The organism is Streptomyces albipurpureus, from assembly GCF_023701525.1.
In the GTDB taxonomy this organism is placed as follows: Bacteria; Actinomycetota; Actinomycetes; order Streptomycetales; family Streptomycetaceae; genus Streptomyces; species Streptomyces albipurpureus.
Window position 1 is genome coordinate 46,181 of sequence record NZ_JAMQAW010000007.1, and the last position, 57,117, is coordinate 103,297.

At 68.1% G+C, this 57,117-nt stretch carries 48 protein-coding genes and 8 pseudogenes (1 of these 56 running past the window's edge); 25 read left to right on the plus strand and 31 right to left on the minus strand.

The genetic code is table 11. The annotated features are described in order from the left end of the window. The coding region (locus NBG84_RS07265) for a tetratricopeptide repeat protein (protein ID WP_250918473.1) at positions 1-541 on the plus strand (541 nt) is incomplete at its 5' end. Between the two features lie 288 nt (positions 542-829). Here NBG84_RS07265 and NBG84_RS07270 read toward each other — a convergent pair. Further along, on the minus strand, positions 830-1,090 hold the full coding sequence (locus NBG84_RS07270; protein ID WP_250918474.1) for a hypothetical protein: 261 nt from the start codon (positions 1,088-1,090) through the stop codon (positions 830-832). Positions 1,091-1,133: 43 nt separating this feature from the next. On the opposite strand from NBG84_RS07270, the gene NBG84_RS07275 reads away from it, so the two are divergent. From NBG84_RS07275 to NBG84_RS07295, 5 genes are all read left to right on the plus strand, one after another. Next, the gene (locus NBG84_RS07275) at positions 1,134-1,514 is read left to right on the plus strand and encodes a hypothetical protein (RefSeq protein ID WP_250918475.1); all 381 of its coding nucleotides are present in this window, start codon (positions 1,134-1,136) and stop codon (positions 1,512-1,514) included. A 1,376-nt stretch (positions 1,515-2,890) separates the two neighbouring features. Continuing rightward, positions 2,891-3,487: a hypothetical protein gene (locus tag NBG84_RS07280; protein ID WP_250918476.1), complete on the plus strand. Its 597-nt coding sequence runs from the start codon at positions 2,891-2,893 to the stop codon at positions 3,485-3,487. A gap of 772 nt (positions 3,488-4,259) precedes the next feature. Next, a complete protein-coding gene (locus NBG84_RS07285) occupies positions 4,260-5,093 on the plus strand; it encodes an SDR family oxidoreductase (RefSeq protein WP_250918786.1) in 834 nt (277 codons plus the stop codon). A gap of 138 nt (positions 5,094-5,231) precedes the next feature. Then, the gene (locus NBG84_RS07290; protein WP_250918477.1) at positions 5,232-6,341 is read left to right on the plus strand and encodes a hypothetical protein; all 1,110 of its coding nucleotides are present in this window, start codon (positions 5,232-5,234) and stop codon (positions 6,339-6,341) included. A 24-nt stretch (positions 6,342-6,365) separates the two neighbouring features. Beyond that, positions 6,366-7,229 (plus strand): DUF3592 domain-containing protein, encoded by an 864-nt coding sequence (locus tag NBG84_RS07295; RefSeq protein ID WP_250918478.1) that lies wholly within the window; start codon positions 6,366-6,368, stop codon positions 7,227-7,229. Between the two features lie 108 nt (positions 7,230-7,337). Here the strand turns inward: NBG84_RS07295 and NBG84_RS07300 are convergent, their stop codons facing one another. The 8 genes from NBG84_RS07300 to mobF form a co-directional block, all read right to left on the minus strand. After that, positions 7,338-7,799, minus strand: a complete 462-nt coding sequence (locus NBG84_RS07300) for a hypothetical protein (RefSeq protein ID WP_250918479.1) — start codon at positions 7,797-7,799, stop codon at positions 7,338-7,340. A 191-nt stretch (positions 7,800-7,990) separates the two neighbouring features. Further along, entirely contained in the window at positions 7,991-8,905 is a 915-nt protein-coding gene (locus tag NBG84_RS07305) for a replication-relaxation family protein (protein ID WP_250918480.1), read from the minus strand. Positions 8,906-9,252: 347 nt separating this feature from the next. Next, complete coding sequence (locus NBG84_RS07310) at positions 9,253-9,729, minus strand: NUDIX hydrolase (protein WP_250918481.1); 477 nt, start codon at positions 9,727-9,729, stop codon at positions 9,253-9,255. A gap of 209 nt (positions 9,730-9,938) precedes the next feature. Further along, complete coding sequence (locus NBG84_RS07315; RefSeq protein ID WP_250918787.1) at positions 9,939-11,195, minus strand: IS110 family RNA-guided transposase; 1,257 nt, start codon at positions 11,193-11,195, stop codon at positions 9,939-9,941. A gap of 669 nt (positions 11,196-11,864) precedes the next feature. Next, positions 11,865-15,584: an nSTAND1 domain-containing NTPase gene (locus NBG84_RS07320; protein WP_250918482.1), complete on the minus strand. Its 3,720-nt coding sequence runs from the start codon at positions 15,582-15,584 to the stop codon at positions 11,865-11,867. A gap of 3 nt (positions 15,585-15,587) precedes the next feature. After that, positions 15,588-16,004, minus strand: a complete 417-nt coding sequence (locus NBG84_RS07325; protein ID WP_250918483.1) for a hypothetical protein — start codon at positions 16,002-16,004, stop codon at positions 15,588-15,590. A 509-nt stretch (positions 16,005-16,513) separates the two neighbouring features. Next, positions 16,514-16,837, minus strand: a complete 324-nt coding sequence (locus NBG84_RS07330; protein ID WP_250918484.1) for a hypothetical protein — start codon at positions 16,835-16,837, stop codon at positions 16,514-16,516. After that, complete coding sequence (gene mobF, locus NBG84_RS07335) at positions 16,834-18,600, minus strand: MobF family relaxase (protein ID WP_250918788.1); 1,767 nt, start codon at positions 18,598-18,600, stop codon at positions 16,834-16,836. The genes NBG84_RS07330 and mobF overlap by 4 nt, the downstream gene beginning before the upstream one ends. A gap of 800 nt (positions 18,601-19,400) precedes the next feature. Here mobF and NBG84_RS07340 point away from each other — a divergent pair. Together NBG84_RS07340 and NBG84_RS07345 are read left to right on the plus strand one after the other, a co-directional pair. Beyond that, positions 19,401-20,639: an MFS transporter gene (locus NBG84_RS07340; RefSeq protein ID WP_250918485.1), complete on the plus strand. Its 1,239-nt coding sequence runs from the start codon at positions 19,401-19,403 to the stop codon at positions 20,637-20,639. A gap of 174 nt (positions 20,640-20,813) precedes the next feature. Then, the gene (locus NBG84_RS07345) at positions 20,814-21,239 is read left to right on the plus strand and encodes a hypothetical protein (RefSeq protein ID WP_250918486.1); all 426 of its coding nucleotides are present in this window, start codon (positions 20,814-20,816) and stop codon (positions 21,237-21,239) included. 854 nt (positions 21,240-22,093) lie between these two features. On the opposite strand, the gene NBG84_RS07350 is transcribed toward NBG84_RS07345, so the two are convergent. Beyond that, positions 22,094-23,005 (minus strand): RHS repeat protein, encoded by a 912-nt coding sequence (locus NBG84_RS07350; RefSeq protein WP_250918487.1) that lies wholly within the window; start codon positions 23,003-23,005, stop codon positions 22,094-22,096. After that, complete coding sequence (locus tag NBG84_RS07355) at positions 22,974-23,150, minus strand: hypothetical protein (protein WP_250918488.1); 177 nt, start codon at positions 23,148-23,150, stop codon at positions 22,974-22,976. The genes NBG84_RS07350 and NBG84_RS07355 overlap by 32 nt, the downstream gene beginning before the upstream one ends. Before the next feature lie 108 nt (positions 23,151-23,258). Between NBG84_RS07355 and NBG84_RS07360 the strand changes: the two genes are divergently transcribed. Both NBG84_RS07360 and NBG84_RS07365 read left to right on the plus strand, forming a co-directional pair. Continuing rightward, positions 23,259-23,414 carry a hypothetical protein gene (locus NBG84_RS07360; protein WP_250918489.1) on the plus strand — a complete coding sequence of 52 codons (156 nt, stop codon included), beginning with the start codon at positions 23,259-23,261 and terminating at the stop codon, positions 23,412-23,414. Between the two features lie 488 nt (positions 23,415-23,902). Continuing rightward, positions 23,903-24,890, plus strand: a pseudogene (locus tag NBG84_RS07365) (IS110 family transposase). 333 nt (positions 24,891-25,223) lie between these two features. Here NBG84_RS07365 and NBG84_RS07370 read toward each other — a convergent pair. Further along, positions 25,224-25,545: pseudogene (locus tag NBG84_RS07370) on the minus strand (hypothetical protein). Between the two features lie 394 nt (positions 25,546-25,939). Next, positions 25,940-26,455: pseudogene (locus NBG84_RS41475) on the minus strand (RICIN domain-containing protein); the annotation flags it as partial. Between the two features lie 504 nt (positions 26,456-26,959). On the opposite strand from NBG84_RS41475, the gene NBG84_RS07375 reads away from it, so the two are divergent. Continuing rightward, the gene (locus tag NBG84_RS07375; RefSeq protein WP_250918490.1) at positions 26,960-27,535 is read left to right on the plus strand and encodes a hypothetical protein; all 576 of its coding nucleotides are present in this window, start codon (positions 26,960-26,962) and stop codon (positions 27,533-27,535) included. Positions 27,536-28,003: 468 nt separating this feature from the next. Here the strand turns inward: NBG84_RS07375 and NBG84_RS07380 are convergent, their stop codons facing one another. After that, complete coding sequence (locus tag NBG84_RS07380; protein WP_250918491.1) at positions 28,004-28,171, minus strand: hypothetical protein; 168 nt, start codon at positions 28,169-28,171, stop codon at positions 28,004-28,006. Between the two features lie 606 nt (positions 28,172-28,777). Between NBG84_RS07380 and NBG84_RS07385 the strand changes: the two genes are divergently transcribed. Next, the gene (locus NBG84_RS07385; RefSeq protein ID WP_250918492.1) at positions 28,778-29,290 is read left to right on the plus strand and encodes a hypothetical protein; all 513 of its coding nucleotides are present in this window, start codon (positions 28,778-28,780) and stop codon (positions 29,288-29,290) included. A 283-nt stretch (positions 29,291-29,573) separates the two neighbouring features. Here NBG84_RS07385 and tpg read toward each other — a convergent pair whose 3' ends face one another. Both tpg and tap read right to left on the minus strand, forming a co-directional pair. Beyond that, positions 29,574-30,131, minus strand: a complete 558-nt coding sequence (gene tpg, locus NBG84_RS07390) for a telomere-protecting terminal protein Tpg (RefSeq protein WP_250918493.1) — start codon at positions 30,129-30,131, stop codon at positions 29,574-29,576. Between the two features lie 3 nt (positions 30,132-30,134). Further along, complete coding sequence (gene tap, locus NBG84_RS07395; RefSeq protein ID WP_250918494.1) at positions 30,135-32,264, minus strand: telomere-associated protein Tap; 2,130 nt, start codon at positions 32,262-32,264, stop codon at positions 30,135-30,137. A 141-nt stretch (positions 32,265-32,405) separates the two neighbouring features. Here tap and NBG84_RS07400 point away from each other — a divergent pair, with 141 nt between their 5' ends. Next, complete coding sequence (locus NBG84_RS07400; protein WP_250918495.1) at positions 32,406-32,852, plus strand: hypothetical protein; 447 nt, start codon at positions 32,406-32,408, stop codon at positions 32,850-32,852. A gap of 472 nt (positions 32,853-33,324) precedes the next feature. Here NBG84_RS07400 and NBG84_RS07405 read toward each other — a convergent pair whose 3' ends face one another. Further along, on the minus strand, positions 33,325-33,687 hold the full coding sequence (locus tag NBG84_RS07405; protein ID WP_250918496.1) for a hypothetical protein: 363 nt from the start codon (positions 33,685-33,687) through the stop codon (positions 33,325-33,327). A gap of 172 nt (positions 33,688-33,859) precedes the next feature. On the opposite strand from NBG84_RS07405, the pseudogene NBG84_RS41025 reads away from it, so the two are divergent. Continuing rightward, a pseudogene (locus NBG84_RS41025) lies at positions 33,860-33,970 on the plus strand (type II toxin-antitoxin system RelE family toxin); the annotation flags it as partial. Between the two features lie 222 nt (positions 33,971-34,192). Here the strand turns inward: NBG84_RS41025 and NBG84_RS07415 are convergent. After that, a complete protein-coding gene (locus NBG84_RS07415) occupies positions 34,193-34,351 on the minus strand; it encodes an NUDIX hydrolase (RefSeq protein WP_250918497.1) in 159 nt (52 codons plus the stop codon). 189 nt (positions 34,352-34,540) lie between these two features. After that, the gene (locus tag NBG84_RS07420; RefSeq protein WP_250918498.1) at positions 34,541-35,251 is read right to left on the minus strand and encodes an NAD(P)-dependent oxidoreductase; all 711 of its coding nucleotides are present in this window, start codon (positions 35,249-35,251) and stop codon (positions 34,541-34,543) included. Positions 35,252-35,350: 99 nt separating this feature from the next. On the opposite strand from NBG84_RS07420, the gene NBG84_RS07425 reads away from it, so the two are divergent. Then, the gene (locus NBG84_RS07425) at positions 35,351-36,025 is read left to right on the plus strand and encodes a TetR/AcrR family transcriptional regulator (RefSeq protein ID WP_250918499.1); all 675 of its coding nucleotides are present in this window, start codon (positions 35,351-35,353) and stop codon (positions 36,023-36,025) included. A 14-nt stretch (positions 36,026-36,039) separates the two neighbouring features. Beyond that, positions 36,040-36,240 (plus strand): annotated as a pseudogene (locus NBG84_RS07430) (integrase); the annotation flags it as partial. A gap of 44 nt (positions 36,241-36,284) precedes the next feature. On the opposite strand, the pseudogene NBG84_RS07435 reads toward NBG84_RS07430, so the two are convergent. After that, positions 36,285-36,590, minus strand: a pseudogene (locus tag NBG84_RS07435) (protein kinase domain-containing protein); the annotation flags it as partial. 241 nt (positions 36,591-36,831) lie between these two features. Here NBG84_RS07435 and NBG84_RS07440 point away from each other — a divergent pair. Then, complete coding sequence (locus tag NBG84_RS07440; protein WP_250918500.1) at positions 36,832-37,824, plus strand: hypothetical protein; 993 nt, start codon at positions 36,832-36,834, stop codon at positions 37,822-37,824. A 793-nt stretch (positions 37,825-38,617) separates the two neighbouring features. On the opposite strand, the gene NBG84_RS07445 is transcribed toward NBG84_RS07440, so the two are convergent. Next, complete coding sequence (locus tag NBG84_RS07445; RefSeq protein ID WP_250918501.1) at positions 38,618-39,385, minus strand: DUF5710 domain-containing protein; 768 nt, start codon at positions 39,383-39,385, stop codon at positions 38,618-38,620. A gap of 319 nt (positions 39,386-39,704) precedes the next feature. Here NBG84_RS07445 and NBG84_RS41480 point away from each other — a divergent pair. Further along, positions 39,705-40,505 (plus strand): annotated as a pseudogene (locus tag NBG84_RS41480) (IS110 family transposase); the annotation flags it as partial. 12 nt (positions 40,506-40,517) lie between these two features. On the opposite strand, the gene NBG84_RS07455 reads toward NBG84_RS41480, so the two are convergent. Further along, a complete protein-coding gene (locus NBG84_RS07455) occupies positions 40,518-40,877 on the minus strand; it encodes a hypothetical protein (protein WP_250918502.1) in 360 nt (119 codons plus the stop codon). A gap of 37 nt (positions 40,878-40,914) precedes the next feature. Between NBG84_RS07455 and NBG84_RS07460 the strand changes: the two are divergent. After that, positions 40,915-41,478 (plus strand): annotated as a pseudogene (locus NBG84_RS07460) (Tn3 family transposase). A gap of 275 nt (positions 41,479-41,753) precedes the next feature. Here the strand turns inward: NBG84_RS07460 and NBG84_RS07465 are convergent. Then, positions 41,754-42,122 carry a MerR family transcriptional regulator gene (locus NBG84_RS07465; protein WP_250918503.1) on the minus strand — a complete coding sequence of 123 codons (369 nt, stop codon included), beginning with the start codon at positions 42,120-42,122 and terminating at the stop codon, positions 41,754-41,756. An 80-nt stretch (positions 42,123-42,202) separates the two neighbouring features. Here NBG84_RS07465 and NBG84_RS41030 point away from each other — a divergent pair, with 80 nt between their 5' ends. Then, positions 42,203-42,721, plus strand: a complete 519-nt coding sequence (locus NBG84_RS41030; protein WP_308312029.1) for a hypothetical protein — start codon at positions 42,203-42,205, stop codon at positions 42,719-42,721. 335 nt (positions 42,722-43,056) lie between these two features. On the opposite strand, the gene NBG84_RS07475 is transcribed toward NBG84_RS41030, so the two are convergent. The 8 genes from NBG84_RS07475 to NBG84_RS07510 form a co-directional block, all read right to left on the minus strand. After that, positions 43,057-44,433, minus strand: a complete 1,377-nt coding sequence (locus NBG84_RS07475) for an amidohydrolase family protein (RefSeq protein ID WP_250918504.1) — start codon at positions 44,431-44,433, stop codon at positions 43,057-43,059. A 2-nt stretch (positions 44,434-44,435) separates the two neighbouring features. Next, entirely contained in the window at positions 44,436-45,833 is a 1,398-nt protein-coding gene (locus tag NBG84_RS07480; RefSeq protein ID WP_250918505.1) for a purine-cytosine permease family protein, read from the minus strand. A 184-nt stretch (positions 45,834-46,017) separates the two neighbouring features. Further along, positions 46,018-46,776, minus strand: a complete 759-nt coding sequence (locus NBG84_RS07485; RefSeq protein WP_250918506.1) for an enoyl-CoA hydratase-related protein — start codon at positions 46,774-46,776, stop codon at positions 46,018-46,020. Between the two features lie 45 nt (positions 46,777-46,821). Then, positions 46,822-47,304 (minus strand): hypothetical protein, encoded by a 483-nt coding sequence (locus NBG84_RS07490; RefSeq protein WP_250918507.1) that lies wholly within the window; start codon positions 47,302-47,304, stop codon positions 46,822-46,824. Further along, complete coding sequence (locus NBG84_RS07495; RefSeq protein WP_250918508.1) at positions 47,301-48,584, minus strand: NAD(P)/FAD-dependent oxidoreductase; 1,284 nt, start codon at positions 48,582-48,584, stop codon at positions 47,301-47,303. Before NBG84_RS07495 ends, NBG84_RS07490 begins: the two co-directional genes overlap by 4 nt. Positions 48,585-48,590: 6 nt before the next feature. Then, positions 48,591-48,785, minus strand: a complete 195-nt coding sequence (locus tag NBG84_RS07500) for a ferredoxin (protein ID WP_250918509.1) — start codon at positions 48,783-48,785, stop codon at positions 48,591-48,593. Positions 48,786-48,929: 144 nt separating this feature from the next. Beyond that, positions 48,930-50,135 carry an aromatic ring-hydroxylating oxygenase subunit alpha gene (locus tag NBG84_RS07505; protein WP_250918510.1) on the minus strand — a complete coding sequence of 402 codons (1,206 nt, stop codon included), beginning with the start codon at positions 50,133-50,135 and terminating at the stop codon, positions 48,930-48,932. Positions 50,136-50,193: 58 nt separating this feature from the next. Next, positions 50,194-51,645, minus strand: coding sequence for a nucleobase:cation symporter-2 family protein (locus tag NBG84_RS07510; RefSeq protein ID WP_250918511.1), 1,452 nt, complete (start codon positions 51,643-51,645; stop codon positions 50,194-50,196). A gap of 289 nt (positions 51,646-51,934) precedes the next feature. Between NBG84_RS07510 and NBG84_RS07515 the strand changes: the two genes are divergently transcribed. The 5 genes from NBG84_RS07515 to NBG84_RS07535 form a co-directional block, all read left to right on the plus strand. After that, on the plus strand, positions 51,935-52,693 hold the full coding sequence (locus NBG84_RS07515; protein WP_250918512.1) for a maleate cis-trans isomerase family protein: 759 nt from the start codon (positions 51,935-51,937) through the stop codon (positions 52,691-52,693). A gap of 8 nt (positions 52,694-52,701) precedes the next feature. After that, positions 52,702-53,655, plus strand: coding sequence for a polysaccharide deacetylase family protein (locus NBG84_RS07520; protein WP_250918513.1), 954 nt, complete (start codon positions 52,702-52,704; stop codon positions 53,653-53,655). Next, complete coding sequence (locus NBG84_RS07525; RefSeq protein ID WP_250918514.1) at positions 53,652-54,347, plus strand: GntR family transcriptional regulator; 696 nt, start codon at positions 53,652-53,654, stop codon at positions 54,345-54,347. Before NBG84_RS07520 ends, NBG84_RS07525 begins: the two co-directional genes overlap by 4 nt. Before the next feature lie 303 nt (positions 54,348-54,650). Beyond that, positions 54,651-55,901 (plus strand): YlbE family protein, encoded by a 1,251-nt coding sequence (locus tag NBG84_RS07530; protein WP_250918515.1) that lies wholly within the window; start codon positions 54,651-54,653, stop codon positions 55,899-55,901. Further along, positions 55,898-57,117, plus strand: the 5' portion of a protein-coding gene (locus NBG84_RS07535; RefSeq protein WP_250918516.1) for an amidase family protein. The gene runs 298 nt beyond the window's last position; only the first 1,220 of its 1,518 coding nucleotides appear in the window; it begins with the start codon at positions 55,898-55,900; its stop codon lies beyond the right edge, outside the window. Before NBG84_RS07530 ends, NBG84_RS07535 begins: the two co-directional genes overlap by 4 nt.

The following is a 57,117-nucleotide window of genomic DNA, read 5'->3' on the forward strand; positions in this document are numbered from 1 at the left end:
GGCCGGGCGCATCGGGGACGCCATACGGATCGAAGAGCAGGTCCTCACCGACCGCGAACGCGTCCTGGGACCCGACCACCCCGACACCCTCACCACCCGGGGCAACCTCGCCGCCGCCCACTGGCGGGCCGGGCGCGCCGAGGACGCCATACGGCTTTACGTGCAGGTCCTCGCCGACCAGGAGCGCGTCCTGGGACCCGACCACCCCGACACCCTCACCACCCTCACCACCCTCAGTAACCTCGCCCACTCTTGTCGGGATGCGGGGCACACCCCCGGGGCCGCCCGGATCCTCGAACAGGCCCTGCCCGGCATGGAGCGCGTCCTGGGACCCGACCACCCCGACACCCTCATAGCACGCGGCAACCTCGCCACCTCCTACACACTGGCGGGACGCACCGAGGACGCCGTCCGGATCGAAGAGCAGGCCCTGGCCCACCAAGAGCGCGTCCTGGGACCCGACCGCCCCGACACCGCGCTGAACAGGCATGTTCTGGGCGAATGGCAGGAACAGCCGGGCACGGGGAACACTGGCCGCTGACCGAAGACCGCACTGGGCGCGGCTGCCAGGCCACCGGGCGAGCTCGGCGGACAGGTCCCGCGCACCGGGAACGCCGGACCGGGCTTTTCCCGCCCCGTGGGGGGCCGTCGGCGGGTGCGGGCGCTGTGCGCGCGGTTCGTCGTCAGCCCGGAGCGGCTCCTGGTCCTGCTCGCCGATCACGCCCAACCGGGCGACGACGGCGCGGTGGCTGTCGGGCCGTTCGCGCGCCACTGAACGCCTTCCCGGTCCGGACGCCCGCCCCGGGCCGGGGACATACCCTGTGGCCGGCTACTGGGCCAAGCCGTGCTGCACGAGCAGCCAGTCGTTGAAGCCGTCCAGGGTCTGGCTCAGAACGTCGAGTTCGCCCAGGCCGAGTGAAGTTGAACGGGACCGGATGAGTGCCTGGTCGATCCATCCTGCGGGCGAGACGGAGTCGACGAAGCCCGGCAGTTTCTCGGCCAGGGTCTCGGCGACCGCGCTCTGGTCGAGCCCGCTCGGCTGGGCAAGTCCGGCCAGGCGCTCTTCGCCGAGCGCTCGCGATGTAGTCACGGGCGTCGTGATCGGCTACCGATACTGCCAGCCGGACTGGCGGATGCGCACAGACAGCCGGGCCCGCGTAGAGAGCTGCTGTGAGAAGTACGGCTTCTCGAAGGGCTACCGCTATCGCGACGAGGACTACCGCGACGCCCAGTCGGAAGAGGAATTGCGCCGATACAACGAGCCCAGACCGCGCCACAGGCACAACCCGCTGTCGGTGGCCCGGGGAACCATCATCGGATACCGGGAGGGCCGCAAGGGCAACAGCCCCGAGAAGGTGCCCCGCGACTTGATCCGGACCTGCTGCGCATCCTTCGGCTTCTGGGACGGGCTCCGGGCCGGCCAAGACCACTTCTTCGAAACCGCCAGCGAGGACGAGAAGGCCCGCTACCTCCTTGCTGCACGCATCGAGCGGAATGAGAAGGGATGGGGGTGATCCTGGCAGTCCGGCCAGCAACCGACACGTCGCCAGAAGATCACGCCCCCAGAACAGCGCGATGGACCGCGCCGGTCGTCATCGCTCACCTTGCGGATACCGGCCCGGGGTTACGCGAGTCACAACGCTGTTTTCGCGAGCGGCGGGACCCACCTCTCGGTGATCCGCAAGACTTCGTGATGCACTCGTGGTTCGCCGGACGGCCAGGTGAGGGTCGGTCTGTCCGGGAGCCTGCTCACGCAACCCGGGGGTCGGGGTTGGAGTGCACCTACTGACATCTGCCCAAAGGGATGGAGAGCAGCGCGCGGTCGGCCCCCTTCGGCGCGCTGTGCTGCCTGTGTACGACGTTCTCCACGCCGCTCTGCCCGAGTTCCTCGGCAGCCTCGCCGCCGGACTCCTCCTCGCAACCGGGGCCTGGACCCTCCAGAAAGCCCGCGCCCGCCGCGCCCGTCCCGTGCCCCGGCCTGGTGCAGGGGGCGCCCCGCCGTCGGAATAGCTGCATCGCCTTCCCGGCAAGCCCCCCGAGCAGTAGAGCACCCCAGGCTTCACTGCTCGGGATAGCCCTGGTGGGCCGGTCCTGGTTCCGGCGGGCGCACGCGCCAGTCCTGAAGCGCGAGTCCGTCTTCGGCGCGGGCGGTGAGACGCGCCCGGACTAAGAGTTCGGTGCCGGGCAGGTCCCGCGGCCGTCGTCCGGTGGCCACGGATCCATGTCGCCACCGGGACGAGGATCTGCCCGCCGTACGAGGAGGCACCCATGGCACCCGCTCACCGGGCTGACAGTGCACCCGTGCTCCACGGCGGTACGGCTTGTTCCCCGTTGGCGCTCAAGCCTGGGTGGGGAGGGTGGCAGAACCGGCGGCGGACCGGTCGCCCGTGTGCGGGGATGCCCTGTGGCGGCTACCCGTGACCGTATGCCGGATCACCGGCTTCCTCGGCCCCGAGGTGTCCCAGACCCTGCTCGATCGCGTCACAGCTATAGGTGTCGGCAGCCTTCAGCCCTCGACGGGGCGCAGCACCCGGGACGTGGACACCCGCATTCGCCATGCACGGCCCAACGATGGCCTCGACCGCGGACGGGAGCCGAATGGCCTGGGAGGCACAGCTGTCGCCGCTGCGGGCGCCGAAGTGCTGCTGAAGGCGCGTCTGCAGATGGTGCACTGGTCTCTGGTGTTCGTCAGCCCCGGGGACGCTACGCGAGAAGCGCTCGAGAGGGGACACTGAAGAGTTGCACTCCCCAAGAGACGCGAAAGCGGCTGACCAACATAGCGGGGATCAAGTTCAGCCGGCGTGATGAGGCTGCTCTCTCCGACCTAGCCGAACGCCGCAACGCTCTGCAGCACTACGGCTTGGTTGGCGAGTACGCCAAGGCCGGAACCGTGGAGAGCACCACTGCCCAAGTACTGAACTTCCTCATCAGTTTTGTCGATGAGCACATTCTGAAGCACATCACAGATGAGGAAGAACGGCACCACGCGGAGATCGACATGGATCGGATCCGCGGAGGGGTCCGCACCATCCAGGGCTACGTGGCAGAGCGCATGAAGGACCTCGCTCCGGTCCTGGGGCCCGTCAGAGCGCGCACCCTCCTGTGCCCGCAGTGCCAGCAGTTCGCCCTCACTCCGACACTCATCAGGGGCGTGCCGGAGTGGTGCCAGTCGGACGCAATGATCTCCACCATGTACTGCCACCTCTGTGTCCAGGGCTATGGCGCTTTGGGCCTAGCCCTGGGCTATGCCGTCCGCGTTCTCAACCGCGCCATTCCTGATGCCTCGTACGACGGTGACGCCCCGGACCGGTGCCCCGTCTGCACGATGAGCAGCCTGGTTCGAGGAGCCTCGACAGCTTCCTCTCCGGAGACACTCATCGACTTCTGCTTCCATTGCGCAGATGTGATCAATGGGCTGCAAGAGTGCCAGCGCTGCGGCTCTATCTACACCAGCGAGCAGGGTCATCGATGCCGACGCCGTAGCTGAATGCCTCGCGCATGAGGACGTCGTCCTCCTGGTGGCGAGGGGGTCCTGATGGAGGTAGGGAGCGGGCGTCTCGCTGCACCGAGCTGGAAGAAGGCCGGGCCCCGGCCTCGATCCCCAATTGGACCGCACGAGACATAGACACTGCCCTGTACTGGCTCAACCACCCCACCAACACCACAACCAGCGCATACGAACACTCAACGAACCTGATCACCACACGGAGAAACTGACCACACCTGACCAACACTCACTCCACCTGACAAAGCACCAGCTCAGCACACAGCCCAAGCGCTCAATCCCTCCGTCACCGAGCCGTAGCAACCGAGGCATAAGGCGCTACCACCAGGCACCAAACTGATCAGCCCAGGCAAACCCACGAACTACTGATCAGAAAGACCGCCCCTGTACATGAACGCACTACGCAGGCTGGGGGTGCAGTGGGCGTGACACGGCGTACAACCGGCCGTTGAACCCGACGGACAAACGAAGACCACACCAAACCCCGGGGACACAGCAGACTCCCAGGGCCTCGTGCGTGTGCCGATCAGCCGACGCGGTGACCGAGGGCGCAGTTGGGGTTGTGCGGTGCTCGTCGCCGCGCCACTGCGCCTGGGAACCGCAGCGATGTCGGTGTACCCGTGAACGTCGTGCGCAGCCGAGTGCGAATGAACGTGCCCTCCTGCGGGCATGGCCAGGCACCTCCTTGACCTGAAGCATGGTTGAGGTTCTAGCGTGTCGCCTACTTGATCATCTGATGATGGGAAACACGCTCGTGATCCTCGTGACCGGAGCCACTGGAAACATAGGCAGTGCCCTGCTGAAGGAGTTGCACGCCCGTGGTGTCGGGCCGCTGAGGGGGCTCACCCGTGATGCCGCACGTGCCGTCTTTCCCGAAGGGGGCGAGGCTGTGCAGGGCGACTTCGCAGAGTCGGCGTCGGTGAAGCCCGCGCTGAAGGGGGTGCGCTCGCTGTTCCTTGTGTCGCGTCTGGGCTCGGACGCCGACATCCTCGAAGCCGTCCGGCAGGCAGAAGTGGAGCACGTCGTGCTGGTGTCGTCCATCACCGTCCAGACCCACCCGCACCTCGGCCCCGCCGGCGAGAACCTGGCGGTGGAGCAACTGCTCAAGGAAACCGGCATGGCCTGGACGATTCTGCGGCCGACGCAGTTCGCGTCGAACGCCCTGATGTGGGTCGCCTCCATCCGCGGCCGCGAGACCGTCCGCGCGCCGTACGCCGAGACCGCGCTGCCGACCATCCACCCCGCGGACATCGCATCGGTGGCACGGGTCGCAATGACCGAGCCCGGCCACCACGGACGCACGTATGCCTTGACCGGGCCAGAGCCGATAACCGCCCGACAGCAGGTCGAGGCCATCGCAGGAGTACTGGGTCGGGAGGTTCCCTTCGCCGAGATCAGCCGTCGGCAGGCCCACGCGCAGATGGTCGCGGTCTTCGGGGTCGAGGCCGCGGACGCGGTGCTCGACGTCACTGGTGGAGACGTGAACCCCGAGCTGCTCATGGTGCGCGACACGGTTTCTCAGGTCACCGGAACGCCTGCTCGCCCGTTCCGGCAGTGGGCTTCGGAGAACGCCGACGCCTTCCGTTGAATCGCCAGGGCCAGAACACGTTCATCCGTACGCAGCTCTGCACATAGGCGAGTACGCCGACAAGTGCCGTTTGCGATGTATCGCTCTCGCAATCCGCAGGTCTGTCGGCCGCTGTCCACGGCGGGCACAATCGGCCTCATGACGAGCACCGCGGTCGCGCCGCCCACGCACAGCACGCCTGCTGACCTTGCTCTGGGGTTCCTGTCGGGCGGGGTGATCGGGGCGTCGCTGAGCGCCTTCATCGGTGGCTGCGTGGTCGGGAGAGTCCCGCTGATCCTGACCGGGTTGGTCCTGCCCGCGGTCTACGGGCTTCTCTTCTTCCTCGTCACACTGCCGCGCCGTGCCCGGGAGGCGGCCGTCGCGCCGCGCACCGCGCTCGCGGTGATCGAGAGTCTGGAGGCCGTCAGGGATGAGACCAGTGACGTGCCGGTGCGGTTCGATCTGTCCGTCGCGCCGGATGACGCGCCCGCGTTCCGTGTCGAGATACGGCAGGACGTCAACCTCGTCGAGCTGGCCGACTACCGACCGCGCGGGGTCGTGGTGGTGGTGGTGGAGTATCCGCCGGACCGGCCGTGGAAGACGCGGATCGTGAAGCGGCCGACGCCGGAGTGGGAGGAGCGGGCGGCCGCGGGCCGGGTCGACTCGGTGCCCGGTCCGGCCATGAAGAGCGAGACCCCGGAGGGCTGTTTCGGCGGGGTCCTCACTCTCCTCGGGCTGCTGCTCGGTGCGGCCGCCGTGCTCCTGCTGTTCCGTGCCGACCTGTTCGGCTCCCAGCGGGGCGACAGCGGAGCCCCCGAACCGTCCGTCTCCTCCTCGTCGTCCACAACCACCGTGACGTCCTCCACAATCACTGTGACGTCGGCGACGGGCACGGTCGCCCTCGGGCCTGGGCAATCGATGCTCGACGAGGGTGCACTACGCAATGCCGTCGCGTCGTTGACGCAGACCTCGGGCAAGCGTCAGGCGCTTACCGTCGTCGTGCAGGACCGCCTGCTGACGGTCGCCTTCTCCCCGACCGGTGTGAAGAGTGCCGGGTTCGACCCGAGGTCCCTGCCCTACGATCGGGTTCCCGGTCTGGTCGAGGAGGCCGGGACCACCCTCGGCGTCGAGTCCCCGCGGAGCTGGCAACTGACCGCCGACGGCGTCAACGGCTCGATCATGCTCAGGGTCGTGGTCACCGGTGGCGGGGGCACAGGGACCCTGACGGCGGACGGCCGGGGCAACGTGCTGTGGAAAAAAGGCAGTTGACGGGATCAGCAGAAGGAGGGGCGCATGGGGTGGGACGAGTTCCTGGTGGTGTGGTGTGCCGTGTGGGGTGTGGTGGCGCTGGTCGGGTACGGCATGTCGCTGGCCGGGGTGACCAAAGCGCAGCGGACAGTCCGGCTCACAGGGCGGATCGAGCAGGTGCGGGAGCCCCGGCACGGCGGGTCCCGGGCGGGCGGGATATGGGTGGTCGTCTCCTACCGCGACCCGGCTTCCGGTCAGAAGGTCACGGTGACGAACGACGGTGAGCGGGGCGAGACGATCACCTCTGCCTGGGAGGGCCGGGAGATCGGGGTCAGCCACCCGCGAGGCAGACCGCACGCCTACCGGTTCTCCAACACTCCCGAGGAGCCCAGTCGAGGGCTGGGCTGGCCGGTTTTCGCGGTCTTCCTGGTCTACGTGGGGCTGGTGGTCCTCGCCGCGGTCGGCTGGGGGTGGCCGTGGGCGCTGATCGGCTCCGGCGGGCCGTTGGCGGTCGCCGCCGCCGTTCATCTGCCCGGGACGGTACGCGCCAAGAACCGCCGCATCGAGAGACTGGCCGCGATGGACACCGTGCAAGGACGGGTCGTCGCGGTTCTGAAGGACGTCAAAACCAACCAGGACGAAGGTGGCACCTCAACCACCATCACCCCGGTCCTGTCGTTCACCACCCGTGAGGGCACGGCCGTCACGGCCCACTGCACATCGAACATCCCGAACCCCGCCCGCGCGTACGGCCGTGACATCACCGTCCACTACCCGCCCGCCGACCCGACCGGTTTCACACTAGACCGCGCGGCCGAACACCACTCGGAAGAACGGGACGTGACAATCCACGTTCTGCTGACCCTCGCACTCGCAGCGACAGCCGCGGTGGGAATAGCGATGCTCTGAGAGGCTGATCAGCCCTGCTCCAGCAGCCATACAGACAAGGGCGCGGCGCACAAAGGCGGTGGGGCAAGCCGCCGTTCGGGGCGGCTTGCCCGGTTGCCCCGTTCAGGCTTACCCGGCGGGCGCCGCCCCCCAGAGCGGGCGGGCGTTCCCGGTCCCGCCGCAGTGGAAGCACTCGCCGTTCGACGCCCCGGTTGCGATGGTCTCGACGGCGTGCTCGAACAGGCGGGTGAACCCGATGAGGTGTTCCGTGTGGAGCGGCATCTCCTGCCGTCTGCCGAGGGTGACCTCCAGAGCGCAGTGGTCGGGGCCTCGGTACTCGGCGTCCCAGGACAGGCCGCGGGTGGACGTGCGGAAGATCTCGTGGACATCGTCCATGGTCTCCGCGCCGGACATCTGCACCCGAGCCGAGAACGCGATGTGTTCCGCTGCGGCGAAGGACAGCAGACCGGCCGGACGGGCCAACGGCCCGATCCGCCCGACCGGTTCAGGGTGCGCGCGTTGGAGGCTGGACAGGGCGTACCACAGCCCACCCGGCAGATCGGGCGGGATCTCTACTCGGTTGCGTTTCATAGAACCTGTGTAGGGCCCTCCGCATGCTCCGGACGACCGGAAGGCCGGTACGTCCCGGGGGGTGGCACAGGAACTTCGCTACCCGTACCGCACGGCGGGCAGTACCGGGCCGGGGCCACCCGGCGCCGTCTTCGCGCCGCCGGAACCAGCCCCGGCCGACGTCCTCACCCGGCCCCGGCAGCGTGCCGCGGTCAGCGGCCGGGCGGTTCGGGGTAGCGCTCGCGGCGAGCGTACGGGTCGTCGACGCCGATCTCGTACCAGGGCTCGCCCCGCTGGAGCCGGGTCAGGGTGTTCACCAAGACCGCAACGGCGATGCCCTTCACGTCGGCGGCGAGCGCCTGGAGGCGGTTGTCGAGCAGATGCTCTTCCATGCCCGCCAGGACGACATGCAGTCGCGGGAAGGTCTGGGAGCGGGTGTAGCGGTGGCGCTGCCAGAACGAGTACGTGCGGCCGTTGGTGCCGCGGGCGCCTTCCCAGACGCGGTGCCCGGCGTAGCGCTCGTAGTCCCACACCTCACGTGCGAGGCGGGCGCGGGACATGGTGCCGTTGTCGAGTTCGAAGAGGCGGACCTCGTTGCTCTCGGTTGGCACGGCGAGGACGGCATCGGTATTGAAGGACAGGCCGGTCTCCTTGATGGCGTGGTTGACCTCGACCTGCCAGTCGGTCAGCAAGTGCCGGTTGCCGTAGGCGAGGATCGTGTCGGTCACCGCGATGCCGTGCGGACCGAACCCGGCTCGAACGGCCTTCGCACCGGTGCCGGCTTTCGGGCGGTGGGGGAGTTCGTTGCCGTCGGCCAGGGCCTTCTGTCCCGGCACCGTCAGGTTCCAGATCGGGTGCCGCCCGTCCTTGCCGTTCGTCTCCGCCAGCCTCTTCATCGCCCGACGCACATACGACCGGCCATCCCGACCTTCTGCTGTGATCACCTGAGCCATCTGCCGGACCGTCGCTATCCGCACACACCCCAGCATCCGCAGCGCATCGGCCCGTACCTTCCCAGCCGTGGGAGTGGACCTCTTCCCCTTCACCGACGTCTCAGGGGAAGGAAGAGAGGTGTCGACCTCCCCGGAGACTCCCTGACGGGTGGTGTGAGCTGCGGTGATGGACACGACATGGGAATCGTTCACGGCACTGTTCACGGCACTGGACTCCGGGCCGCCCGGAAGGCGTTCAACACCCCTTGTCCAGCTCGGGCGCGGCCCTGGTTCGGGCTGCCGAGCGCTGCTGGTGTTCGTCATGACAAGGCTCCTCACACAGATGGCGCGGGGGTCCGGATGGAATCCCCGCCGTCACCTGCGTAGAGGTGTGCCGGAAGCCAACGGTGTGACAGCCCACTGAGCGACGTTACCGAGCCGTGATCATCCGGCGGGCGCCCAGTGTCCGCTGACATCCAATGTGGACCGTTGGCCACGGAACGTTGACCACCGTGCGATGGCGCGGTGGCGTCGCCGCTGGGCTACCGGGTGAGCGCGGCGAGGCAGGCGTCCAGGGGCTGCACATACCCTGGGAGGCGTTCGAGGAGGTCCCACCAGCGGATTGCCGAGATCTCCTCGGTGGGCTCGAAGGCACGGGTCTCCGCGCAGGATCCTGCGTACAGGGCGAGATACTCGGCTCGCCGGTCAGGCGCCAGCACGAACCGCGCGTAGCCGATGAACCGCAACCGTTCGTCAGGCTGCTGCCCGGTCTCCTCCAGTAGCTCGCGCGCGGCTGCCTGGCGGGGGGTTTCGCCCTCTTCGATACTCCCCCCTGGAAGCTCCCAGGACTGACGGTACCGATCGAAGACCATAAGGACCCGACCCGCTCGCCACAAGGCCACCAGCGCCGCCGGCAGCGGAGCGTCCCGCGGCGGCGCCACCTCCCCGCCCCGCGCGAACGAGATCAAGGAGTTGCCACGGCCGTCGGCTGCAAGCGGTTCATCGGCGGTGTAGGCCACGCTCGGATACTTCCCCGAACGACTCCACGAGAAGCCCTCCACCCCGCGCTCCGGCCGGTCAGACTTCAGTGGCAAACGGTCGAGGTCCAGCGGCACCGAACAGCCGTGTAGACCTCGGAGACGATCGCGACGGAGATCTCTCCCCTGCCGAGATGGGCGGTATGTCCCACGTAGCGGACCAGGCCAAGACATCTCAGGGGGCTATGAAGTCAAGCCGCCTGCTCGGTTGGGGATGGCAGGAGCGGTGTGAAGGCGTGCTGTTCGTCGAAGGGCTGTCGGGTCTTGAGACAGTGGTGGAGCTGGCCGAGGAAGCGGTTCAGCAAGTGCCTTTGTGCGGCGGCATGCCAGTCACCGTGCTCGCGTCGGCGCCGGTAGTGCGCGTTCGCTCCTAGTGAGGCGGTGAGGGCGGCGAAGGCCCAGAGGAAGCCGGCATTGATGAGGCGGTTGTTCTTGACGAACCGGCGGCCGACGAATCGCTTCTTGCCGGAGGCCCGGGTGATGGGGGCGGACCCGGCGTACGACTTCAGCGCCCTGGCGTCGGCGAACCGTGCCCGGTCGTCGCCCAGCTCGGCGAGCACGCGGGCTCCGAGCATGGGCCCCAGACCGGGGAAGCTGAGCAGGATCTCGCTGTCGGCGTGCTGGTGAAAGGCGGCTGTGGCCGCCTCCGCGAGATCGTCTGCGGCCTGGCAGGTGGCGTCCAGTTGCTTGAGCAGGGCCAGGAGCTGGTGGCCGAAGGCGTCCTCGACGCTGGGGAGCTGGTGGGCGTGCTCGGTGCGGAAGACGTCCCGCAGGCGCTCGGCTTCCGAGTCGCAGCCGCGGAGGCGGCCACTGCGTTTGAGGGCGGACCGCAGCTGGGCGAGAGTGAGCTTCGCGGCCTTGGCCGGGGTCGGGGCCAGAGTGAGGATGACGCGGGCGTCAGCCCTGGTCAGACCGCCTTGCTTGCTCTGGAAGGCCAGCAGAGCAGCGGGGTAGTACTCGCGCAGGAGTGAGCGGACCTGATTGGCGACCTGCTGCCGAGTCCAGACGGCATCCTGCTGTGCTCGGGCCAGGACGGTGATGGCCTGGACGAGTTCGGAGTCGGCCGGCAGGGGCCGGTGGGCGTGCATGTCGGTGCGCAGGATGTTCGCCAGGACCAGGGCGTCGCCCGGGTCGGACTTCTTGCGGCTGACGCCGTGGCGGTCGCGGTAGCGCGCGGCGGCGAGCGGGTTGATCGCGAAGACCCGACGGCTGCCGGTCCGCAGGCTCGCGACCAGGAGGCCGTGGCTGGTCTCGATGGCCACCGGTATCGGTTCGTCTGGGCTGTCGCCGTGCTCGGCCAAGAGGTCCAGGAGCTTGTGGTATCCGGCCACATCGTCGGTGATACGGGCTTTGGCGAGCAGGGTGCCGACTTCGTCGACGAGGGCGACGTCGTGGTGACGCTCTGCCCAGTCGATGCCGCAGAACACGGTCAAGCTGTCCTCCAAGATCCGTCCGTTTATGCAGGTCACGAGCACATGCGGGTCACGCGGCGCCCTAATCCAAGGACTCGTTGGTCCGCCATCTCAGTAGCCGTTCGCGACACCAGCGAACTCCAGGGGCTCGATCTTTCGGCAGAGCTCACGGCTCGCGGATGAACAAGAGGTCGACCCTGGAGAGTGCTCGCGTCGTGACGACCAACGTCTGAGCTGGCCCCGCGGGTTTCGCGGTGACCACGGAGGCACCGGGCTGCGCCGCTCTTGACAGAGGCCTCAAGGGCCCGGGGAAACGGAGGCATCAGCCCGGCGCCCGCGTCATCACCGCGGACCCGCAACGGACAGCGATGCCGCTCTTTGAGGAGGCCTTGACGGCCAGGGGGGATCCAGGCATTCGCTGTCCTGTGAAGCAGCTGTCCCGGGGCGTTGCATGGTCCCGGGCCGTCTGCTTACGCACTGGATTAGGGGAAACGCGCCGGGTAGCGAACCTGGTCTAAGAACAACGCGCGCCCGTCGAAACCTGGTAAAGGGGTGCGTCGGCGGCGCGCGCACCAATGCGGCGCGAGACATCGGATACGCGCGCACCGATGCGGTCGGGACATCGTGCGCCCCGGGTGCGCCCGCAGGGTTGGTTCAGAGGCCCAGGCCCGTATTTCTCGGGTCTTGGTCGGGTTAGGGCTGTGTTCATGAACAGGCGGCTCGGTATTCCGTTTCCCCGAAGAGGGCTTTCCAGCGGTTCCGAACGACCGTGTCGGTCGTGGACTCGCACAGCGTGCGGATCACGCGGGACGTGTTCAGGTCCCAGATCCGGACGGTCCCGTCGTCGCTGCCGGATAGCAGATAGGTGGTGGAGAGGAAGGACAGGGTTCCTACGTAGCCCGTGTGGCCGGTAAGCAGGCCGTCTAGGGGCGTTGCGTGCCCCCTTCGGGTCAGGCGCCATATCCGTACGGCGCGATCTTCGCCTGCCGTTGCCAGGAGGCTTCTGTCCGTGCTGAAGGCCGCGCTCGTCACACGGTCCGTATGCCCTGTGAGCGGTGTGCCCACAAGCCGGGGTTTACCCGAGCCATTGGGCTTCCAGATTTGAACTGAATGTCCTTCGCCAAAGGTGACGCCTAGCTCGCCGTCGGGGCTGAGGGCCTCTGCCCTGACTCCCTCCGGGCGTTTGGGCTTCGGTTCATTCATATCAACGGGGACTGGCCGTGAGGGGGCGGATACGTCCCAGTCCTGGGTGCCTGCGTGCAGGGTCTTGCCGTCCTTGCTGAACGTCAGTGGCGCTGAATGATCGTTCAACGGAGGTCCCCATGGCCTGGGTTGGGAGCGGTTGGAGATGTTCCAGAGCTGGATCCTGCCGTCGTCGTCGGAGGTGGTCGTGCGTACCGTGGTGGCGAGTGTGCGTCCGTCGGGGGTGAATGCGAGCTCGTAGCTGAATCTCGCTCCTCCGCGGAGCCTGCCCAGTCTGCGGGGACTGCTTGGTGAGGAAAGGTCCCACAGTTGGACGATGTTGTGTTCGCCCGCCGTCGCCAGGGTGCGTGCGTCTTTGCTCAGCGCCAGATTCCGTACACTTCCATGCCCGGGAAGCACGGCGCGCGGCATTTTCCAGATGAATACCTGTTGGCTGTCCGCTCCGGTAGAGGTGTTCTCGCTGGCGGTGACCAGGATTGTCTCGTCGCGGGTGAACTGGGCTGAGTTGATCGAGCCGCTGTGACCGGTGAGGGGTTCGCCGATGGGGGACGGCAGATCGAGGTCGTTTCCGCTCCACAGGCGCAGTGTTCTGTTCTGATCGTCGCCGCCTGTCACGAGCATCGAGCCGTCGGTACTCAGGCCGAGGGCGAATGGGTATCCGGGGTGGGGTTCGAAGGCCGCGCCGATCTTTCTTGGGCGGGCCGGAGTGGACACATCCCAGAGTTGAACTGAGCGGGCCTGCTGAGACTCGGGAGTGATGTTTCCATCGGTCCTGACCGACGCGACGATGGTGCTGCTGTCGCCGCTGAGGGCGAAGTTGGAGATCAGATCACCCGAGTGAGGCGGGATGTTGCTCGTCCTCACCGGGCTGCTGGGGTCGCGTACGTCCCACACACCGATCCCGTCAGCGGTCGATTCATCAGTGAACAGAGTCTGTGAGTTCTTGGTGAACGCCACATCTCCCCGACCCGGGAGGGGATCGCCCAGCGGCTTGGGCGTGGCGGTGCCGTTCACCTCCCAGAGGCGGGTGGTGGAGTCGTCCGTGGAACCGGCCAGCAGACGACCATCAGGGCTGAAGGCGAAGGAACGGATCGGGGCGTCATAGCCTGTCAGAGGTGAGCCGATCGGTCTCGGTCTGTCCTTGTCTGAGATGTCCCACAGCTGAGCATCACCGGTGCCATAGGTATCCGTGGGGTGCCCCGAGCTGACCGCGAGGGTGTCGCCGTCGGGGCTGAAGGCGAACTCGTCCACCGAGCCTTTCATCCGGATACGGGCCTGTCCGCCGCGGGGCGCCAAGGGATTGGAGATGTCCCAGAGACGGATCGCGCCATCTGTCTCAGTAGCAAGAACCTTCCCGTCCGGGCTGATTGCGGGGTACCGGTTCGACCCGGGCAGCGGTACATACATCGGCCGTACCGCATCGTTCATCAGCCGGGTGTAGGACTCTTCTGTCGGTCTGATGCGATGCGCTGTCAGGTCGAGCCGCGCGGCCAGGGTGGAGTCCTCGCCCCGGATCCGGTCGGCGACGGCGGTGATCTGGTGCGCGACGGCGATGTCTCTCTCGCGTTGCGCGGCCGTCGTCTGCCGGAAGGCGATGAGCGCAGTGACGGAGGCGATGAGCGTCAGCACCACCAGTACGGCCACCAGGCCCTGTCGCGTCCTGGAGGCTCGGCGTTGGTGGCGAACGGACGCGGTGAGGAATTCGGCAGCCTTCTCGCTCAACTCTCCGCGCTGCCCGGAACGCGCCCATTCCTGGGCCCGGGCCAGCCGGCCCCCGCGGTAGAGAAGCGCGCTCTCCCGGCTGTCTCGATGCCAGAGGGACGAGGCTTCCTCGATCTCCTGCCGGATCAGATGACCCGCCCGGTCCGCGTCAATCCAACGGCGCAGCATGGGCCACGCTCTCAGCAGGGCCTCGTGGGTGATTTCGATGGTGTCGGTGGATTGAGTGAGGAGCCGCGCCGTGATGAAGGAGTCCAGGACAGATCGGGCTGCGGTTTCGTTGGAAGTAGCGAGGATGAGGTCATCACGGATAACTCGGCGTCGTGTGTCCTCCCATCCGTCACCGAGTCGCACCAGGCGCAGAAAGAGTGTCCGTGCCACTTGCTGGCCGGTGTTGTCGAGGCGGTGGTAGACCTTGTCCGCTGTGGTGCTGACCGCGCGGTGGATTCCGCCGGTGGCGTTGTAACCCTCAACCGTGAGTGCCTGGCCCTGCCGCTGCTGCCAGGTGGCTTGGAGCGCGTGGGCCAGAAGAGGTAGCCGGCCCGCGTCGTAGTGGTGCCCGCTGTGAGGGCGACCGCTCGTGTCCAGGTCACGCAGCAGCAGTTCCAGGAGACCCGGTTCCACGTGGAGCCGCTGGACCGCGGCGGGAAGCAGGATGGCGTCCTGGATCTCCTCTGCGGTCATGGGGCCGACGAGTATTTGGTCGTGCTCCAGTGCCGAGCGGAGAGAGGGGTAGTTGAGGCACTGTGCGTAGAAGTCCGCTCGCAGCCCGCAGATGACGAGAGCGACCGGTTCCTGGCCTTCCTCCCCGCGTTCGGCAAGTGCGGCGAGCAGGGAGAGGAACTCGCGGCGCTGTTGCTCATCCGTGCAGAGGGTGAAGACTTCCTCAAGCTGATCGACAACGACGACGATGCGGTGGGTACTCCCTGTAGGAGAGCCGGAGTGGGTGCTCAGGGCCTCTCGGGTCGCCTGCAGTACGGAAGAAGCGTCATTGAGCCGGATCGGGGTGTCGGACAATGCGCTCAGCTGACGGAGCAGCGCGGCCGCTGGCCGGTCGGTCGGGGTCATCAAGATCTGCTGCCAGTCAGCTGACCCGGCCGCTGGCAGACGGCCGTCCGCCAGCGCCGCCAGAAGCCCGGCGCGCAGCAGGGACGACTTTCCCGCGCCGGAGGGCGCGACGACAAAGAGGGGCCCGCCGACGCCTACCCGGTCGTTCACCTCGCTCAGCAGTCGGCTCGTCAGCCGCTCGCGGCCGAAGAACCACTCGGATTGTTCCCTGCTGAAAGGGGCCAGGCCTGGGTAGGGGCAGACAGCGGTGCGATCGGGCGGTGCGGTTCGGTGAACCTCGCGGTGTCTGTCGTAGTAGTGAGTGTGCAGGTCACCGCCGACCTGGGTCAGATCACGGCCTGCCTGGTTGATGGTCGACTGCTCGCCGCTTGCCTCGGCGCGCTGGTGAACTGACGGATCAGCAGGCGATCCCGCTTCCTCTTCGGAAGGGGCCATCCGTCAGTCCGTGACGGTCAGGTCGTTGCCGGCCTGATAGATCCGGGAGCCGGGGCCAACCGCCCTCGCGTCTTGCCGGACACTGTGAACCTGGGGAGCCGGAGATGGCGACGTTGCCGGGAGCCACTGCTCGTCGAGGATGCGACGCAACTCAACCGCGAGAGCTGGGTCATCTCTGAGGAGACGCTGAAGACGGCGCTGCCAGTCCTGCTCCAAGCCCTCGATCGCGTCTAGTTCCCCGCTCTCCCGGGCGGCCAGTACCTCATCGCGCACCTCGGCGAGTTCGGCCTCCACCGCGGGCACACGCTCCGGATGTACCCGCCGCCACAACTCGACTGCGGACGAACGCACCTGCAGCCAGCCGTCCGTGGCAATCGCCGCCACCAGCGCACTGCCCGCTGTCAACACCAAAGGATCCATAGCGCCCCCGCTCCTAGCCCCCGACGGAGCAAACACGGTAGGGGTTGAACCGCCAACTGCCCAGTGGCCTTTTGGACTTTGCCACAACAGACCAGATGAGACCGTACGCCCGTACAATGCCGCCCGAACCCTACCGACGGTTCGGGGTCAGCGAACGTACCTCGCGGCGGGTGACCACCGGGCCGGTGGCCGCCGCCGCCAGTTTCAGCACCCGGCGCCTGTCCGTCGACCCTGTCATCACTGCCCCACATCGCTGCGCCCGGCAAACCCGGCCACGCGAAGGCCGAAACGAGATCGGCCTGCCGGGCCGGACGGCTACGGCCAGGGCAGCGCATGACCCGGAGGGATGACACCCAAGCGATCAAAGACCGGGCGACACAGGACCGCGCGGAGCCGTGTGCCGGACGGAGCAGTCCCTCGCGCGATCGCGCTCCGAACCCGCGCTGTGATGGGCCTCAGAACTCAACCCCAAACAGGAGGAGCGCACGCGTGGATGATGTCCGGCGTCGTCACCACAGCCAGGCGTTGGAGTGCCGCACCCGAGACAGGGCACGGGCATCGCGGCGCGCGGCCGCGTTGCCGATCCGGTTCTGCCGGGAGCGGGGCCGGCGCGACTGCCCAGCAGCGAAGCGGCGCTGTCCCGCGTTTCGGAGCCGCTTGCGTTGCCTGCGCAGCTCCGCCTTCTTCGCTGCCCTCGACTTCGGTTTCCGGGGCCGCTTCCAGATCGGCTCCCACAGCGGCGGCGGGCCGTATATGTCGGCGCGCTCCTGGAGGTCCTTCCTCAACCGGGCCGCGAGGGCTTCGATCCTCGGGTCCGGGGACCGTGTGGTCATCCGACTCCTCCCGTGGGTGTCGCCCCGCCCGGCCGGGGTGGGGCGGGTCGCTGGGTGTGGTGTGTCGGGTCGGGTGGCGCCATGGGCTGGGAGCCGGGGCGGTGGGCGGCGGCTCGGTCCTTGACTCCTTTTTGGAGCTTGGCGGCCATCTCAGCAACGGCCGCCTCGAACATGGCGCCCGTCTGGTCCACTGCGGCAACGTCGGTCGCCTGCTCCGGGACACGGTCGGCCCTCCGCTCCGGACGGGACGGCCTCGGGCGAGAACTCGGGGCGGTGGGCACGGCGACGGTGTGCGACATGGTCCGAGAGCCCAAACGATCCGCACGCCGGACCGCATGGACCCGGGCCCGCAGCGCGGCGGCGGCAATACGGGCCCTCTCATACGGGGCTGCCGCCCGCTTGCGCGTCAACAGGCGCACCACCGCCTGGTCCTCGATGTCGTCCGGGTAGAGGGTGTGGAGGTCGGCGGTCATCTTCCGGCCCCGGCCGACGGGCCGGGTGTAGTCGTCGACGACCGCTTGGACGATCTGGTCGTCCAGGCCCGGCTCGTGGGGCCGGCCGCGCAGGACGGAGGAGAGGTGGCGGCGTGCCTCGGCGAGCAGATGATGGCGCGCGAAGGCGCCGCGCATCACGTACACCACGGCGACGGCCTCGACAGCCGCCAGGGCGACGTCGACCACTGGACGGACCCGTGCCCACACCGCCGCAGTTGCCGCTCGCGCCCGCTCCGCGAGCCGGTAGACGGTGCAGGCGCCGAACGCCCGGATCGCCGACCGTCTCCAACCGTCGCGGAGCTCGGACAACGACCGTGCCGTCCTGCGTTTGGGCGGGCGGGTCTGGTCAGCGGCCTGGCAGGCCAGCGCGTAGGAGGCCCGCTCCCCCGGCTCATGCCCGTGCCTCTCCTCATACCTGGCGACCAGGACGGGCAGCGCGTCCTCGATCTGCTGACGACGCGTCGACTGCCAGCCGATCAACCGCTGATCAATCCCCGCGATCTCCCTAACGGGCCGACGTCCGGGCGTCACCACGCGCGGCTCCCACGCCCACCCCAGCCGAGCCGACACCTCCTCCATGAACGTGAGGGTGTAAAGCGTGTCGGCGACGACGATGTGGGTCATCAGCGAGTCCGCCGACAGGTTGCCCCACTTCCCGTCGTGCGGCCGCCGGGCGCGGATCGACACGACCGCGTGAGCGTGGAGAAGTGGTCTCGATTCCGTGGCTCTGGACTCGTAGTGCCGGAAGACCGCGACGATCAGCCCGTCCTTGACCCGGGCCCGCTGCTTGCCGCTGGCTTTCGAGCGGATCTGTGCGACCGACTCCTCCAGCCACGCCAGGGTCTTGTCGCGGGCGATGTCGTCGCACAGTTCCAGCACCTGGCGGTGCCGGTCGTCCATCAGGGCCCACGCGAGGTGTGCCGTCGGCGGGGGCCGGAACGTCAGGTCGAAGGCCAGCCAAGGCTTCCGCTCCTTGGCCTTGTCGGTCTTCGGTGAGCGGTTGTGCTCGACGGGCCTGCCCAGCACCGTCGCCCGCCGCGCCTTCACCGGACTCTCGCCCTGGGCCACGAGCTCGCGCTCGATCCGGTCCGCGTCCGGATGCCGCCCCTCCCCCAGCAGCAGTTCGGCCTGCCGCTCCGTCACCACATCCCCAGACCTCAGGCCGACCGCGGCCAGACCCCGGCCCTTCCACACGCCGGGCGGGACACCGGCTTCGTCCTGGGCTGCGCGCAGCGGCGTACCCGTAGGCCGGTGGCCGTCGCCGACCATCACACCCCGGAACAGGTAGCGCCACCCATCCCCCGGACGAACCTCCGCCATGCTGATCACCTACCCAGGAAACCCCGCCCATGACCAGCACAAAAGCACGATCCGAGGCCCCTCCCGCCAGGCGGGAGCCAATCACCAAGCCTTTACCGGAGCTCCCGTCAGGCGGGCCGCCCCACCAGCACGCGACAGTAGACCGCCGGCCGTATGCACAGTCCGCCCATGGAAATCACCAGAGGCGGAATCGCCTGCGCCCTCTGCCACACGAATACCCAGGAGTTGGTCTACCTGGTCCTCAGCGAGAAGTGCTCATCAAGCGCTGGTGCCCCACCGGCTGCAATCTGCTCCACCCCGAGCAGTGGAAGGAGGCAATGCCGCTACTGCCCGGCGACGTCGCCTGACGACGTCGTGCGATTACTGCGCCCCGACAACACGAGCCCCACTCACCACGAAACCGCCAACCAACCGCCTCCACCGACGCCAAGCGCACACCGGCACACCACTCCCCCAACTACCGACCACCACCGACCGCACCACACCACCCACGCCCCTCCACACGAACACCCACCACCCCCGGCCAGGTGCTGGCCGGGGGTGGTGGTGTTCAGGAGGCGAACCCAGACCGACCAGGCGGCAAGATTCTCCATGAACCCATCAGGGCGGGCCGCTGACGGGGCCGCAGTCGTGTGGTCGACTGAACGCCGAACCGGGGACAAGCCCGGCGGCCGTGGGGAGGGCGGAGTGACGCTGACAGAACGGCACAGAGGCACGGTCATCGACCGGCCGGGACGGGGGTGTCCGCGATGACCACCGCCACCGGACCGCTCGGGGCGCCGTTCTGGCGTTTCTGGACCTCGACGACCTTCGCCAACCTGGCCGACGGCATCCGGGCGGGCGCGTTCCCTCTGATCGCGGCGTCCCTCACCGACAGCCCGTTCGGGGTCGCACTGATCGCCGCGTGTCAGCAGGGCGCCTGGCTGGTCTTCGGGCTAGCCGCGGGCCTTCTGGCCGACCGTCGCTCCCCCGGCCGGGTCCTGGCGGTGGCGGACACGGTCCGGGTGGCGGCGCTGGCCGCGCTGTTCACCTTGCTCGCCCTGGACGCGGCGACCATCCCGATCCTGGCGGGCGCCGCGTTTGTCATGGGTGCCGCCGAGACCTTCCGGGACACTTCCGCGCAGAGCATGCTGCCCCGTCTGGTGCCCGAACGGCAACTGGAGCGGGCCAACGGGCGACTGTTCGGCACGGAGATCGTCGGCAATGAGTTCATCGGCCCACTGCTGGGCGCGGCGCTCTTCGGTATCGCGCTCACCGTGCCGGTCGCCGTGGACGCCGCAGTCCTGGTCACCGCGGTGCTGCTGGTGCTGACCCTGCCGCGCACCCCGGCCCGGTCCGCCGCACCAGCCGGAACGGCACGGCTGCGCACTGAACTCCTGCTGGGCGTCCGATGGCTGCTGCGCAATCCCCGCCAGCGGGTGATCAGCGCGGCCGGGGCGGTGATCTGCTTCGCGGACGCCGCCTGGTGGTCCGTTCTGGTCCTCTACAGCGACAGTGCGCTGGGCGTTCCGCTCGCGCTCTTCGGCGCACTGCTCGCGGCCGGAGCGGTGGGCGGCACACTCGGCGCACTGGGCTCCGAACGGCTGGCCGCCCATTTCGGTGTGCGGCCCCTGCTCGCCGCCGCCGCACTCTCCACCGGCTTGCCCGCCGTGCTGATCGCGCTGACCGACAACCCCATCGCGGCCGGCGCGCTGCTCGCCCTCAGCAGCGCCGGATTCGCGCTGTGGAATGTGGTCGCGCTCTCCGCCCGGCAGCGGGAGACTCCCCCACAACTGCTGGGCAGGGTCACCGCCGTGCACCGGATCGCGCTCTACGGCAGTGGTATGGCCGGTGCGCTCGCCGGCGGCTGGATCGCAGGATCCGTGGCCCTGACCGTGCCCTTTCACGCGGCGGGACCGCTCGTGGCACTGGCCGCGATCGGCCTCCTGACCACGCTGCCACCACGACCCGACGGTGGGCCAGGCTACGGCCGCAGTGGGTCCGAATAGGGTCCGCGCATCGGCAGCCACGACATCCTCACCGGCCCCTGAACAGCCAGACCTCGCAAGGGGCTCGTCTCTCCAGCCCCTTCCTTCCCGGAGGGCTTGCCCTGCCCAAGAACAACAACAGGAAGGCGGTGCATACCCCTGGACTTGCGGAGGAAGCGGGTCAAGACTCGCGGGATGAACGACGAGAACGGAAGCAAGGACTCCGGCGTCGGCCCAGTCGCATTCCTCGGCCTCTCCATGCAAACCCTCCGCGCCCGCATGGCACCCGCGGAATACAAAACGCTCGCCAAGGCGGTACACCAGTTCTGCCACCTGATCACCAACGGTGGTCCAGGCTCCTTCGAGATCGACGACACCGCATTCACCCCGGGCCTCCACCAGGAGCCCATGACCGTCAGCCACACCGACCACCACTACATCGACATGCCCAGCCCCAAAGGAACGTTCGGCGGAGCCATGGTCCAAGCCGACATCGCCGAAGACCCCGAACAACTCCAAGCTGTCCGCGCGAAACTCAACACCTGGTGGGCGCAGCGAGAAGCCGAAGACGCGACGCTGGACGGCATCGCCCGCGCCAGCGGCCTCGACACCCAGCGGTGAGCGAGACAGTTGGCCCGGACTTCCGCAGCCCGGCCAGATGGCACGGCCCCTGGCTGGGAAACCCCGCGCTCTCGAAGCCAGCCACGGGGGTGGTCCGCGTGGGAACAAGCAACGTCCCCGGCCCGGTCCCACCGCGGTCGATCGGCGCCCTCACACGCGGAGCAACAGTCTGGAGGTAGGGGACTTGGCGTACTCGGCTTCCTCGGCCGGGTCGCGATGACCTTCAGGTCGTCGTGGGCGGCGGCGATGTCCTTACGGTGGGTGGCCGCCGGCCCCTGTGCTCGTGCGGTTTTCCCCGCTACTCCATAGCGGGCCCATGCCCTCGGGACCTTGAGCGGCTCCCGCGCCGCTCCAGCCGCTCGCGGATCTTCTCCGTCGGCAGCAGGGCTTACAGGTATCCTCGCCACCATATTGTCTGGAGGGCCATCCCGAGTCGGCCAAGGTCTTCGAGAGTTGCCTTAGCGTCTCTGGCAAAGGCGCTGGCTGTTGCTCTGAGCCAATATGTGCGGCCCTATCGGGGCGGGAAACGTCACGCCTGGCGGCGGCCAGAGTATGGCAAAAAAATGGCTCCTTCCCGCCCTGGCGCATGGCCCTTCTATTCTCCGGTGGTCCTCCGGATCATCAGTGCGACTCCTGCTCCCGCTACTACTCCTGCGGCTCCCCAGGACACGCTGGGGCTGCCGTCGTTGAGGTTGTACCCCACCAGGCAGAAAAGCAGGAACACACCGAACGCGTACACAAGAGCGAATTGCCGCCTTGCTCGCATCATCACGCCTCTCTGAACACACTCCGGTCAGTTATGTGAAGGGGCCGGACGGCTCACTGCCGCCCGGCCCTTCATGCATCACTGTCTTCTACCGCTTGAAGCGGAACCCGCACCCTTTGTTGGTGCATCTGGCCTTCCACACCGGAGTTTTCCGGGCGGGGGCAGGTCCGAACCAACCGGAGGTGTAGTAGTGCATCTTAATCTCGAAGCGCTCCTGGTAGCCACAGATCGGGAGGATCTTGAGCATGCAGACCTGTCCCTTCCCGTTGGCCTTCCACTGCACCCACCCGAAGCGTTCCACGTTCTTGTAGGCACCGTGCATGGACAGACTCCAGCCGATCTTGCTCGCGGCTCCGGCCTCGTCCCCCCAACTCGAACCCATGGAGCTGGTGATATCGACACCGCGGGTGCAGACTTGGACGCGCATGCCAACCGTACCGATCTGCATGGGGACGCCGCCTTCGTAGACCTTGTAGCTGCGCTTGTGAGTGCGGCACGCGTTCCCGGTGAGGTCGGACTTGTTGACCGGGTCGCCACCTACGTAGTCGTAGTCGTTGCAGCTGCCGCCGAGAACGGAGTCCTGGCTCAGGAACCGTCCGGTGGACGGGGAGTAGAGCCGAGCGCCCATCAGTACCGTGCCGTCCGTAGTCTCGGTTGACCGCTGCTTGGAGCCGAGCCAGCCGTAGCGGGCGGTGCCGTCGCCGACTGCGTTGCCGTATTCATCGGCGGCCCGTGGTGCCTGGGCCGTGTCCACCGGGTACTGAATGGCGATGTCGCCGTGCAGGTCGGTGAGCTGGACGGCTGTGCCTCCGCCCTCCCCGCCGATAGCGGTGAGGATTCCTTCGTTGCTCTTGATGAAGCGGTTGACCTGGCGGGGTGAGGATTTCTCCAGCACCCACGCGGGGTCGGACTCGTCACCGAAGTGGTTGTTCTTGCGGTCGGCGACGGTCCAGTTGCCCTGGGCGTCTTTAGTCCCAGCCGCCCAGCCGCCCGGCGCCATCGAGGCTCCAGGTCTGCCGACGGTCACCGGTGGTCTGGGAGCGCACCATGTCGTTGGCGAAGTAGCCGTAATCGTTGCCGGTTGTCCCGACGGTCCGTCCGAAGGCACTCGGACGGAACCCGAATCGGAATCTTGGCCCGTCCATCCGCGCAGGTCGGGACCCGCGCCTCCGGAAATCTGGTGCACTAACCTTCTACCAGGGGCACTTTGAAACTTCTTTCCCCTCTGCGAGCCCCTGGCCAGGGTGCATGGGGTGACCGTCATCCGCTTCACGAAGGAGATCCTCACCGACGAACACGAAGACGTCGCCGATGTCCTACACCAACTGGAAGCCACCGGGATAGAACAGGCCATGGAAGCCCGCCCGGCGCCGACCGACACGCACCCGGGACACCCGACCACCCTGTAGTACGCACCGGCGCTGGTGCGCACCGGGCGCGCCCGAGCCGTCTATCACCCACCCCCTAATGGGCAGTGATGCGGGGCACCGCCAGGCCCACCCCGGCCCATCGAGGCCCTGAAAGAGACTGCGGGCCCCGCATCACTCTCTCGTGACGGTGGTCGGTTCCGGAGAAGCCGCACACACCCCCAGGGACTTTGATCCCTTGGACAAGAGTCGGCCTCCGGGACCGTCCAGCGCCACAAGTTCGTGCCCCCACCGCATCCAGTCCGATGATCGGATCGTTGAGGTTCGTGGTCCGAGCCGCCCACAGGGATCACCTCTCACCACGCCTGGAGCCGCTGAGCTCTGGAGCAGACCGAGGGCCTTGGCGGCCGCTGGGGTCACGAACGGCTGATCGGATGCAGGGCCATCGAGCCCTTCCATTAGGGAGACGCGTGCCCCCGCACGGCTGCGACCAGCAGCACGCCCCCGACCGAGAGGACGGACACGACGCTATGACCGTCACCTGCGGAATCGACTGGGCCAGCGACCACCACGACGTTGCCCTGGTCGACCATGAGGGCACCTTGTTAGCCAGGGCCAGGATCACCGACGACCTCGACGGCCTGCACCAGCTCTTCGACCTCTTCACCACCCACGGCAACACCGCGAACGGCCCCATCCCCGTCGCGATCGAGACCTCCCGCGGCCTTCTCGTCGCCTGCCTCCGCGCGACCGGCCGGCCCATCTACGCCATCAACCCGATGGCCGCCGCGCGTTACCGCGACCGCCACACGGTCACCCGCAAGAAGTCCGACCACCTCGACGCAATGGTGCTCGCGAACATCCTGCGCACGGACAAGGCCGCCCACCGGCCGCTGCCTGACGACAGCGAGCTCGCCCAAGCGGTCGCCGTCCTGGCCCGCGCCCAGCAGGACGCGGTCTGGGACCGCACCCAAGCCGGCAACAAACTCCGCTCCCACCCGCGCGAATACTCCCCCGGCTTCCTCGCTGCCTTCCAGCACAACCGCGAAGGGATCAGCAGCAGCGTCGCCCGCGCCGTGCTGGCCGCGGCCCCCACTCCCGAACAGGCGGCCAAGCTCACCCGCGCCCAACTACGCTCACTGCTGAAGAAGGCTGGCCGCCAGCGCGGCATCGAGGCGGAAGCCGAACGACTCCGCGATGCACTGCGCATCCTGCAGATGCGCCAGCCCCCGCAGGTCGAGCAGGCCAAGCGTCGCGGTCATGGCCCGCAGGGTCAAGAACCAGCGTCTGGCCTCGGTCGGCTACGTCTGGGCCATCGCCAGCCTGACAGCCTCACCCGGCGCCCGGGCCCACTACGACCGAAGGCGAGCCGACGGAGACCGCCACACCGCCGCCCAACGCAACCTCTTCAACCGCATGCTCGGCTGTATCCACCACTGCCTCACCAAGCGCACCCCCTACGACGAACTCACCGCGTTCCCCGCCCCGACCACCCCACAACTCGCCATCGCCGCTTGACAGATCAACTGCATCGGATGTCTTGTCCGCGACCTGATCGGAAGCCGAAACCAGGCCAGACAAGGGGAAACGCACCGGATAGCGAACCTGGTCCAGGAACGACGCGCGCCCACCGACACCTGGTAAAGGGGTGCATCGGCGGCGCGCGCACCGATGCGGTCGGGCATCGGATACGGCGCACCGGGCGCGCGTGAGTGCCGGGCATCGCCGGGTGGCGCGCACCGGATGCGACGCACGACATCGCGGTGCGCGCCGGGGTGGAGTCCACGATGTTCGGCATCGGATGCGGAACATCGTGGGTTCGTTCCGGTCTCGTGACGATGCCGGGCGTCGTCACCACAGCCAGGCGTTCGAGTGCCGCACCCGGGACAGGGCGCGGGCATCGCGTCGCGCGGCCGCGTTGCCGATCCGGTTCTGCCGGGACCGGGGCAGGCGCGACTGCCCAGCAGCGAAACGGCGCTGTCCCGCGTCCCGGAGTCGCTTGCGTTGCTTGCGCAGCTCCGCCTACTTCGCTGCCCTCGACTTCGGTTTCCCGGAGACGTTTCCAGATCGGCTCCCACAGCGGCGGCCCGTATATGTCGGCGCGCTCCTGAAGGTCCTTCTTCAACCGGGCCGCGATGGCCTCGATCCTCGGGCCCTGGGATGACGTGGTCATGCGACTCCTCCCGTGGGCGTCGTCGTCCCGCCCTGCGCGGGCGGGAACGGTGTGCGCGGCGCGGACCCAGGCGGACAGCGACCGTGCGTCGGACGTCGTCCACCGCCTCACGCAGCCCGGCCGTCACCACCTCGCGGGCCTGCACGGGGGTGACGTCGGCTGCGCCGTTCGGCGTTGTCGTTCTGGTCCCGGTCCTTCTCGCCCAGACCTCCATCGTGCTCCCCGTCGGTGGGTCGGACCAGGGCGTGCCGGAGCACGGGCGGCTACGGGCACCGGCTGGTGACCGGCGCGGAAACGACCTCTCAGGCTGGCTGGAAGGAGAAGGAGTCGTTGCGTGACCCCGAGCCCCAGTAGTTGCAGGGGTGGGTGATGATCTCGCGCCGTCACCGGTGCTGGCGTCCCGTACATGCAGGCAAAGGCTTGCCTGACCGTTCATGTGGAGCGTGTTGATGACTTCACCCGCCCAGGGGTGGTGGGCGGTGAACTGGAAGTGCTGTTGCCTGCCGTGGTGGCAGTCCTCCTGGGTCACGTGTCCGTTCGCACAAGGGCTTGAGTGGCGGGTGAGGCACTTCCCAGTGAACGTCTTGATGAAGTAGGTCCCGGCCTCGTTCGCGTACTCGTAGATACCGAAGCGCTGGGCCCCGCGGTCGACACAGGTGTTCTGCACCGGAATCGCGCCGTTGCTGGTGGACGCGTTCTGGATGGCCAGGCACCTGCCCGAATGCGCCGCCCTCACCTTGTAGACGCCGGGCGTGGGAGCCGCCTGGGCCGGAGCGGCGGACACGGTCAGAATTAGCGCGGCGGCGGTGGAGAGAGCCGCGACGAGACGTTTGCGCACGAGGGAGACCTCCGAGGAGACAAGGGTGAGGGCGGCACCGGCCCGGATAGTCGGACCGTATGCCCGTGTCACTCCTCAGGCGATCCCTCGTACGGGGGGGGCCGGTGGACCGGTGCATTGACACTCACGAGGGCGCCTCCCCCACCCTGCCCTCCGCCATACCCCGGCACTCGGGACGCCGCGGACCGTATGGCAGCCCTACCTCTGATGCCGACAGGACAGCCTGGCGAAGGCCGAGCGGGCGGGCAGTGCGGAGAGCTCGCGGACCTCTTCGCGGCACTGCCGCCCGGCGCCAAGGTCGAGGCGCTGGATCGGTGCTACGGGGCGAGACGGGGCGCCCGGTGCTGGAGGACCCGGCCCGGCGGCACGGTGGATGAGACGGCGTCCTCACAGGTTCACAGCCTGATAGGACGCGCGTCTGCCTCGCGTTCTGGGGTGTGAGGCTCATAGCCTCACAGGCTCGGGCTCACGTGTCACCAGGTACGTGACGTTTCCCTTGGGTTGCTTGGATGGGCTGAAAGCGGGAACTGGGTCACGGCCCCGCGTCGCTGTCGCGCTGTGCGCGTTCTCCAGGTCATGGAGCTTGTACTCGAAGAGTCCGCGGTGACCATCAAGGTGGTGTCCGTGGGCGGTAAGCGGATGTCGAAGGCGAACTACAGCCAGCTGCCGCGCTGCAGCCTGCTGGACGACCAGGAGTGCGTGGTGCGGGGCCGGCCCTGGGGCATCGTGGTCGAGCCGAAGTGCTGCCAGTCCATGCACGCGCGCGGGCTGTCCCACTGGCACGTCCTGTCCGAGCGCGAGGGTGAGTCGGCCGTCTGGGACGTGCGGCAGGAACCCGGCGCGGCCCCGTACAATCTACGCCCCGGCGGCCCTTGCGAGCCGGACTCCCGCGTCGACAGCGATTTCGCCGACGCCTGCGCGCTGCAGAGCCACCAGGGCATCACCAACTTCTTCCAGGGCCAGATGTTCGGCCTGATCCGCGACGACCAGATCAAAACGACGATCGAGGACACCACGGTCCACCTAACGTGCTCCCCTGCCGTCCCTAAACTGCGCACCGCCAGGAAGGAGTACGGACAGGACCGCCCCGCGGGCGAGCCCCTCGTACTACTCCATGGGCGAGGTTCCTCCCTCTGCCGCCAAGGATGCTGAGGAAGCCGCGCGGGAGCTGAAAGACGCCGAAGAGGCCCTCACGCAGCTGTGTTGCCCCACGCGAGCGCGAGGCTCGGGACCTGTACGCGGACCTGGTCGAGGATGTCCGCCGGATCAAGCGAGCCCGGGTGAACTACACCGAGGCCCTGAAGACGGTCGGCCGACTCCCCCCAAGTCTTCCTGGACGCCTGACTCGCGCCGGTGCCCCTCGTCCCAACGTTCGGAGCGTGATCGTGCCTGTGTATCGAGGAAACCGCTCGCCGCTGGTGATTGCTCACCGGGACGTGGTCCGGCTTCGGGGGGCAACCCGCGGCGCCGCCATCCCGCAGCAACTCCTCGCGCTACCCGGCCCCGTCGTCGCTCCCCCTGCCCGGTATCGCGTCGATATCTTGGTACTTCCCGAGCTGCCGCCCTAGAGAACGACCCCGCTCCGGATCGGGTTCACCGTGGTCTCAAATCCGGTGAACATCACGATGAAGGGGATTCGCGGGCCGGGATGCGCGGCAGCGCCTTCAAGACCCTTGGCAGATCACGGGGTTCCGCCCGGCTCACGGCGATCACGGCAACGGCCGCAAGGCCGATCACGGTTGCCAACGCCGCGTACGAGAGCACAAGATGCGGGTCACGAAGCCCCACGCGGGGATCATGCCTGGAGCACTCAAGCTCACCCTCCGGCTGCCGCAGCTCCTCGACCGAGGCAGCCGCGAGTGCAGCCCGTTGAGTGTCCGTACCCGCTCTTTGATGCGCTTGGGTAGGGGAGGAAGAGAAGCGAGGGTCCGTGCCCCACGCCTGGTACGTAGTCATCTCCACATCATGACGGACCCGACCACCGCCCCCGGATCGCGCGACTGGTCGCCGCAGTCCGCCCTTCCGTCTCAGCGAGTCTGCATCAGATCTGAACTCCCCGGTTCGCCGCCCGCTCGGCATCGTTCTTCGGGTACGGGTACGGGTAGTTGTGACCGAGCGGTTCAGTTGGGGAGTTGAGCAAGGGGTACGGCCTGAGAGCCCAGAAGGGCCCCAGCCACCGCTTCGTCGGCTGGAATCCAAGATCCGCCGGTCCTTGTCCGCATACGCTCGACGGGAGTGACGCCCACCGCCCCGAAGGAGGCCAGTGAGCCTTGACGGTCTCTTCGTCATACGGAGGGAGATCATGCTCTCCACCGCCAGCTGAACACCGCCTTTCGGACCAACTGAGGGTGCGCCCCGTCCTTCCCAACCGGGACGAGGACGTGGCGCCATCTCATGCAGATCCTCTCCACGGAGCTACGCGGCGACCAGCCGTCGCCGATTCTTGACGACGCAGAGACTGCCGACGCCGTCCGCTGCTCGGACGCCGTCCTCAACCGGCTCGGAATCCGCCTGTTCCTGGAGTACCGCAGCAGGGCGGCATACAAGCGGTATGCCACGCATACGAATTCAGACAGTCCTGAAGGGGATCTAGACGGGTACCGGGCAGAACTGGCGTCGCGTGAACGAAGCGAGGCGATAGCCGGGTACCGCGGAGTCGCCTGCGACGTGCGGAACCTGATCTTCGCTGCGCGGTACAAGCCGGAACTCATCATCCGGGACGCGGCGCAGGGAATCGTCGAGGTCGTCAAGAACAAGGAGCACTGCCTGCTCTCCGACCGGCCCGTTACGAGTGCCGGCCTGACCATGGCGGAGCTCGTCGACTGGTGGGGGTTCCGCGACGGCGAGTACGGCCGCCCCCGTGATGATCAGGTAGACCGGCTGCGCGCCAAGCTCACAACGCAGTGAGAGAGAGGCCCCAGCCGACGAACCGGATGCTGTTGGCAAATCCGGCCCTGCGTGGCGATGGCCTGCAGAACCCTGTTGGGGATCCGCAGGCCCTTGGCGTGTTCGGGGTGGGGTTCGGAGCGTTGCACAGACCGGAAACCTCAGAGGAGACCATGCGGGTGGCTCGCGCTATGCTTCCGAAAGGCCCACACCCAGCAGGACCAAACTTCGCCAGATCAAGTGCTCACTCGCCAACTGAAGCACTCAGCCAAGTAATTGATGCTTGCCAAAAAAGGCTCCGAATTCAGTAGTCGAGATCCAGGTAATCAATGTCGTTGATGGCCACTTCCGATAGTCCCGTGGCGCGGGATCCGCCGTCTTGGAAATACACTTCCTTAAACCCTTCAGCGATGATCCCACGCATTTCCTGGTCGCTGGCTCCTGTTTCGCGGGCGTCGAACAGGCGTTGCGCGTAGGTCGCGGGGAGGCGGACGGTGAGGCGACGGAAGCGGCCGTCGTCGGTCGTGCCGACTGGGGCGGTGTAGCCGAACCTGGCGCGGGTCTCGACGGTGATCCCGGTGGTGGCGGCTTCCCTCTGCCGGCGCTTACGGACCTGGGGCTGCCAACGCTGGCGTACGGCGTCGTCGATCTTCGAGGCGATGTCCTTCGGCGGATGCTTGCGGGCGCCGCGCCGGTAGCGGTTCACCGAGTCAGCGGTGACTCCGAGCTCGGCCGCGACGGCCTTCGCTGACCCGAGCTGGCGGAGCAGGTAGTTGATACGGCCCTGGAGGGTTTTCGGCGGCTGGCGGGTGAAGTTCTCGCGGTCGGCGCGCTCGATGGCGTCCTCGATCTCTCCGGCCACGGGTCACTCTCCTTCGTCGAGGACGGCGTCGTGGCCGTCGCCCTTGATGTGGCGGGCGGGGTTGAGGCCCTGCTCCATGAGGTCGACCGCCCACAGCATCGGCTGCACCCCTTCGAGCTTCGCCAGGCCCGGCGTGGGGCCGAGACGGAACCCACCCGGCTGCGGCTTACCCGAGGCGGCGTAGGGGAGGAAGTCCAACGGCGATGCGCCTGGGGAGGGGTAGACGACGCAGTCGGAGAGCACGGCGAGCGGGTACAGGCCCGTCATCGCGGCCATGTTGCGCAGTTTGCGGTGCATGTTGACCCGCGCCTTGCTGATGACGGCGGCCCTGATGTCGGGGCGCCAGGTCGGCCGCTGGAGGGCCGGCCACGTTTCGCCCTCCTTGTAGTGGCGGCCCTGCGGGCGCTCCCTGAGCTTGCCGACTCCGCCCTTCACGGTCGCCTTGATCGCGGACAGGACGGCGTTCAGCGCCGGGTCGACCTGCTTGTGTTGCTCCATCGCTGCCAGGAACTCGACATCGGTGAGGTCCTTGGTGACGCCGAGGTCGGCGAGGGTGTCGACGTAGGCGGTCTTGAGCCGGTCGTGCCAGGGATCCAGATACGCGCCGGTTTCCCGCCGCAGGTACGCCTCGATGGGTTCGACGTTGTGGCCGAGCTCTTGGGCGTAGGCGACGGTGTGCGTCTGATACCAGGCAGGGCCGGTCGGGCGGGTGCCGTCCGGGGTGAACGGTGAGGGCAGGCGCGGGTCCAGCTCGATCCCGGAGAGGTCGGCCAGCCAGGAGCCGGGGATCTTCGGGTTGAACTTCGGGGCGTGGAAGTGATCGGGCGCGCTCAGACCCACCGTGAGGCGGGCTGCGGCCGCGAGGAACGCGGTGTTGAGGTCCAGGCCGACCGCGTAGGGCAGCAGGCACTCCTCATCGGTGAGGAGGCCGACATCGCGCACCCACTGATACGCCTCCTCGTTGAGGAAGCCGCCCGTCCAGCCGGAGTTCACGACGACGGGGTGTTCGGGGGTGGCCTCCGGCGGCGCCGGGTCCATCGGCTCCGTCCCCAGCGAGCCCGCGTTGTAGCCGGACACCCAGTTCCCGGAATTACGGTCCTGCACGGCCTTCGTCGGCGGGCGCAGCGCGGTCATCAGCTCCAGCCCTGAAACGGCTGTGGAGCCGCGCGGGGTGATGACCCGGGTCGCGTAGACCCCGAGGACGCGGGCGATGTCGGCTGGCTCCATCTCGCTCACGCCGGGCCAGGAGCGGGGATCGAGCGCGTCCCAGGAGAGGACGGCGAGTTGCACGCATGTGCGCTGGCCAGCGGTCGCCTTGCGGTAGATCCGGGCCCAGGGGCCGAACCCGCGCTGCGTCAACTGCCAACGGGCCTTGGTGACCTGCTTGACGATCGGGTGGTCCTCGGGCAGGCGCAGGGAGCGGCGCTGCTCGTGTCCCTCCAACTGTTCGGGTAGCCCGAGCTTCACTGCGGCCGAGGCGGTGAGGACGATGAGTGGGTCGGAGTCCTTGCCGTACCGGTTCAGCTTGGCGGCGCCGATGCCGGACTCCTTCAGGGTCCACTCCACCAGCTGCGGGACGGTGGTCGCCGGGCAGTCGAGGACGATCCCGTCGACGCCGTACGCGGAGCCGTCGCCATCGAGGACGGCGAGCGGGCCGTGCGGGAACCGCGGGTCGGTCGCGGGCTTGGCGGCCTTCTTCGCCGCGGGGCGGCGGGACGACGTCGCCGGGCGCGCGGCCGGACGGGCAGGGCGCTCGGCCGAGGCGATAGGCGCTTCGACCGCTGCGGCGGTCTCCGTCTCGGGCGTGGTCGGCCTGGCGAACGTCTCCGGTACCGAGGCGGGCTGCGGTTCGACCACGCGGGCCGGTGCGGCGGGAGCCGCGTGGGCGGGGTACTTCGCGGCCCACCCGTTCAGGAGCCGCTGGTACGCCTCCAGCCGCGGCGACTTCGGCTCGGAGCGGCCGTTCTCGTAGTTCTTCACCGTTTGCGTCGTCGTCTTCAACGCAGTCGCGAGGCGGGCCTGAGTGATACCGGCGGCCTCACGCAATCGGGCACGTTCCGCCGGGGGCGGGAGCTGCGGCTCCTCCGCCAACAGGGCGTCGATGTTCGCGAACAGCTCTTCCTCGGATGCCATATCTGCGTACCTCCACTCCAGACTCTAGCAGAATTTACCCTGATATTTATCCATATCTTTAACCCGATTGGATTGAATAGGCGGTGCAGTGCTGCCGGGTCGGGAGGTGCAGGTAAATCGAACAGAAGTATGTTTTCGGCCATGGCTGATACCGACTTTCCCCACGACCTACGCGACGCACAGGCCCGGCTTCACCAGACGAGGGCCGCGTATGAGGAGTTGTGTCGCACGCTGCCGTGTTCGGTCGAGCCCGCAGGGGGCTGGGAAGGCGACAAACAACTTCACAGTGACCGACGCTCCGGTACGCCGACCAGCCCCGGCAACACCGACCAACAGAAAGAGGAAAAGGCGCGGCTACGCGATCTGCTGTTGGAGTTGTCGACCATCCTGGCGACGCACGAGTTCTGGCAGACGCTGCGCGGACCGGGGTGGGTGGCTGCCCGGATGGAACTCAAGCAGAACACCCCTCGGGCCTGCTGCAGATACGGACTGAGTGCTGCGCCCGGCCCGCCCGACACCGAGCAGCAGTTGGAGACGCTGCGTTTCCTGCGTGCGCCGGGTCCAGGCCCAGGAGCTCGCGCGGACTGAACGCTGGATACCGAAAGCCGAACAGCGCGCCGGCCGCGATAGTCAGCCCGGCCCCGGTCGGTCGGTTGACCGTCTGGCCCGCGTTGGCACCGCACCGGTACCCCCGCCAAGATCGAAGCCGGACGCTGCCTGCGCCTCTACCCCCGCAACCGGATCCTCGCCGCCATCGCCGCCGCCACCAGGCTTCCCTACGGCGACCTCCACCGCTACGCCCACTCCGCTCACCCCGCCGTCCGCTGGAACTACCTCCCCTCCCTCGAACGCCACCTCTCCCCACCCCACTTCACCCCCGACAGCCTCCTGTTCGGCCCCGGGTCCGTCGCCGCCCGCCACCACCACGCGCTCTCCAACCCCACCCCGGCCGCGCCGGACAGAACCACCTCCACCATGTGACCGCGCCACGGACACGCTTGCGGCCCCAGACCCGATGCTGCTCGGGGTCTGGGGCCGCAGCCGTTGTATGGGACCGGTGTCAGCGAGCGTCCGGGTCCTCGCCGACCAGTTGGGACAGCAGCTCGATGATCTGTGCCTGGTTGCGGTCCACCTTGACGTTCAGATTCCGCACCTCCCCGGCGAGAGAGTCGATCTTCTGGTCCAGGCCGCCGATCCGGTCATCGAGGCCGCCGACCTTCTCGTCGAGGTTGCTGACCTTCTGGTCGAGATTGCCCACCTGAAGACGCAGAGCGGTCAGGTCCGACTTGACGATCCCGAACTCGCGGTCCGTCTTCTCCTGGGCCTGCTCGTAGCGCCGGGTGAGTGCAGCGATCTCGCTCTGCGCGATGGGCTCCTCGGCCGCCCCGGGCCCTCCTGCCAGATCATGAAAAGACACGGTCATCAGGCCCCCGCGATACCGCCCTCGATCGGCACCCTAACCCTCCCCACGGAAGTGCGACTCCACGACAGCGCTAGGCCAGCATGTGTAGCTCGCGAAAAGCGACCCGCAAGGAGTCCGCAAGGTCTTCACCGGCCTCGACCGCCTCGCCGACAACCCTCGCCCCGACGGCGCGTTCGGCAGCACCGACGTGCTGCGCATCCACATCGGCTGCTACCGCGTCCTCTACGAGATTGACAACCAGATAGTCCGCGTCAGCGTGATCCACCTCGGACGCGTGCGCTGAGCCACAGAAACCAGGGCCGCCCGGCCAACGCGGGCCCCTTTCTGGTGACTTCCTGGATGCACTGACCTGCCGGGTATCCCGACCGGGTGACTGTCCGGGTCCTCACCTCTGACTGCTCCTACAACCAGCTCCATCGGTGTTCAGGACACAAATACCCGGAACCCCTGGGCTTACCCGATCCTACGAATGATCAGATCCGACCCGCTTGAAAGGTAGGAAAGCTCAGCGCAGTGCTTGGGCCACGCGCCGACTCAGCCACTCGTCGTGGAGGGCGCCGACCGTTTGCCAGGCTGCGTCGGAGACTTCTTCGGTCTGCGGTTCACCGATGTCGGCGGTGGTGCGGAAGAGGAACCGGAAGTAGAAGCAGAAGTAGAAGTGCATGGTGGGCGGGCTCGTCCTTGCCTGGGTTGGCGTCGATGGAGGTGGATGCCGATGTGAAGCTGGGTCTCGCCGTGCGGGGGCTCCGTGCCGCCCGGGGGGGGCACGCGCGGGATCTGCCATCCGGCACCGTGCGGGCACCCGGTGTACGGGAACTCGACCCAAGGGCGTCTCGCACCCCGCAACCGGTTATCAGCAGTCGTCGGTGTGGGCAAGCGCGCCGGTGGTGAGGCGCCCGACGATCGCCGGGGCCTCGTGGACGAGCGTGTCATCGGTGAGCGCTTCAACCATGAACAGCGCGAAGTCCACCCGTCGTGTCATATTGCCCGCGAGGACCGGATCGCCGACATGGCGGCTCCACACGGGGAGCCCCTGGCTCTTGCCCTCCTCCAGATCGCTGCCGCGGACCAGGGTCCATCTCCGGTCGGCGGCGAAGATACGGCGCGCCGCCTCCAGTTGGTCGTTGACGTCGAGGAGGCGCAGGACGCGGGCCAGCTTGGTGATGGTCAGGACGAGGGTCCGGAACTTCCAGGAGTACCGGTCCCGGGCGTCCCGGCGGACGTGCCAGCCGCAGGAGAAGACCAGCCGGGCGTCCGGGGCGGCGTGATCGAGTACCGCCTGCGCGGTGCCCGACGAGTACTGCCGCATACCCCAGGGGACCAGTACGGTCAGCACCCCTTCACACCCGGCGACGGCCCGCCGGATCACCTCCGGGTCGTTCGTGTCTCCGGGGACGATCGTGATCCGGTCCGCGAGCGCGGCGAGTTTGCCGACACTGCGTTCGCGGCAGACGCCGACGACCTCGTAGCCGCGGTCCAGGCAGTGCTGGACCATGTACTGCCCCAGCTTTCCGGAAGCTCCGACTACGCAGACCTTCCGCATCCGCTCTGGTTCTGAACTCATTTACTCGTGCTCCCGCCCTCGCCCGACCACATACTTACGATGTAAGGAACGCTAAACTAACATCGTAAGTACGACAGGGGCAACAGTGGAGTGGCATTCATGCGCGAGCACGGCACCGACGGGCGGGCGAAGTCGAGGCGGAAGGGACTGAACGGGGAACGTGTGGTCGCGGCCGCGATCGAGCTGGCCGACGAGAAGGGCTTGGCCGGGGTCACCATGCGGGCTCTCGCCGGCCGGCTGGGCGTCGAGGCGATGTCGCTCTACAACCATGTGCGGAGCCGGGAGGACCTCCTCGACAGGATGGTCGACAACGTGTTCGGCCGGATCGACCCGCCGCCGTCGGCGACGGACTGGAGAACTGCCATGCGCCACCGCGCCCGATCGGTCCGTACGGTGCTCCTGGACCACCCGTGGGCCCTCAGCCTGCTGAACTCCCGCAGCCGACCGGGCCCGGCGACCCTACGTCACCTGGACGCCGTCCTGGGAACCCTGCGTGGCGGGGGATTCTCCGTCGCGATGACCGTGCGCGCCATCTCTGCGATCGACAGCTACATCCACGGGTTCATCCTGCAGGAGTTGAGCCTGCCCTTCACCGACCAGCAGGAACTGGACGACGTCACGGACGGCATCATGCGCGAGATGCCGACCGACGCCCACCCGCACCTCGCGGAGGTCATCACCCTGCAGATGCGCGGGCCCGGATACGACAAGACGGAGGAATTCGAGTTCGGCCTGTCCCTCGTCCTCAACGGCCTGCACCCCGATGAGGCCTGAAGCCCCAGGGACGGAACTCGACTCCTCTGGACGTGCTGGTCGTTCACGATGACGGCACGGTGGACACGGTCGAGCTGACCGGCATCGTGGACATCGCCACTCGCACGCTGGCTGCGGCGGTGCCGCGGCCGTCGACAGAGGCGGTGGACGCAGCCCTGCTGCTGGCGCGTGCGGTGGCGCCGGAGCCGATGCGTCCCGGTTGGCCGGACGCCCTCTCGGGTGCCATGTAGGCCGGGGTGCCGATCAGGACGCCTGCGGTGGTGATGTCGTGTCGGGCGTCGCTGCTCTTGGTGATGCCGAAGTCGACGGCCGTTGCCTTGCCTCTGGAGCGGACGACGATGTTGGACGGCTTGATGTCCCGGTGGGTCAGGCCCTCCTCATGTGCGGTCCCCAGGGCGTCGGCGACACAGGCCGCTGTGCGCACGACCTCGGGCAGAGGCAGTCGCCTGCCCAGCGCCGAGACCCTCAACACGGTGCGCCGTGCCCGATACTCAGCCCAGCTGGCCAACCTCGCCAACACCGACTGACCGCCCGCCTTCGCGCACTCAGTGACGCTGCCCCGCACATCGGGAGCAGCGCCACTTCTGCATCCCAGGGCCGCTTTGTTTCAGCTCGCTGAAACACCACGGTTTCGTCTGTGTGACCGTTCTCCCGGCACGCACCCCCCTCTTCGAGAAGGCAGCAGGTCAAAGGGATCTCATGGCGGAGCGGCACTCGCCACGCCGCCCCCTGCCCCAGCAGCACCCTTGCGGCCAGAGCACGGTGCCCCTTCTGGACTGGCCGGCTTCATCGCGACCGTGCACTCCATGATGAGCGTGCTCGCCAACGAGTGTGCGGTTCCCGAGATGGACCTGACAGTAGTACTCACCGGCGACATCACGGCATCGATCCGCGCGCACAGTGAGAGCGATCGGAACTTCACCCCCGAACGGTCCGGCGGCATCGTGGAAGGCAAGACAATCGAGGTCGTTCGGGACTTCAGCCAAACCGTCATCGTCATCGACATCGACACGGGAACCGAGACCGCCGACGAGGAACTAGACGAGGCGGAGTTGCTTCACCTCGTCATGCACGAGTACGGGCACGCCCTGCTCGGGCGGCTGCGGGCAGGAGCCGGAACCCGGCCTCCCAAGACGACCCGCTCGAAGACGCCGGAAGAAGTAGCAGCGATCTGGGCATACGAAGCGGCCCACGAGTTCCGGTGCGACCTGCTCTCCAACACCCTCTTGGCGAAGTTCGCCACCACGACAGACGACGATGGGGCGACCCGGCCGTTCACCTTCGCCGACCTTGTCGGCGAAGGCTACCGCGATGCCTTCGCCAGCCTCCTTGACCACGTGCACCCCGGGTGGCCCGACCTGGTGTTCGCGTACCAGACGCACCAGATCGACCTGGACGAGATGTACGAGGGGCTGCTCCACGGCACCGGCGGGGTTCTCAAGCTGATCGCGCATGCCGATGCCGTGGAGGAAACGGGCGGGAATGCTCCGCTCCTGGCCGGATTCGCGGATCACCCAGCCGTCCGCGAGATCCCCGGCCCGATCTGGGGACCCATCCGCAAAGTGCTCGACACGAGTCCCATAATGCCCTCACTGGACGAGTTCGCGGCCGTGGACAATGCCGTTCAGGAGCATGGCGAGCGCATGGTCACCGTGTGGCAGTCCCTGGGAGTCAGCGCGCTTGACGGACGAAGGCGAGTTCTAGGTGACCGTGAGCTGAGAATGCGTACGAAGTGCGCGCCCTGCCTCACACGCTCACACCTGACAGGGCAGCGCGTCTACCCGAAGGACTGCCTGTGAGCCTGGCAGACCTCAGTTCGGGCCGAGGTGCACCGGGTGCGTGACACCGACCCGGGGTCCGAGCCGGGCGTGTTTGTGTCGTCTTGGGGTGCGCTGTTGGTGGGCGGATAGCGGCGTCGCCCGTGGCCGGGTAGGCCGGCCGGGGTCGCGTAGACGCTGGAGCCGCCGCTGGTGGTGACCGGGTGTGCGCGCCACCCTTGCGCTGGTGCGGGTGGCACCATCCGCAGTAGTCCGTCCGGGAGGGGACGCGGAGTGGGCGGGGTGACTACGGGCTCTCCGGACAGCGGGCACCATCCTCCCTCTGGCATGGAGTGCAGGGCGAGGGTGTCCTTGTGGGTGATCCGGGCCCAGGTGCCGCAGGCGCATTCATAGGTGTTCGTGAGCTCTTTGCCACTCAGGACCACTTCCCGGACTTCGTGCAGATGCCGGGGCGTCCCGGGGTGGAGTGCTCGTAGAGGTGACCGTTGCGCAGGCTTGCTTTCGTCGGGGTACCGCACTCGGGGCAGTCGATCAGCCTAGTCGGTGCGGAACCGCGCCTCGGCATGTCGTCCTCCTTCACTCGGCCTGCCCCGCCTTCTCGGTCAACTCGTCGTATCTCGGGGCCTTTTGAATATCCCCCTGCACGGCTGCCGTCCACACCTGGCTGTGCGCCCCGCTCCAGCCTGCGCAGAATGATCCGCGCGGAGAACGCCGGGCGCGACTTGACTTCCGACCGCTCGGCAGGCACCGTCGGTCGTCCGCGTCCCTAGCGCCGAGGCGGGCCTGCGTGTTCTGCCGCAGGCCCGTCGTCTTCCTACCGGCGCCTCAGCATTCGGCGGATGACCGAGTCGGAGCCGCCTTGCTGGGGCACCGCCGGTTTGCCGGCGATGCTGCGGAGGGTGTCCTCCGCAACACCGGCCCGGTCCTTCGCTCCGGGCGGCGGTGCGAGGGTGATCCCGGCGTCGGTGAGGATGCCCAGGTTCAGTTCCCAGGCGGTGGCCGAGCGCTGCTGCCACAGGGCGAAGGCGGCCCGGACATGCTCGCGGGCCTGGGGCTCCGTCATCTTGGTGACTTTGATCAGGTGAGCAAATGCCTGTGCTTCGATGCCGCGGACCTGGGCATAGCCGAAATGCGTGACAGTGTGACAGTCGGTGCACAGGCAGATCAGCCGCTTGAGGGTCTGCACCCGGGTGGTGTCGTCGAAGGTCCAGCGCTCATGGGCTTCCAGCCACCGCTTGGCATCGCGGTCTTCTGCCGACCCGCAGGCCTCGCAGCGCTGCCCAGCCCGGTGGGTGATCATCCGGCGGAGACGTTCCCAGTCCTTCTTGTCGACGCAGGAGCGGACGTTGGTGAACCAGCAGGTGCTGGGCACCAGGTCGACAAATAGGCCGTTGCCCAGAGTCCGGTCCTCGCCGGGCAGGAGGTCGGGCACATCCGGGGCTGCTGCCCACCGCTGGAGTTCAGGAATCCCCGGACGGGGCGCGTACCAGCGCTTCACGGTCCCGTCCCAGCGGGCCCCGCCCCTCTTGGCTTCGTCCTTGTCCGCATACGGAACATCCAGCCAGTGCCGCTCAACTGCCATACCTAACCTCCAAGTTGACGATACGTCATATCATGGAGGGGAGGCTAGCGGGAAGCACCGACAGTGATGCTGATACTCAGGTTCCGGTGGCCGTGACTCGGGCACTGACTGACGTCCTGCTGGGCTGTCCTCGGGTTGTTCTGCCCGGCCGCCGGGACCTGTCCTCACGGCTCCGGCCTGGCGGAACATGACCTGATAGGAGCTTGGTCAGAAGCCCCCTCAACGTCCTGTCCGCGCCACCCGGCCGGTGCCCACCTCCGGTTGGGAAGGCATCATCAGCACGGCATCAGAGGTCGCAGAGGACACCGCGGACCAGGATGTGTTCGGCGGGTTCGACTCCCATGCCGACACCGTCCACGTCGCGGTCATCAGCGACAACGGCGGGCACCTCGCGGTCGCCGAGTTCGCCGCCACCGCCGCCGGATACGCCGCGGCCCTGGCCTTCCTCGACGCCCACGGCCACGTGAACGCCATCGGAGTGGAAGGCACCTCCTCCTACGGCGCCGGCTTCACCCGCGCCGCCCGCGCCGCAGGCCTCGATGTCGTCGACGTCAACCGGCCCGACCGGGCCGAACGCCGCCGCATCGGCAAGTCCGACCCCATCGACGCCTACGCCGCCGCCCGCGCCGCCCTGTCCGGACGAGCCTCCAGCGCTCCCAAGGACGACACCGTCGCCGGCATACGCGCCCTGCACAACGCCGCCCGCTCCGCTGTCAAGGCCCGCACAGCCGCCCTCAACCAGATCACCAACCTCCTCGTCACCGCACCCGAGGCCGTCCGCGCCAGGTTCGGCCGGCTCAAGGGGACGGACCGCACCGAGGCCCTGGCCCGGCTGCGACCGGCTGGGGACGCCGTCCACACCGCGGTCCTCACCGCACTCAAGAGCCTCGCCCGACGTGTCAAAGAACTCACCGCCGAGCACGACGCACTCACCAAGGCCCTCGACAGCCAGGCCACCGCCCACAACCCCGGCCTGCGAGCCGCCTACGGAGTCGGCCCCGACACCGCGGCCCAACTGCTGGTCACGGCGGGAGGCAACCCCGACCGGCTACGGACCGAGGCATCCTTCGCCGCCCTCCGCGGAGCCGCCCCCGTCCCCGCCTCCAGCGGCAAAACCAACCGGCACCGCCTCTCACGAGGCGGCGACGGGGCGGCCAACGCCGCCCTCTACCGCATCGCCCCGGTGCCGCTGGGCGTGCGCGAGGGCGTCCAGCACCCGGCTGTCCTCGCTGGTCGCGGTGAACTTCAGCTTGCCGTTGACGGCCAGGTCGAACATCACCGCCCGGTCCCGGCCGATCTGCCCGTACAGCAGCACTTCCCAGAAGTCGCCGTGGTGAGCGGAGACCTTCTCGATCTGCTCGTACTGCTTCGCGAAGCCACCGAAGCCCTCCCCGCGCGGGTGACCGCGCCGAACCCGCCGGCCCGCACCATCTGGGCCTTCACCAGGGAGAGGACCGCACGCGCTGTTCGGCGAGCCGGGCGAGAGCGTCATCGACTTCGACCTGATCGAGTCCCAGTTCCGCCACCTGATGCGGGTGGCCGTCTCCGTACGCGAGGGCACCATCTCCTCCTCCACACCACTCAAGCGGCTGCGGTCGGGGTCGCGGAAGAACGCCACCTACGCCGCCTTTCGCGAGGTCGGCCGCGTAATCCGCACCGTCCAGCTGCTGCGCTACCTCTCGGACGCGCCGCTGCGCCGACGGGTGACCGCGGCGACCAACAAGGTCGGGTCGTTCAACCGGTTCTCCCAGTGCATCGGCTTCGGCAACCGCGGCGCCATCGCCGACAACGACCCCATCGAGCGGGAGTAGGCGATGAAGTTCAACGCCCTGCTCACGAACGCGGTGACCTTCCACAACGCCCTGGACATCGCGGAGATCGTGCGGCAGCTGCTGGAGGAGGGATGGGAGATCGACCCGGAGGACCTGGCCCGCGTCTCGCCGTACCTGACCGAGCACATCAACCGGTTCGGCGAGTACAGCACCCACGAACTCGGCATCCAGCCCGACGCATATGAGCCGAAATTCGATGTCGACTTCGCCCCGCCGCGTGAGCAGGACCTGACTGCCGTCGGCCTCGGTCAGGCCGCTTGACTGACCGCGAGTCTTCTTGTGTGGGCGCCGCTTCTCGTGGTGCGGTGTCAGGTGTGGGGCGATGGAGCGCCGGGTGGCGACCATGAGGCCGAAGGCCAGGGCGTGGCCGACGAGGTGCGAGCCGCCGCGGACAGTCCTGGCGCTGACGCCAGTGAAGTTCTGGTCGTGTTCTGGTCGAACATCAACCTGTACGACGCCTTCCGCCTGGCAACGGCAAGCGGCTCGATCAGGGGCTTCCTGTCAGCTTGCCTCGGCAGCGGCAGGTTGAGGCGGCCTCAGCGTCCCGGCGCCCCTGAGGGCGCGGCGGTGATGATGGTGTCGAGGATCGCGCGCGACGCCTGTAGATCTTCGATGGCGTGGGTGATTCGCTCGCCTTCCCGGCGCAGTTGGGCGAGTAGGTCCGGGCAGGTGGGCACGAGATGCTCGTCGTCCGCCCGGATGCACGGCAGGACCTGGGCGATCAGAGCGGTCGGAAGCCCGGCCGCCAGCAGACAGCGAATGCGGCGCACTGTCTCGACGTCCGACTCGCAGTAGATGCGGTAGCCGCTGGGCAGCCTGTCGGGCGTCAGGAGTCCTCGCTGTTCGTAGTAGCGCAGCAGCCGCTCATGGACCCCGGTACGCCGCGCCATCTCCTTCATGCGCATGCCGCTCAGCTCATTCCTGTTCCCCTTGCCCACGCCGCGACTTGACTCTGACACTGATGTCGGAGTCTAGCGTCGTCGCCATGACCACTGATCATGTGCTTCCCACTTCTCATCTCGACGTTCTCGTGCAGGGGCGCGGCCCCGCACTTCTGCTCGCGCACGGCGCCGGCGGCGGCATCGAGGGGAACTTCGGCCTCGTCCTCGACGACCTCGCCCAGGACTCGATCGAGAACCCCGAAATCGAGTTCCAGGTGAAGTTCGAGGCGCTCATGATCAATCCCAGGAACTACCACTTCGGTGACAACGTCAACATGTACGGCGGCACCAAGACCGGCATAGTGAAGAACGCGGCGCCAACCACCATGGACCCTGAACTGCGCTCCGCCATCGAAGCCTTGACGACGCAGCTTCGTGACCTGCGCTCGCAAGTGTCGCCCCTGGGCGCGCAGACGATCGACGAATCCCTGCCGGTCCTCGCCCCTGACGCCGTGGTCCAGCCGCAGGTCCGCGCCCGCGCCCTGATGGCAGTCGCCGGGGCTCTGGGCGTGCCGACCGTGGAAGCGGTGAACATGATTCTCCAGCTCCTGGGCGCGCAGTAGCGGACGCGTCGCCGCCTGACCGGCGAGAGCACCATTTCCTGGCGCGACCCGAAACAACTGGATCAAACTCGCACAACGGGTTGAAAAAACTGGAGAAAACGACCTCTTGGTTCCATGGACACCTTGCCTCTCGTTGAGGGTCAGGAGCGGCCCTCCGAGCCGTCGCACGCGACGGCTCGGGATCGGGCGCCGGGCAGCGGCGGACCGTGGAGCCGGGCCCTGCCCGGATCGGCGGGCGAGCCCGCACGCTTCGGGAACCACTTCGCGGATGGCAGGGCCCACGCCGGGTTTTCACCGCCCTGGGCCCTGCCGCCTGTTGTGAGCAGGCGCGGGGGTCACCCCTCCGGGGCAGACGGAAGTACGGGCACCTCACCACTCCGGCGGAGGGCGCGCACCCGGGCGAAGAGTTCCTCCGCCGCGTCCTGGGCCCGCTGCCTGACCGTGGACACATCGGCGGTGAGCAGCGCGCGGTCCGCGACGATACGGCGGCCCGCCACCCATACATTGTCCACATCGCGGCCCGATGACGAGAACACGACGTGCGCCGCCGCGTTGAAGTCGTTGCCGTGCAGAATCGGTGTCGTATGGAGGGCACGCAGGTCGACCGTGATCACATCGGCCTGTTTGCCCACCTCCAGGGAGCCGGACTCGGAGGCCAGGCCCAGGGCGCGGGCGCCCTCAATGGTGGCCATCTCCAGGATGTCCCAGGGGTCGCCCGCCGAGGGGTCGAGGGTGGTCACTTTCTGGAGGAGGGAGGCGAACTTCATCTCTTCCACCAGATCGAGATTGTTGTTCTCCTTCTCGCCGTCGGTGCCGAGCCCGACGGTGACCCCGGCGCTCCGCAGTCGCTGGAGGGGCGCGGCCCCGGAGGAGAGCTTCATGTTGGAGCACGGGCAGTGCGCGACGGATGTGCCCGTCTTCGCCAGCAGTTCGATCTCGCGGTCGTCGAGCCAGACGCAGTGCGCGACCACTGCGTTCTCGCCGAGGATTCCCCAGTTGTAGAACTGCTCGATGGGCCGCCGTCCGAAGCGGGTGAGGCTCTCCTGGACCTCGAAGATGCTCTCGGAGGAGTGGGTGTGGAAGCCGGTCCCCGCCGAGCGTGCCAGTTCCACGGCATCGCGTATCCCGGCGTCGGTGCTGTAGAGCCAGTGTTCGACGCCGACCCACGCCCGGACCAGGGGGTCCTTGCGGTCCGCGACGAACTCCAGCAGTCTGCGGTTGCTGTCGAGAGACTCAAAGAACGTGTACGGCTCCAGGTCCGCCACGTACGGGGCGAGGGTGGCGCGGATGCCGAGTTCGCCTGCGACCTCCGCGCTGCCCTCCAGGAACCGCCACATGTCGAGGACGGAGACCGTTCCGGCGAGTACGCCCTCGGTGTAGGCGAGTTCACTGGCCGCGCGGGCGATCTCCGGGGTCATCGCCTTGTGGGCGGGGTCGACGTGGTACTTCAGCCAGTCCCATAGCGACATGGACTCGGCGGTGCCGCGCAGCAGCCCTGAGTGCAGATGGGTGTTGTGAAGCCCGGGCATCACCACTCGCCCGGTGACATCCACGGTCTCGGCGCCGGCGCTCGCGGGAAGGGAGTCGACCTCCTCCACGGAGCCGACGGCCAGGATGCGTTCGTCGTCGAACAGCACCGAGCCGGGATCGAGGGCGCGGCGGCCCGGCTCCATCGTCAGGACGATGCCTCCGCGCAAAAGGGTCTTCGTCATCGTCAGCCTTCCGTGCTGAGGGCCGGGCGGACCGGGGCTGGTTTCCCCCGTCGGGCGAGGACGGCGTATGCGAGCGCTGCGACGACGGCTCCGATCAGCGAGGTGAGATCACCGGCGCCCGGGTTCGCCTTCGCGAAAGGCCCGATGTAGATGTCGAACTGGTTCATGAAGGGGATGGACGCGGCGAAGCCGATCACCCAGGCGATCAGCCCGGGCCCGACCCGGTAGGTGCGGTCGTACAGGCGGCGCTCCAGCACCGCGCCGCGCGGGCCGACCCGGAGCTGGACGAGCATGATGGCGACCCAGGGGCCCAGCCAGTAGCCCAGGAAGATCAGGAAAGTCTCGAAGCTGCGGTAGTAGTCGTTCGTACCGGCGTACCAGGCGGCAAGCACGCCCAGGCCGCCGACGATCACTGCCGACACCCAGCGTTTGAGCGGGAAGCCCATCACCAGGGTGGCCAGTGAGGAGGAGTAGATGTCGATACAGCTCGACGCGGCGGTCGACAGCATCAGGGCGATCATCGCGATCACACCCAGGGCGGTGGGGAGGATTCCGGTGATGAGGTCGGCGGGGCTGCCGATCGCGGCGACCAAACCGAGTGCCGCGCCGACCAGTCCCATCCAAGTACCGCCGACGAAGGAGCCGGCGAATACGTACCGGGCGACATCTTTCGGCCGGGTCTCGGCCGGGAGATAGCGGCTGTAGTCGGAGGCTGCTGCCGCGAAGCCCAGGCAGCGGGCGGCGCAGATGGCGGCCACGGTGGCGAAGGCGCCACCGACGCCGAGATGCTGGTCGGAGAGGCCGTCCACGGAGACACCGAAGTCGACGCGGAACAGCGCGTAGCCGGTCACGATCAGGAACAGGACGAGCAGGATGACCGAGAGGACCTTCTCGACCGCGTGGATCACGCGGTAGCCGAAGACCGCGATGGCGACGATCGCTACGCCGAACAGGACACAGGCGATGGCGAACGGGACATCCACCAGCGCTTGGACGGTGAACACGCCGAGGACCACACTGACCGCGAACCAGCCGGTGGCGGTGAGGAAGAAGGCGGCGGCGGGCAGGAGGTTCCCGTAGTGTCCGAAGGGGGCGCGTGACTGTACCAGTTGAGCGGCGCCGACCCGGGGGCCGGCACCCGCGAGGATGGCGAGCGCGGCCGAACCGAGACCGGTGCCGAGGACGATCGCGACCGCGGCCCAGAGGAAGTCGAGGCCGAATATCGCGGTGGACAGGGCACCCGCCGTCAGCGCGGCGAACTGCACATTGGCCGAGAACCACAGAGTCGTCTGGTCGCGCAGTATGCCGGTGCGCTCGTCGGGGCGGACGAGTTCGATGCCCTTGCTCTCGATCAGTTCCGGGGAGTCGTTCCCCGCCTTGCCAGAAGCTTCTCTTTCCATGTCCGTGCACCACTCTCCAGCCGATGTCGGCATCGGCTCAGGGACGTTCCTAAGGGGGAGTCATATGTCCGGAGACCCGGAGGCCGCGATCCATCGGGAACTTGCGGGCTCGGGGACCCGGAATCCCGGGAGCGCGGAACCCCGGGGGTTGGGAGTCCCAGGCCCGGAGGCCCGGGGAGTGCAATCAGTTGCCGGCGAACTTCGGCGCACGCCCCTCCTTGACGGACGCGAAGCCCTCGCGCAGGTCCTGGGTGCCGAACATGAGCTGGTAGCCGCGGCGTTCCAGCGCGATGCCCGCCTCGAACGAGGCGTCGAGACCCAGTCGTACGACCTCCTTGATCTGGCGTACGGCCAGCCGTGGGCGGGACGCGACCAGAGCGGCCAGGTCCACCGCGCGGTCTATGGCGTTCCCCTTGACCACCTCCGAGACGTAGCCGAGACGGAAGGCGTCGTCCGCTGACAGCGGCAGGCCGGTGAGCAGCGCGTACAGGGCGTTCTGCCGTCCGATGGCCTGGGGGAGACGCTGGGTCGCGCCGCCGCCGGGCACCAGCCCGATCGTGACCTCCGTCTGGGCGAACCGGGCGGATCCGGAGGCGATGACGAAGTCGCACTGGAGGATGAACTCGTTGCCGCCGCCGAAGGCGTCCCCGTTCACGGCGGCGATGACCGGCTTCCCGCTGTACCAGAACGCCTGATGGGTGTAGGCGCGGATGGCGCCCACGACATCGCGGTCCGCCTGTTCGCCGAGGTCGGCCCCGACGGCGAAGACGGTGTCGCCTCCGGTGAGGACGATAGCGCCGACCTCGTCGTCCTGGTTCAGCGACTCCACGGCGGACGCGAGGAGTTCGCGTACCTCCGTGTTGAGGGCATTGCGTACCTCCGGCCGGTTGAGGCGGACGATCGCCACGCCGTCCTGGGGCTTCTCGACTTCGACGACTGCCATGGGCGGGGCCTTTCTGGCGGAGAGCGGGAAACGGTCGGTGGGCGGTCAGTGGTGGGATTCGAAAGCGTCCATGTTGGGGTTGTTCCTGAGCTTTCCGAAGATCTCGGAGCCGTCGTTGATCCAGTGCGGTGCGTCCGGGGTGCCCGAGGCGTCGTCGAAGTCGGCGACGCCGATGAAACAGACCATGAACCAGATCAGTTCGGCGGCGAACATCCGCGGATGCTCCCGGGGATCCCGGCCGCCGACCCGCTTGGACCACTCGGCCATGGCTTTGACCAGGTCGATCCTGAACCCGATGGTGATCTCCGGGGCGTCGGTGTCATGGAAGGTGACCAGTAGGCGGTCCGTGCCGTCCTCGGCGGCGTACTGGACACCCTCAAAGGTGAAGGCGGGCCAGAAGGTCCGCTCGTGGAGGAACTCGTCCTCCGTCTGCGCCCCGCGCGCACGGCGGTTCGTCCGGTACCGGTCACTCAACAGCGACCACATGCTGTCGCGTACGACCTGGAACAGCTCGCTGTCGTCGCTCATGTCGTCTTCTCCCTCCCGGGTACGTGCGGACTGGTCACGGCGGTCCGCGTCGGCCGCCCACTGGGGAGGGGTCCGTCGCCCGGGCCCGGTTCCCGGTCGGGGCAGTGGATCCGCGACTTCATCCGCATCACCGCGCGGGTGGCGTTGACGCCCGCGGCGGCCACGAGCCGGCCGTCCCGGTAGTACGTCACCAATGGGCGGGCCCCGTCGCCCCCTGCGCTCTCCACACGGACCTCGTCGTGGCCGCGTGCGTGACCGACCATCTGGTACTTCAGGCCGTACTGGTCGGACCAGAAGTAGGGAACGTCCGCGAACGCGGGACGCCGTCGGCCCTCCTGGTCCGCGGACCAGCTCTCGACGGCGTGCCGGGCCTGGGCGGAGGCATTGCTCCAGTGCTCCACCCGCATCCGTCCGCCGAAGACCGGGTTCGGCCAGTTGGCGATGTCCCCGGCCGCGAAGACGGACGGCCGAGCCCGCAGACTCGCGTCGCACAGCACTCCGTCCGAGAGGTCCAGCCCGCTGCCCTCCAGCCAGCCGCAGGCGGTGGTCGCGCCCAGGCCCAGGACCACCAGACCTGCCTCCGTCGTCGCACCGTCGTCGAACGCCACGGTGATCGGGCCGCCGGCGCGGCCGGCCGACAGTTCCGTCACGGTGGCCGACAGCCGGGTGGTGACCCCGTGGGAGTGGTGCCGCTCCAGACAGAACCGCCCCAGTTCCTCGCCGACGACCGCCTCCATGGGCAGCCGGCCCTGCACCACCAGCTCGACCGGCAGACCGAGGGAGCGCAGCGAGGCGGCGGTCTCGCTGCCGATCAGACCCGCGCCCACGACCACCGCGCGCGGCCGGCTGTCGAGCTGTGCCCGGATCGCCGCCGCGTCCGCCAGGGTGCGCAGGGAGTGCACCCCGGGCAGACCGGTGAAGTGCGCGGGGACACGGGCGCGCATGCCCGTGCAGATGAAGAGGGCGTCGAAGGAGATCCACTCGTCTCCCACGAGGACCCGGTCGGCGTCGGCGTCCAGCCGGGCGCAGAGCGTGCCGTCGATGACGCGCAGCCGGCTGCCGTCCGCCGGGGGCGCGGGCAGGGAGATGTCACCGGCGGTGAGCTTCCCTTGCATGAACTCCTTGGAGAGTGCGGGCTTGGAGTAGGGGGAGACGCTCTCGTCTCCTCGCACCCAGACGACCTCACCGGTGAATCCGCGCCGGTCGAGTTCGGTGACCACGGTGTGGCCGGCGAGGGAGCCGCCGGCCACCACGATGGTCCGCGTGTCGGTGCCGACCACGGTCGCCTACTCCTTGAGGGAGAGGGCGAGGACCGGGCAGGCGGTGATCGACTGACGGACCTGGGCCCGGATCGCTGGGTCGTCCGGGATCTCGTGCACGATGTGCAGAGTCAGGTCGTCGTCGATGTCGTAGACGTCGGGCGCGATGCCCATGCAGACGCCGTTTCCGTCGCACAGGCCGCGGTCAACGGTGACTTTCATTGCTGTCCTCACACAGGGTTCGCCAGACACGGGGTTCGTTGCGCAGGGTTTGGTGCAGGGGTGTGCCGTCACACAGCGGCGCCGTCACACCACCGGGTTCGCCGGGTTCTCCCGCCCGGGGCCTCAACTCGGGCCGGGAGAGGATCAGGCCGTGGGCACAGCGGTGGTGTCGGCCGTGTAGTCCTGGTAGCGCTTGAGCAGCCACTGGTTGAACTGGAGGAGGGACTCCTCTTGGAACGAGTAGCGGCCCGGGCGGCGGAAGCGGGAGCGCATGCCCTTCTGGAGCGAGGCGTCCGAACTGGCGTCCTGCTGGTGGAAGAGCACCAGACCGTCCTGGGCGATCTTGTAGAGCTGTTCGAACCGGGGGTGCTTGGTGCTCTCCTCCGGGTACAGATGGCCGATGCGCAGATTCATGTGCTCCGGTCCCGCGGGCAGCACCAGGTAGTAGAAGAGTCCCTCCGGCACCGCGCCGAAGCCGAGGTTCGGCGGGATGGAGGCGAAGATCACCTGGTTGCGCTCCTTCTCCCCGAGGGTGGGGATGACGGGGAGCAGCGCCTTGGTGGTCGGGTTGAATCCGGCGTCGGCGTGATAGAAGCCGGTCGGGTGGTAGATCGCGCCCTCGTTGGGGTCGATGTCCACGAAGCTGGTCAGCCGCACATGGGCGAAGTCGTGCAGCATGCCGTGGAGATAGGCGCTGTGGTAGGGCTCGATGCCGTTCTCCAGCTGTGACTTCCAGTTCCAGTTGTTGCCCCGCAGTTCGGCCACCGGCATGCTCACCATGTCGCCGACGTGGTAGTTCTCCAGCTCGGCCGTCAGCTTGGTGAGGGTGGGGGCGAGCGGCTTCGCGTCCGGGTCGAGGTTGGTGAAGACGAAGCCGTTCCAGACCTCGACCCGGTGCGAGGGCAGATAGGCCTCGCCCTTCAGGGTCTTCAGCCCGACGGTGTCGTTCATGGACGGGGCGGCGATGAGATTGCCGTCGAGCCCGTAGGTCCAGGCGTGGAAGGGACAACGGAAGAGTTTGCCGGTGTTCCCGGCTCCCTCGCACACCAGATGGGCCCGGTGCGCGCAGATGGGAGAGAGGACCCGGATCTCCATGTCCTTGCCGCGGACCATCATCAGGGGCTCGTCGCCCATGTCGACGCGTACGAAGTCACCGGGTCTGGGTATCTCGTCCACACGGCCGAGGCAGAGCCACTGGCGCATGAAGATGGCCTCTTGCTCGAAGGCGTAGAACTCCGGGTCGACATAGCACTCGCGGGGGAGGTTCCACCCGGTCTCCATGTCGTGGGAGCCGTCCTCGATGACCTTGAGGATCTGCTGGATGTTCTCCGATACGGGGGGCTGACCCATGATTGCCGTGCTCCTTACTGCTTGCGTGTGCGGGTTGGGGGCGGTGGCCGCCCAAGCGCTAACCGACCTTGTCTTCCGCCTCGCGAGCGCCGTCGTCGTGCGCGCTGTGCGGGGGTGATGGCTGAGGTGTGTCGCCGGTGGGCCCGGTGCCTTTGCCGTCTCCGGTGCCCGCGGGGTCCTGGGGAACCAGCAGGTGGTTGAAGAGGAGGTTGAGCACAAAGGCCACCAGCACGGTCGCGGTGATGGCGCTGCCCAGGATGAACTGGGCATCGCGGTGGAAGTTCTGGTAGATCGTGGGCACCACGACCGGCAGCATGCCGACCCCGAGGGCGACGGCGACGATGAGGAGGTTCTGGTTCCCCTCGAAGTCGACCTTCTGGAGCATCTGGATGCCGACGGCCGCCGTCATCGCGAACATCACCAGACCGGCGCCGCCGATGACCGGGCCCGGCAGGCTGGCGACGACCTCGCCCAGCTTGGGTATCGCGCCCATGGTCAGGAGCAGTACACCCGTGACGGTGATGACATATCGGCTCTTGACCTTGGTGAGGCTGATGAGACCGACGTTCTGGCCGAAGGTGGAGTCAGGCACCGAGTTCATGAAGCCGGCCAGGAGGGCCGCGAGTCCGTCCGTGGCCAGACCGCGGGCCATGTCCTTGTCGGTGACCTTCTTGTCGACGGCGTCACCGATGGCCAGCACACAGGCGGTCATCTCGCTGAAGACCACGACCATGGCGACGCACATCGCGATGATCGGTACGAGTTTGAACTCGGGTGTTCCGAAGTACAGCGGCGACGAGAAGCCGAACCACTTCGCGCCGCCCACCGAGCTGAAGTCCGCCATGCCCATGGCCCAGGCGGCGACCGCTCCGAGCGCCAGCCCGAAGAGGACCGAGACATTGCGGACGAAGCCCTTGAAGATCCGGTGCACCAGCACGATGACCGCGACCACGGCAAAGGCCAGGAGGATGTACTTCACGCTCGCGTAGTCGGCCGACTTGGGATCGGAGCCGATGACCAGGTCGGCGCTCACCTTGATGAGCGACAGTCCGATGATGGTGATCACGCAGCCGGTGACCAGCGTCGGGAAGAACCGCAGCACCTTCGAGAACGGGCGGGCGAGCAGCATCCCGAAGACGCCCGCCGCGATCATCGAGCCGTACATGGTCCGCATGCCGTACTCGGAGCCGATGAGGATCATCGGAGTGAGGAAGGTGAAGGACGCGCCGGCGACGACGGGCATCCGGATGCCGAAGAAGCGGGTCATGCCAAGGCTCTGGATGATGGTGGCGACACCCGCCACCAAGAGATCGGCGTTGACGATCAAAGCGATGGTGTGTGTGTCGAGTCCGAGGACCGCACCGAGGACAAGCGGAACGGCTACACAGCCCGCATACATGATCAGCATGTGTTGCAGACCGAAGAAGAAGAGCCGGGAAGCAGGCAGGACTTCGTCCACCGGGTGGCGTTCGGAAGTCGCTGTCGAGGGTGCACGTCTGATAGGTGACACGAGGGTCTCCTGGCACTAAGACGATCGCGCCCTGGTCCCTCCGTTGAGATCAGCATCCATGATCCGGAGCTATGGGCAGACGTTTACGGCGGCGCCTGAGCAGCGCGCTCGCAGGTGCAGTGGCGGGGCTTCTCCCACTCGAATGCCTCTGCAACTGGTATCCGGTATACGGAGATTAAGGGTGAGGCAGGTCACTGTCAACGAAAACTCATCGTTGCTTTTGGGTGGCTTGTCCTTGTGCAATCCTGTATACCGTATCCCTAGATCACTCTTATGGAGCGGAGGTTTCATGCAGCCAACCGCCCGTCGGATCGGCATGATCACGCCCTCTTCCAACACCGTTGCGGAACCAGTGACCAGCGATCTCGCCAGGGGTCTGAGGGAGGTCTCCCTCCATGTCACCCGGCTTCGGGTGACCCGGATCAGCCTGGCGGCGGCCGACACCGAACAGTTCGGTGAGGACGCTTTCGTCGACGCCGCCGGTCTGCTCGCCGACGCCCGCGTGGACGTCATCGCGTGGAACGGCACCTCGGGGTCCTGGCTCGGCCCGGAGTACGACCGGCGGGTCTGCGGCGCGATGGAGCGCGCCACCGGCGGCCCCGCCACCACCTCGACCCTCGCCGTCCTGGCCGCGCTCCAGGTGTGCGAGGTCAAGCGCCTCGGCCTCCTCACCCCGTACACCGGCGACATCGTCGACGCGATCACCGTCAACTACGCGGCGCACGGCTTCCCGGTCCGCGCCGGACGCCACTTCGGCCGCACCACCAACTTCGACTTCGCGCTGACGACAGATGACGAACTGGACACGGCGTTCGAGGAACTGGCCGCCCAGGGCTGCGACGCCGTCGCCGTCGTCTGCACCAACCTCCGCGCCGCGCATCTGGCGCGGAGCTGGGAGGCGCGGACCGGCGTCACGGTCATCGACAGTGTCGCCGCCACCCTGTGGGACGCCCTGCGGCTGAGCGGGGGCACCACCGCGATCGAGGGGTACGGCCGTCTGCTCGCCACCCCGGCCGGCACCCCCGAAGCGAACAGCACAGAGAGGTGAACGAGCGTATGACCAAGAACATCAAGATACTGATCGGCGTGGACGTCGACGCGGTCGCGGGCTGGCTCGGTTCCTACGGAGGCGAGGACTCGCCCAACGACATCCAGCGCGGCGTCTTCGCCGGCGAGGTCGGCACCCCCCGGCTGCTCCAGCTCTTCGAGCGGTACGGAATCCGGAGCACCTGGTTCATCCCCGGCCACTCCATCGAGACCTTCCCCGCCGAGATGGCCGCCGTCGCCGACCAGGGCCATGAGATCGGAGCGCACGGCTACTCGCACGAGAACCCCATCGACATGTCACTCGAACAGGAGCGCGATGTCCTGGGACGTTGCGTCCAACTGGTCGAGCGGCTGTGGGGCAGGCCCCCGCGCGGCTACGTCGCTCCCTGGTGGGAGATGAGCCGCAACACCGCCTCACTGCTGAGGGAGTTCGGCTTCTCCTACGACCACTCCCAGAACTACAACGACTTCCACCCCTTCTACGCCCGCGTCGGCGACGAGTGGACCAAAATCGACTTCAGCCGCCGCGCCGAGGACTGGATGAAGCCCCTGCGGCACGGAACCGAGGTCGACCTCGTCGAGTTCTGCGGCAACTGGTACGTGGACGACCTTCCGCCGATGATGTTCGTCAAGAATGCCCCGAACAGCCACGGCTTCGTGAGCCCCTGGGACGTCGAGAGGCTGTGGCGCGATCAGTTCGAGTGGGTCTACCGTGAACTGGACTACGCGGTTTTCCCCGTAACATTGCATCCTGATGTCTCCGGCCGCCCCCAGGTGTTGATGATGCTCGAACGGCTCTTCGAGAGCTGGCTCGACCTGCCAGGTGTCGAGTTCACCACCTTCGACGCGGCTGCCGACGACTTCCGAAGGCGCTACCCCTTCGACAGTCCCAAACGGCCATCGCCGGTCGGGACGGGGAACGGACGCGTGACCATGCCGACCGCCAGGGAGGCGGCCCAGTGAGCAGCCAGCCAGGCGAACCCGCTTCGGTCGACATCGACGCCGACTACAAGCCGCTGAGGGACCGGGTCCGCGACGAGCTGCGTCGACGCATCATCGACGATGTCTATCCGCCCGGCACCCGGCTGGTGGAGAACGAACTCGCCTCCCAGCTCGGTGTCTCCCGCGTTCCCGTCCGTGAGGCGATGCGGGCGCTGGAGAGTGAGGGTTTCGTCAAGACCGTCCCCCGGCGGGGCGCGGTCGTCGTCGAACTCTCCGCCCAGGACGTCGAGGAACTCTTCGACGTACGCGAGGCACTGGAGGTACTGGCCTGTCAGCAGGCGGCCACCAGGGCCACCAAAGCCGATCTCCGCCGGGTCGGCACGACGTTGGCCCGGGCGCGCAAGGCCCTGGCCAGCGGGGACCGCCTCGCGCTGGGGCGCGCCAACGAGGCGTTCCACGACGAGATCCTGAAGCTGTCGCACAACGACCTGCTCCAGAACGTTTTACATCCTCTCCAGGGGCGGCTGCACTGGCTGCTGCGGCAGACCGGGGACCCGTACGACCTCATCGAGGAGCACACGGCGCTCTTCGAGGCGATCTCCTCGGGGTCGGCGGACCTCGCGGCGGAACACGCCCGTCAACACGCCAGGCTGAACCGGGAGATCGTACGCCGCCTCCTGGCCGAGCGGAACCAGAGCGCGTCCTCGGCCTGACGGGCGAGCGGAGCCGGAACGTGTCCCGCGCATCACGGCTCGGTCGAGCCGGCGCGAGGGCGCGTCACTGATCCGCGCCTGAACCTGACGACCGGCCGGAGCGGCGGGCTCCGCCGCCGGTCGGGACCGGCGCGTGCCCCGGCCGTGGCGACGCGGTCTCGGCGCGTCCTGTCCGCCCCTGGCGGAGTCACGGCTCGTCCCGACCGCGGCGGCTGAGTCGCGACGCGCCCGCTCGAAGGCGACGAGGTCACCGCTCAGTACCCGCCCTTCCCCCACCTTCTCCCATCGAGGAGCACCCTCACCATGCCCGGACAAACGGAGACCACCCCTGCCAGCGCCCAGGCGTCCATCGACGCCTTGAACACCACCGAAGTGATTCTGCACCGCGTCTGCAAGGCCGGTGAGGTGACCGGATCGGTGACCGGCCGGCACTTCCTCCACGCCGGCCCGCCCATCGATCCGGCCGACATCCCCGGCCCCATGCGGGGCGCGATCATCGGAGGCCTGCTCCTCGAACGCGAGGCCGCCTCGGTGGCCGAAGCGGAGGCGATCATCGACCGGGGCGAAGTCGGCATCAGCCCCTGCCACGACGCGGGCGCCGTGGGCGCGATGGCCGGCATCATCACACCGAGCACCCCGGTCGTGGTCGCGGCGGCCGGAGACACCCGTACCTTCTCCCCCCTCAACGAGGGCATCGAAGGCGCCGTGCGCTACGGCTCGTACGACGATGCCACCCTCGCCCGGCTCCGCTGGCTCGGCGACGTGCTCGCCCCCGCCCTCGACGAGGCCGTCCAGAACTCCGACCCCCTCGATCTTCTCCACCTGGTGGCCGAAGGCCTGCGCCGGGGTGATGACTGCCACAACCGGCTCGTCGCCACCAGCGCGGCCCTGCTGGTCACCCTCACCCCCGGACTGCTGCGCGGCTCGTCCGACCGGGAGGGGCTCGCCCGGATCACCGCGGTCATGGCCCGCAACGGACACTTCGCCCTGCCCTTCGCCATCTCAGCGGCCAAGGCGGTCACCCTCGCCGCCGCGGGCTTCGACGGCAGCCCCGTCGTCACCGCGATGGCGGGCAACGGACGCGAGTTCGGCATCCGCGTCAGCGGGCTCGGGGACCGCTGGTTCACGGTGCCCTCCCCGATCGGCAACCCCGTACTGCTCGATGGGGCGGCCCTCGACGACGTCACCCCCACGATGGGCGACTCGATGATCGCCGAGACGGCCGGCTTCGGCGCCTTCGCCATGACCGCCGCACCGGCCATCATGTCCTTCGTCGGCGGTGACATGGAGCTCGCCCAGGGGATCACCCGCCGGATGCGCGAGATCTGCGCCGGTACCAGCACCCGCTTCCTCATCCCCGGTGAGGACTTCCGGGGCACCCCCCTGGGCATTGACGTGCACCGCGTACGGGCCACCGGCATCGAACCTGTCATCAACAACGGCCTCGCACACCGTGACCCCGGCAGAGGGCGGGTCGGCGCGGGCATCACACCGATCCCCGTCGAGCCGTTCGCCGAAGCCAGCAGGGCACTCGAAGAGGCGGGACGACGATGACCATCAAGAAGTTCACCGGCGCCGAACTCACCGCCGTAGCCGACCGCTGGAACATCGACCCCGAGCTGATCGACCGGCTGCGTCCGGCGATCGACCGGATGCGCGCGACCTACGAACGCGTCGAAGCGCTGGCCACCGACGGCCTCGCCCCCGAGCCGCCCGCCGTGCGGGTGACCTTGGCCAACCGTGGCGCGGACGACCCGCACGGCGCTTGGCTGTACCGCGTGGACGAACCCGGACCCGCCGGGACCGGGCCGATGGCCGGCCGTACGGTGACGGTCAAGGAGTCGATCGCGGTCCGCGGGGTCCCGATGACCCTGGGCAGCCGCCTTATGACGGAGTTCGTACCCGGTTCGGACGCGGCCGTCGTCGCCCGCGTTCGGTCCGCCGGCGCGACGGTCCTGGGCACCTCGGTCTGCGAGGACCTGTGCTACTCCGGTTCCAGCTTCACCAGTGTCAACGGGCCGGTGACCAACCCCTGGGACCCGAACCGGGCAGCGGGCGGTTCGACCAGCGGCGCGGCCGTACTCGTCGCGACCGGAGCCGCCGACTACGGCATCGGCACCGACCACGGCGGCTCCGTACGCAACCCCGCCGCCTGGTGCGGGATCTTCGGCCTCAAACCGACCTTCGGCGCCATCGACTACGACGGCGCGATGCCCACCGAGCGCACCATGGACCACATCGGCGTACTGGCCCGACACGCCGCCGACCTCCCGGCCTTCCTCGATGCGGCGACCTCCCGGACGTCGTACGCCACCGACTACGCACGAGGCATCACCGGTCTGCGGGCCGGCGTCGTCGCCGAGGGTTTCGGCTGGCCGGACCGTTCAGACCAGCGGGTGGACGACCGCGTACGGGAATCGGCCCGGGCCCTCGCCTCCCTCGGACTCACCGTCTGCGACGTCTCCATCCCCCTGCACCGGCACGGCCGTGACATCCATCTGCCCATCTCCATCGAGGGCGGACTCACCACGGTCTTCGAGTCCCGGCTCCAAGGCAACAACCACACCGACCCCTACCACCCCAAGTTCGGGGCCGCGTTCGGCGAGGCGATGGCCGAGCGGCCACAGGACATCCCGGTCGGCGGAGTGCTGGCACTGGCCGGCGCCACCCTGCTGCGGGACGCGACCAACGGCCTGGTGACGGCCTACGCCCAGGGCCTGCGACGCCGTCTGTACGACCAGATCGAACAGGCCCTGCGCGAGTTCGACGT

What these genes read in the sequence shown, in the direction of transcription:
- NBG84_RS07520 (WP_250918513.1), top strand. Translation starts at nt 52,702, where the DNA reads ATGACCAAGAACATCAAGATACTGATCGGCGTGGACGTCGACGCGGTC.
- NBG84_RS07300 (WP_250918479.1), bottom strand. Translation starts at nt 7,799, where the DNA reads ATGAAACGCAACCGAGTAGAGATCCCGCCCGATCTGCCGGGTGGGCTG.
- NBG84_RS07415 (WP_250918497.1), bottom strand. Translation starts at nt 34,351, where the DNA reads ATGCACTTCTACTTCTGCTTCTACTTCCGGTTCCTCTTCCGCACCACC.
- NBG84_RS07325 (WP_250918483.1), bottom strand. Translation starts at nt 16,004, where the DNA reads ATGGATCCTTTGGTGTTGACAGCGGGCAGTGCGCTGGTGGCGGCGATT.
- NBG84_RS07405 (WP_250918496.1), bottom strand. Translation starts at nt 33,687, where the DNA reads ATGACCGTGTCTTTTCATGATCTGGCAGGAGGGCCCGGGGCGGCCGAG.
- NBG84_RS07480 (WP_250918505.1), bottom strand. Translation starts at nt 45,833, where the DNA reads ATGGAAAGAGAAGCTTCTGGCAAGGCGGGGAACGACTCCCCGGAACTG.
- NBG84_RS07515 (WP_250918512.1), top strand. Translation starts at nt 51,935, where the DNA reads ATGCAGCCAACCGCCCGTCGGATCGGCATGATCACGCCCTCTTCCAAC.
- NBG84_RS41030 (WP_308312029.1), top strand. Translation starts at nt 42,203, where the DNA reads ATGACCACTGATCATGTGCTTCCCACTTCTCATCTCGACGTTCTCGTG.
- NBG84_RS07330 (WP_250918484.1), bottom strand. Translation starts at nt 16,837, where the DNA reads ATGACCACACGGTCCCCGGACCCGAGGATCGAAGCCCTCGCGGCCCGG.
- NBG84_RS07350 (WP_250918487.1), bottom strand. Translation starts at nt 23,005, where the DNA reads ATGGCGCCGGGCGGCTGGGCGGCTGGGACTAAAGACGCCCAGGGCAAC.
- NBG84_RS07375 (WP_250918490.1), top strand. Translation starts at nt 26,960, where the DNA reads ATGGAGCTTGTACTCGAAGAGTCCGCGGTGACCATCAAGGTGGTGTCC.
- mobF (WP_250918788.1), bottom strand. Translation starts at nt 18,600, where the DNA reads ATGGTCGGCGACGGCCACCGGCCTACGGGTACGCCGCTGCGCGCAGCC.
- NBG84_RS07440 (WP_250918500.1), top strand. Translation starts at nt 36,832, where the DNA reads ATGATGAGCGTGCTCGCCAACGAGTGTGCGGTTCCCGAGATGGACCTG.
- NBG84_RS07505 (WP_250918510.1), bottom strand. Translation starts at nt 50,135, where the DNA reads ATGGGTCAGCCCCCCGTATCGGAGAACATCCAGCAGATCCTCAAGGTC.
- NBG84_RS07425 (WP_250918499.1), top strand. Translation starts at nt 35,351, where the DNA reads ATGCGCGAGCACGGCACCGACGGGCGGGCGAAGTCGAGGCGGAAGGGA.
- NBG84_RS07530 (WP_250918515.1), top strand. Translation starts at nt 54,651, where the DNA reads ATGCCCGGACAAACGGAGACCACCCCTGCCAGCGCCCAGGCGTCCATC.
- NBG84_RS07275 (WP_250918475.1), top strand. Translation starts at nt 1,134, where the DNA reads ATGCGCACAGACAGCCGGGCCCGCGTAGAGAGCTGCTGTGAGAAGTAC.
- NBG84_RS07295 (WP_250918478.1), top strand. Translation starts at nt 6,366, where the DNA reads ATGGGGTGGGACGAGTTCCTGGTGGTGTGGTGTGCCGTGTGGGGTGTG.
- NBG84_RS07490 (WP_250918507.1), bottom strand. Translation starts at nt 47,304, where the DNA reads ATGAGCGACGACAGCGAGCTGTTCCAGGTCGTACGCGACAGCATGTGG.
- NBG84_RS07420 (WP_250918498.1), bottom strand. Translation starts at nt 35,251, where the DNA reads ATGAGTTCAGAACCAGAGCGGATGCGGAAGGTCTGCGTAGTCGGAGCT.
- NBG84_RS07485 (WP_250918506.1), bottom strand. Translation starts at nt 46,776, where the DNA reads ATGGCAGTCGTCGAAGTCGAGAAGCCCCAGGACGGCGTGGCGATCGTC.
- NBG84_RS07445 (WP_250918501.1), bottom strand. Translation starts at nt 39,385, where the DNA reads ATGGCAGTTGAGCGGCACTGGCTGGATGTTCCGTATGCGGACAAGGAC.
- NBG84_RS07345 (WP_250918486.1), top strand. Translation starts at nt 20,814, where the DNA reads ATGAACGACGAGAACGGAAGCAAGGACTCCGGCGTCGGCCCAGTCGCA.
- NBG84_RS07455 (WP_250918502.1), bottom strand. Translation starts at nt 40,877, where the DNA reads ATGACGCTCTCGCCCGGCTCGCCGAACAGCGCGTGCGGTCCTCTCCCT.
- NBG84_RS07465 (WP_250918503.1), bottom strand. Translation starts at nt 42,122, where the DNA reads ATGCGCATGAAGGAGATGGCGCGGCGTACCGGGGTCCATGAGCGGCTG.
- tap (WP_250918494.1), bottom strand. Translation starts at nt 32,264, where the DNA reads ATGGCATCCGAGGAAGAGCTGTTCGCGAACATCGACGCCCTGTTGGCG.
- NBG84_RS07320 (WP_250918482.1), bottom strand. Translation starts at nt 15,584, where the DNA reads ATGGCCCCTTCCGAAGAGGAAGCGGGATCGCCTGCTGATCCGTCAGTT.
- NBG84_RS07290 (WP_250918477.1), top strand. Translation starts at nt 5,232, where the DNA reads ATGACGAGCACCGCGGTCGCGCCGCCCACGCACAGCACGCCTGCTGAC.
- NBG84_RS07340 (WP_250918485.1), top strand. Translation starts at nt 19,401, where the DNA reads ATGACCACCGCCACCGGACCGCTCGGGGCGCCGTTCTGGCGTTTCTGG.
- NBG84_RS07385 (WP_250918492.1), top strand. Translation starts at nt 28,778, where the DNA reads ATGCAGATCCTCTCCACGGAGCTACGCGGCGACCAGCCGTCGCCGATT.
- NBG84_RS07500 (WP_250918509.1), bottom strand. Translation starts at nt 48,785, where the DNA reads ATGAAAGTCACCGTTGACCGCGGCCTGTGCGACGGAAACGGCGTCTGC.
- NBG84_RS07355 (WP_250918488.1), bottom strand. Translation starts at nt 23,150, where the DNA reads ATGGACGGGCCAAGATTCCGATTCGGGTTCCGTCCGAGTGCCTTCGGA.
- NBG84_RS07400 (WP_250918495.1), top strand. Translation starts at nt 32,406, where the DNA reads ATGGCTGATACCGACTTTCCCCACGACCTACGCGACGCACAGGCCCGG.
- NBG84_RS07475 (WP_250918504.1), bottom strand. Translation starts at nt 44,433, where the DNA reads ATGACGAAGACCCTTTTGCGCGGAGGCATCGTCCTGACGATGGAGCCG.